Here is a 53,615-nt window from a genome sequence, read left to right as displayed (position 1 = left end):
GCGCGACCGGGGGCGCAGCCAAAGGTGGGAGCGTCCGCACCGCTCACTCGGTCGCCGTCTCGCACGCCGGCGTCGTCGTCAACGTCATCGAAACCGCCGCTCGCGCCACCCGCTGAGGAAGGTCATGGACTGGAAACTCGAAGTCGTCATCGTGCCGGTGTCCGATGTGGACCGCGCGAAGGCCTTCTATACCGAAACGCTCGGATTCCGGCTCGACGCGGACTTCGCCGTCCGCGACGGCTACCGCGTCATCCAGGTGACCCCGCCGGGCTCCGCCTGCTCGATCGTCTTCGGTGACGGGCTGACCCCGACGGCTCCGGGCACCTACCTGGGCCCGCATCTGATCGTCACCGACCTCGAAGCCGCCCTCAAGGACCTCGCCGCCCGTGGCGTGACGGTGAGCGGGCCGTTCCGCGACGAGTCGGGTGTCTTCCATCGCCCCAGCGACGCCGAACGGGTGCCCGGGTTCCATCCCGAGCGTGCCAGTTACGGCTCGTTCGCCTCCTTCCATGACCCCGACGGGAACCAGTGGTTCCTCCAGGAGGTCACCCAGCGCGCTCCCGGCCGCTGAACCACTGTCCCCCACGGGAGGGTGGAACCACCGCCCTCCCTGTCCACTTTTGGAGATCCTGTGCGCATTTTCGACGTCGTCGTCATCGGCGCCGGACCGGTCGGCGAGAACGTCGCCGACCGGACGGCCGCCGCCGGACTGGACACCGTCATCGTGGAATCCGAACTGGTCGGCGGAGAATGCTCCTACTGGGCGTGCGAACCCAGCAAAGCGCTGCTACGGCCGGTACTGCTGCACGCCGAGGCACGCGGCATGCCCGGCATCGACCCGGGCCCACTGGACGTCGAGGCCGTCCTGCGGCATCGCGACCGAATGTCCGGCGATTGGAACGACCAGTCCCAGGTGCAATGGCTGAAGCAGGCGGGCATCACCCTGATCCGCGGGCACGGACGCCTGTCCGGGCCACGGACCGTGGATGTGACCGGTGCCGACGGCGCCGTCCTGCGACTGTCGGCCCGGCACGCCGTGGCCGTCTGCACCGGAACCCGCGCCGCCCTCCCGCCGCTGCCGGACCTCGCCGCCCTGCGGCCCTGGACCAGCCGCGAAGCTACCAGCGCCACCCAGGTCCCGCCACGGCTGGCCATCGTCGGCGGGGGTGTCGTCGCCGTTGAGATGGCCACCGCCTGGCAAGCGCTCGGCTCGCAGGTCACCCTCGTCGTCCGGGAATCCGGGCTGCTTTCCCGGATGGAACGTTTCGCCGCCGACCTGGTCACCGACGCGCTCCGCGCCTCAGGCGTCGACCTGCGGTTCGATACGACCATTACCGCCGCGACCCGCGCCGCCGACGTCCGCCTCGTCCTGTCCGACGGAGAGGTGCTCCACGCCGATGAACTCCTGCTGGCGACCGGCCGCGCCCCTCGCACCGACGACCTCGGCCTGGAGACCGTCGGCCTGCACCCCGGTATATGGCTGCCGAGCGACGACACCTACACCGTGCCCGGCGTCACCGGCGATTGGCTGTATGCCGTCGGCGACGTCAACCAGCGCGCCCTCCTCACCCACCAGGGCAAGTACCAAGCGAGGATCGCCGGCACGGTCATCGCCGACCGCGCCCGCAACCATCCCCTTGACCGCAGCCCGTGGAGCCGCCACACCGGAACCGCCGACCACGCCGCCGTCCCCCAAGTCCTTTTCACCGACCCCGAGATCGCCTCCGTCGGCCTCACCACCGCCGACGCCGCGCGTCTGGGCAGGGACGTCGACATCGTCGACTACAACCTCGGCCTCGTCGCGGGCGCCCACCAGCACAGTCCTGGTTATCTCGGCCGCGCCCGAATTCTCCTCGACCCCGCCCGCGGCACCATCCTGGGCGCGACCTTCGCCGGCCGTGGCGTCGCCGAACTCCTCCAGTCCGCGACGTTCGCCATCACCGGCGAGATCCCGCTGGACCGCCTCTGGCACGCCGTCCCGGCCTTTCCCACGCTCAGCGAGGTCTGGCTCCGTCTCCTCGAAACCTACCGGGACACCGCCGCACCCCTGCGCAGTGGGCGCTGAGACCGCATCAGAGAAGAGAGCCCGAACATGGAGTGGTTCTTCCTGCCCTGGACCGTCACGGCCTATCTGACCGGAACCTTCGACCCGCCCGGCTGGCACGGGATCGAACGGAACCGGTACGAGCCTCCCGGAGCCGCGGAGAAATGGCTGATCGAGATCCTCTATGAGACGGTCGCCGCCGAAACCCGCTGCACGAGATGCGGCGCTCCCCTGGACCGCCCCCGTCTCCGAGCAGGCGCCTGGCCCGTCCGAGTCGCCACCCGCTGCCGCGGCAGTGCCCGCCACCGCCACCGCGCCGCCGTCTCCCGCACCCCGGACGGCCTCCGCACCGACCCTCTCATCCGCGCCTAGTTGGAGCCCTCATGAAAGTGATCTTCGACTCCGTCCATGCCCTGGCCAACGCGCTCCGCCGCGCCGCCGAAGCCCACGCTTCCGACTCCGGCCCAGACCTCGATCCCGACTGGCCCCATTGGTACGCCCACCACATGGCCGCCTCAAACGGCTTCGACCGCTTCACCCATCTCCCTGAGCCGGTCCGCCTGGAGGACACGATCGCCACCCACCCCGCGGCTCCTCCGCCCGACCCCAACGGCGACCGTGATCCCGATCACGAATTCGTCCTCCGCTACGCCTCTCCGGACTTCTGACTGGTGACGGGAGATTTCCATGGGCGTGCGTCACCCGTCAAGACGGTTATGTATGTGTCCCAGCCCACAGGAAGCGCCGTCATTTGACTGATGTCAGTCGCGGCACCGCAGCGCACAGTTGGTGTGCACGGAGGACAGACGCAACCCGAAGCAGCAGAGAGGTGCTCATGGCCAGGACCAACGTCACTTTCCTCAGCGGTGGCATCCGAATCGCCGCGCATCTGTACACCCCCGACGCCCCGGCAGCAGGCCCGTGGCCGGCGCTCGTCGTCGGCCACCCCGGCACCGGAGTGAAGGAACAGACTTCTGGCACCTACGCACAGCTGATGGCCGAACAGAGCTGGGTGTTCCAGGCCGAGAACCGGATCTGATCACACCGAGAGACCGACACACCCAACCGTTAGAAGGCACCTCATGAGCGACTTCCCCTCCCCGCCGCCCGTTTCCCAGGACCGCCGGTTCGTCCTCGGACAACATCTGAGTCTCTCCATCCTCGCGTCCGGGGAGGAGACCGGCGGGCGTCACGACATCTCGGACGTCACCCTGCCGCCCGGCTCGGGCACACCACTGCACCTGCACACCGGCTACGAGGAACGCATCTGGGTCGTCGAGGGCGCGCTGACCGTGTGGTCGGGAGCCGACGCCTACACCTTGCGCCCTGGCGACTTTTACCGCGTTCCGATGAATACTCCGCACACCATCAAGGCGGGTTCGGACGGAGCCCGCACCCTGACGATCACCTCTCCCGCCCGATTCGCCGAGCTCATCCGCCGCACCGGGACGCCCGCTCATCTGGCCACGGCCGAGACCGAGTGGGACCTCAAGCTGTTCCAGGCCGTGACCGAGGAGTTCGGGGATGTCATCCTCGGCCCGCCCGGTGCCACACCCGCGAGCCTGGGTGCGGACTCGCAGGTGAGTCCCGGATCTAGCGGTCCAGCAGATCGCCGTCCTGGTTCAGGGCAGCGGCGAGTTGGCGGCGGGAGGTGATGCCGAATTTTCCGAAAACGTTGCGCAGATGCCACTCGACGGTGCGAGCGCTGAGAAACAGCTGGCCGCCGATCTCCTGATTCGTGAGGCCGTCGGACGCGAGGCGGACGATCAACGTCTCCTGGGCAGTGAGGGTGCTCTCGCTCTCCACTGCGCTTTGCCGGACCCGTTCGCCGGTCGCCAGCAGTTCGCGGCGTGCGCGTTCGGCGAACGCCCTCATCCCCAGATCGGTGAACATCTCGTGAGCGATCTTCAACTGGTGGCGGGCGTCCACACGGCGGTTGTCTCGACGAAGCCACTCGCCGTAGAGCAGGTGCGCCCGGCCCAGTTCGGGTCGCAGCGGAGTTCGGCCGAGCCGGTCGATGGCCTCCAGATAGTACTGCTCTGCGACGTCTCCGCCGCTGAGCAGCGCGCGCGAGCGGGCCTCCAGGCCGAGCCCCACATCGGTGCCGCCAGCCGACGTCGACTCCGCCAGCCGTGCGAGGGCTGCCTCGGCGACCCCGACGTCCCCGGTACGGGTGGCGGCTTCGACCAGTTCGGGCAGCGACCACAGGGCGATGAACAGGTCGGAGGAGCTCTCGCTGGACGCGACGGCGGCGGCCAGTGCCTCGCCGTAGCGCCCGAGCCCGTTGTAGAGGACCGCTGCCACCCAGTTCGCGTACGTAACGCTCATGCCCTGGCCGGTCACCTCCGCCTCGGCGATCATCGACTGGATGAGCGGGACAGCCTTCTCCTCATCGCCGCGCAGACAGGCGAGCATCGTCGGGCCGAAGGCGGCTGCGGGTGCTCCGGTCACCTCGCAGACCGTCTCGGCCTCGGCGAACATGGCCGCGGACGCCGCGAATTCGCCCGACCAGGTGGTCACGGTTCCCAGCGTGGCCAGCACGATGGGCAGCAGGTCGAACGCGCCCACCGTCCTGAGCACCTTGAGCTCCCGTTCGAGGAGGAAGCGCCAGTTGGTGAAGTCCCAGCTGCCGACTGCGGCGGCGTGCGCGAACCAGCCCCACCGCAGTACCTCGTCCGGGGTTAGGGAGGCGTCGACGATCGCGCTGACCGCTCTCCGCAAGAGCGGTGCCGCGGCGGCCGGGCCCTCCACGATCACCTGCGCCAGCGCGTCGAGGACGAGTTCAGCCTCATCCGGGCGTGCCGACACCGGCAGCCCGCGGGCGGCTTGGGACACGTCCGCCAGGCTTCCGCCGATCGCGAGGTCACCCGCGAACATCGCGGCCATCCACGCGTGGAGGTAGGTCTCGCGAGCCAGGTCGAGATCGAGCGGTTCGAGTCGCTTGGCCGCCTTCAGCAGCAGCGGCGGACCATCGTTGCCCAGCCGGGAGGCGAAGGCGACATTCCCCCGCAGCAGGTCCGCGCGGGCGCTCTGCAGTTCTGTCAGCGGTTCCGCCCGCACGATCGCGAGCAGTTCGAGGACACGGTCGTAGGAGCCGGCCTGCAGGTTGGCGTGAGCAGCGGCCAGCATATGGTCGGCCCGGCGCGCCGGGTCGACGGTCAGGGCAGCGGCCTGCTCCAGGAACGCCGCCGCCGCGTTGGGTCCGCCGCGGGCTTGAGCCCTGCTCGCGGAGCGTTCGAGATCGGCCGCGGCGTCTTCATCCGGCCCGTCCGTCGACTGTGCTCGATGCCATGCCCGGCGATCCGGATCGGCGACCGGATCGGTCGACTTTGCCAGCGCGCGATGCACAGCGCGCCGCTGCTCGGCCGTCGCCGATCGGTAGGCGGCCCTTCGGAGCAGCGGATGCCGGAAGCTGATCCGATGCCCGAAATCGGCGAGTCCCGACTCCGTCGCGGGCCGGGCGGCCAAGTGCGAAATCCCCAGGAGGCCCGCGGCCCGCCAGATCAGCTTCGCGTCGCCCGAGGGCTCGGCCGAAGCCAGGCAGATCAGCAGCTTGGTGTCGCCGGGCAGCGCATCCAGCTGCCGGGCGAAACTCTCCTCGATCCGTCCCGTCAGCGGCGCCGTTCCCGGAAAACCGAACCCGCCGGCCAGTTCCTCCCGGGACATCGTCCGCGGCAGCTCCAACAGTGCCAGCGGATTGCCCCGCGTCTCGGCCACGATCTGGGCCCGTACTCGCGTGTCGAGCGGCCCTGTCAGCGCGGCGGCGAGCAGTTTGTGCGCGTGCTGATCGGCCAGCCCGTCGAGGCGCAGCTCACGAACGCCGGCCACCTCGTCGGTCGGAGTTCGCGTCCCGAACACGATGCCGATCGGGTCGGCCCCGAGCCTCCGTGCGACGAAGCCGAGTGCCTGCGCCGACGCCCGGTCCAGCCAATGCAGATCATCTGCCACGCAGAGCAGCGGCCGCTCCCTGGAGACCTCCGACAGGAGACTGAGGACGGCCATCCCCACCATGAACCGCGCCGGAGGTGGACCCTCCGCCAACCCGAACGCGGTCCGCAAGGCCAGCTGCTGTGGTTTGGGCAGCGCCTCCACCCGCTCCAGAAACGGGCTGCACAGCTGGTGCAGCCCGGCGAAGGCTAATTCCATCTCCGACTGCATGCCCGACACCCGCAGCACTCTGAATCCGCGCGCCTGGGCGGCCATATCGTTGAGCAGTGCCGTCTTGCCGAGCCCCGCGTCCCCGCTCAGGACGAGGGCCCGCCCCTCACCTGCGCGAACGGCCTTGAGAAACCCGGTGAGCGTCTCCCGTTCACTGACCCGGTTGACCAACTCGACGGGTGCGTCCTCCAGGCTCGGCATCACCACCACATCCTTTCACCAGCGCGGATAATGCCACGAGCGCAAAGGCCTCAGCAATTTCTCGCCGGTGGCCCAGAGCCAGGGAGGGAAGGTCCTCGCATGGTGAGACGGTTCGCGCTCCAGAAGCCTCGAGGTTTTGCACAGCATTCGCACCCTCCAAGCCGGTCGAGCACCAGATCGATCGTGACGGCGTCGGGGATCTGCGCCGACTGCTTGGCGGGAGACCGCGTCGGGTGGTGCGTGGCGGCCTGTTCTCCCAGGTGGCGTGACAGACAATCCACCGTTCGGTGCCCGGAACGTTGACCACAAGCGCGCCGGAGTCCAGGCGGCACAGATGGTCGGTGCGGACGGCGGCCACCTCGCCGTACTGGGGGGAATGTTCTTATTCGGCGCGCGCGGTATTCGGGCCTCGCCGGGGGCAGTACTGGTCGAGAGGACAGTCCCCTGCTCTTTACAGGGTGGTGCTCTGACGATCCCAGGTGACCCTCGATAATCCTCGGATGCCGCGATTACTCGTGACGCTCCTGACGGTGACTCTGCTCGTCAGCGGCGGCAACCTCCTCATCGGACAGCTCACCTTCGAAGACCACGCCGCCCGTGCCGTCTGGACCTGGCGGACCAGCGGCGCGGCGGAGATCTGGCGTAACGGCTTCGTCCCGACGGAGGGCCTGATCAAGATGTCTCAGGACGTGGAGGAGCGGATCTCCAGTGATGAGGAGTACGGCTTCGCCGTGGCCGGCCCGCTCCCCGCGACCCCAAAGGAGGCGCGGATCCGCTGGGACGACGGCTCCACCATGCAGGTCCCCGTGATCAGTGCGCGCCGGGCGCTGATCGCCCTGTCCCCCTACGAAGAAGAGGCGTCCGCCCAGGACGATCGGGCGTACAAGATGACCGCTGCTACTTTCACTACCATGCGTTTGCGGACCCTACGCGGCATGGCCACGGTCCCGGCGTGGCGGCTGTACTTCTCGAACCTGCCCGGCCCGGTCGACCACGCCGCGGTCGACCGGGCCGCGCTCGGCACCGTTGAGGACGCCATTGGCGACCACCTGCCGGCCGACATCAGCGGCTTCGAGATGCTCGACGAGCGCACGCTGCGGGTGACCTACGAGTACGGCGTCTGCAGCAGCCGGGCGAGGCCGTTCGTCCGCCTCCGGGCGGACGAGCAGTCTGGCGTCGTGGTCCTCGGAATCGAGGTCCAGGAGCACCTCGGCGGCCGCCTGTGCGCGGGCGTTGGCCGGCAGGGCGAGGGCGTCGTCCAGCTCGCGGAGCCGCTGATCGATCGGGTAGTGCTGGACGCGAAAAGCCGGCTCCCTGTCTGCCTCCATAGGTCAGCCCCCTGCCGCGCCCGGTGACCTACGGGCGCAACCTGGCCCTGACGGCCGCCATCAGGCACAACCGGGCAACCAGCCAGCCCGCTGCCCGACCAATCGTCGATGCGGCCCGTTGGGTCTCGCAGTCGCCGAAAAGATCGCTCAGATACTGATGCCGTCGCGTATCGATGTGTCGCGAGTTGGCACGCGTGAGCGATCCGAGTTGCTTGTTCAGGCGGTGAGGTCCACTCAGATCTGGGGATCCTGGTGCCGCGTTATCAGATGGCGAGGCGGTCCCAAGCCAGGCGCTGCCGGTCCGCCGGTACGCCCTGGTCCCTCAGGGCCCGATGCAACAGGTCAGGATCGCACCCGTGCGCGCTCATGTGGTCGAGCAGGGGTTCGTAACGGTCGGCCCGGTCCCGCAGGAGTTCCGTGGCCAGCCGTAGTTCCAGACGGACCGCGGGGACTTGGTGCGAGCCACACACGATCCATACGCAGTGCTCCCACGGGCCGCGCCCGACGCATTCCATCGCGTCTGAGTCGACCTGTCGCTCAACGGTGCTGATCTCCACCTTGACCCCGCGCACCTCGTACCTGGCGAAGTACTGCATGGAGTCCGGAAGCCACGAGGCGGCATGTGTAGGCAGGGGAACGAGGCGAGCGCGGCAGAGAACCGATCCACGTCCTCCCGTCGCGCCACCAGGAGATCGATGTCCCCGTCAGGAAGCCCGCCCTCTACCAGCGACGGTGGGGATCAGAAACGCCACTTAAAGGACCGAGGGCGGCGGATCTGGATGCCATGGGCTTGGAGCCGAGAAATAATCAGGTCTCGAAGCTCACGCCGTTGAGCGGCTGTGTCGTGATGCCCGATCCGGTCACCGGTTGCAGCCCAGCGATCGAGGACGTCAACTGTGAGAGGCCATTGGGCGATCGTGAGTTTGGGTTTCACGATCTCGTCCGGCGGCGGCCACGTGCCAGAGCCCGGAACGCCGGGTGTCCAGTGAGCGATCTGATCCCAACCAGCCCTTCGGATGCTGCGCGCCAGGTCGGCGCGCCGGGAAGCCGCGGGGGAGCGGTGGCAGGACTATGATCTCGTCTGGTGCCACCCTGGCGGACGGCCCATAGACGCTGGCCAGGACTGGGACAAATGGAAGGAACTGCTCCGCCTGGCCGAGGTGGACAAGGACGCCCGCGTCTACGACGCCCGGCACACCGCGGCGACGCTCCTCATCGAACAAGGCGTGGACATCAGCGTCGTGCAGGAAATTCTCGGCCACTCACAACTGACCACCACGAAGCGCTACACCCACATCACGGCGACACTCTCAACCGATGCAGCAGCTCGCATGGGCCGTGCCCTCTGGGGGTGACTGCAACTGAAAATGCAACCGGGCGGACCTTCTGATCATGAAGATCGGGAGTCCACCCAGATCATTGAGGTAGGGCGCCCGGGGCTCGAACCCGGAACCTACGGATAAAAAGTGGGTCTTGCCTTTGCTGGTGTGGTGGCCTTTGGGCTGCGGATCGTTGCGCTCCGGGTCGGATGGCCGCGAAACCATTCCGCGCATATTCCGGATCAAGTGAGAGGCCGAGGTCCTCGTGGGCACGGGGTGTGCACTGCCTGGCAGAATGGGCTGTGTCATGAGGAAGTGCGGGCCCGATCCAGTTGACCAGCGTTTCGGCCCTTACCGGGGCCGTGTCGCTCGACTTCTCCGCGAGGGTGAACTCGCTGGTTACGCCCACCTGGAGATGGAAGTCTGGTGGCAGGTGGAAGGGCCTTTCTGGCGGCCAAGATGGACGAACGGAAGAGAGCTGCCGCACTGGCATGTCGCCGTTCGTGACGAGGATGGCAAGTGGATCTACGGCGACGCTGTAGAGGACGACGTTGATGAGGCTCTTCACGAGCTCGCCGCTTCGCACTTCGATTGGTACACGGGAACGTACACGCTCGAATGGCTGGACGGCGTTGACGCCGAGAGCGTTGCCCGCGAGTACTTTGTCTGATAGAGCAGTTACGGCCCCAGCAGCCACCCGCTCGTCGCCCTCCATGAGATGCGTGGAGGAGACCGGCTGAGCACCAAAGGCAGGGCGTGGCCGAGAGGATTCGAACCCCTGACCTTCTGTTTACAAGGTCTCCAAACGATCTTCACTGGCGTTCGCAGGTGTCCGCCACCTCGTCTGGCTGCATCCTTGTTGTTCGTCTCCGTCCGCCGCAGTTCATGGACGTCCGCTCGGGTGGCTCCCGAAGTGGCTCCCAAAAAGCTCGGTGGATCACCTGCTTGCAAATCGCTCTGATCTTCGAGCACACAATGGCTCTGACATGCGTCGAGGATGGTTCGAGAGTGACCGTGATCAACCGCCGCTGACCCTCCGTAATGGCACGCTAGTGGCACGACGATCAGGGTCTTGAGCAATGGAAGCCATTGCCCCTTCCAAGTGATGCAGGCGCCCGCCAACCCTTGAACCGCTACCGTTTCCACGTGATCGTCGAGCAGCAGGTCTACTTCATGATCCAGTCCGATGAACTGGATCCCGGGCAGATCAGCCAATACGTGGGCGTCGAGCCGACTCGGTCTGAGGCGAAGGAGTCACGACGCGGCAGGAAGAGTGGGCGCCTGCTACCGCCACGACACGAATGGCTGCTCGACTCCCGCCTTGCGGAGACCACCTCACTCAATGAGCAGGTGGAAGCTGTGATGAATCAGTTGGCCGGCGCCTGGGATCGAATCGGAGAGTTGACCGCTGGCGGCGCAGCGGCCACGTTGGTCATGCTTCGGTCGTTCGAACCGGGAGAGCACTCCAGCCCGCGAGGACTCCTTCTTGACGAAGAAGCCATCAGTTTTCTTCACAGAGCTGGAGCCGATCTATGGATCGACGAGTACGACTTGTCGTAGGGCTGGCGATGGAGACGCTCGCACGGTACCGGGCGGGGCCTCAGGGTGCACGAACTGAGCGCTGAACTCATCGCCGTCCACCGTGTATACGGTGATCAGCCACGTGGCCCGGCTGTCCTACCGCCGCCCCGCCGAACTCTTCGAGGCCACCACCGCGAAGCTGGCCGATGAGCGCAACGCTGTCGAGAAGGCCCATCAGGACCCCGAAGTCGTCGAGCGCGCCGCACGCCGGGCGCGCAAGGCGCGGGAGATCCTGAATGCCCGCTGACGGCTACGTCGTCGACGCGCTGGCCGCGTTCGACGACACCACCGACCTGGCATGGCAGACCACGCTCGACGAGCTCGCCGGTCAACTCACGGTGGTCGAGGCTTCCAACTCGATGATCAGCTTGGAGGGGTCGCTCAAGGGTTTCTGCCGGGCGTGTCCCGGGGTTTGAGGCGGCGGAGGGTGTAGCCGTTGCCTGCCGGGTCCAGGTGCCTGGTGGCCTGTTTGAAGAGGTATTCGGCTCGTTCGTAGGACAGGCGGCGGCGGCCGGTGTGCGGGCACAGGTCGGCGGGTGCCGGGGTGCGGGCCGGTGCAGGCCGCCGGTCGGAGAGGAACAGCGGCCCGCTGGTCCGGCCGGCGATCAGGTCGGGCAGCAGCCGGGCGGTTCGCGAGCGCCAGGTGACCCACGTGCGGCCGGCGCGGGCACGGCGGTCGCCCAGGTCGAGGTCCTCGACGTTCAGCGACAGCACGGTCGACACCGGCGCCGCCGACTCGTGCAGCAGGCTCCAGAGGGTGCGTTCCCGCAGCGACAGGTCGGAAAGGCCCCAGAGGGGGTCCAGGGGCGCCGGGCCGTCCGGTTTTGTCGTGGCGCGGGGCTCGGGGCGACGCTGCAGGCCCGCGGCCAGGCCGTCCAGGCCCGCCCAGGTGGCGAACGAGCGGATGGTGGAAAGGTGCCGGTTCCACGTCTTGACCGCCGTACGGCCCCAAGCGGTGGTGGCCACGCGGGTCACCTGGTCGGCGGTCACGGAGGTGAGCGGGGTCTGCTCGCCCAGGCCCAGGCACAGGCGCCGCAGCGTCTGGGCGTACGAGCGCAGTGTCTGGGGATCGAGGTCGGGGCGGCTCAAGAAGTCGCGGACGGTCTGACCCAGGGTGGCGCCGGCGGGCTCGTCGGCGGTGATCAGTTCGGCGCGGCGCAGGAGGAAGGCCCGTTCGGCGGTGTTGCCGGTGAGGGACGCGGCGCGCTGGAACTCCAGCCGTGCCTCGTGGTGGCGTCCCAGCCGCAGCAGCAGGTCGCCGCGGACGCTGGGGAGCAGGTGGTAGTGCTGCAACGCCGGGTCGGTGGTCAGGGCGTCGACCAGGTCGAGCCCGGCCTGCGGCCCCTGTGCCATGCCGACGGCCACGGCTTGGTTGAGTCGCACGACCGGGGTGGGCGTCAGCCGTACGAGGGCCTGATAGAGGGAGGCGATGCGGGGCCAGTCGGTGTCGGCGGCGGTGCGGGCCTGGGCGTGGCAGACCGCGATCGCGGCCTGGAGGACGTACGGGCCGGGTGCGCCGCCGGCCTGGCGGGCGCGCAGCATCGCGGCGAATCCGCGGCGGATGCGCAGTTGGTCCCAGCGTCCCCGGTTCTGCTCGTGCAGCGGAACCGGCTCGCCCGACGGGCCGGTACGCGCGGCCGCGCGGGAGGTTTGGATCTCCATCAGCGCGACGAGGCCGTGCACCTCGGCCTGGTCGGGCGTCAGGTCGGCCAGCATGGTGCCCAGCCGCAGCGCCTCCAGGCACAGCCCGGGGCGCATCAGGTCGTCTCCGGAGGCTGCCGCGTACCCTTCGTTGAAGATCAAATAGATGACCTCCAGCACCGATGACAGGCGCTCGGCCATGTGCGTCTCGTCCGGGAGCTCGAATCGTACGTGATGCTCGGCCAGCGTCTGTTTGGCCTCGGCGATGCGCCGTACGATCGCAGGTTCGGCGACCAGGTACGCCCGGGCGATCTCCGCCGCGCTGAGCCCGCCCAGCAGCTTGAGCGTGAGCGCGGCTCGGGCCGGGGCCGGCAGCACCGGGTGGCAGGACAGGAACATCAGCCGCAGCGTGTCGTCGCGTTCGGTCTGGTGCTCGTCGGCGTCCTCGGGGAGCCGGCGCAGTTCATGGGCGAGGTGCTCGTTGGCGCGTTCTTGCCGCTGGGCGCGCCTGATGTGGTCGACGGCGCGGCGCTTGGCGATGGTCATCAACCAGGCGCCGGGGTTGTCGGGGACGCCTTGGGCGGGCCATTGTTCCATCGCGGCGACCAGGGCGTCCTGGGCCAGTTCCTCGGCCAGGCCGACGTCGCGCACCAGCCGGGTCAGCCCGGCGATGATCTTGGCGGACTCCAGTTTCCAGACCGCGTCGATCGTGCGATGGGTGTCGGTCACGGCAACGATGACAGCACCGCCCCGGCCCGCGCGGCAAGCCGGCGGGGGCCCGGGGCGGGGCGTCGGCAGGGTCAGGGACTCAGGGGCCGAACACCTGGCGGATCTCGCTCACCCCGTCGCCGACGATCTTCCGGAAGCGGCGGGCCAGCTCGATCATCTCTTCCTTGGAGCGCACCTCCACCAGCGCGAACCCGACGATGGCCTCCTTGGCCTCGGTGAACGGGCCGTCCGTCACGGTGATCTCGTCTCCGGAGGAGGTCATGCGGATGCCGCCCGGCTCCAGCCCGCCGGTGGCCAGCAGGATGCCCTTGGCGGTCATCTCCTCGATGAACGCGCCCATCTCCGCGTACAGCTTCTCGTCCGGGGCGGGGGCGGTGTCGGTGGCCCTGGTCGTCATCAGGTAGCGCATCAGGTGGTCTCCCTTGATCTCGCGGCTTACGTCCGCCTAGACGTCGATCGCCAGTATGTGACAGGGAATGCTGGCGTTCCCTGTCACATCGGCCGATCGACGTGTGGGCGACAAGCGAAGAGCGCAAGCCGAGAAAGGCAACTGACATGATCGCCATCCAGGCCCCCGCCACGGTCTCGCCCACCACCCGTACCCTGCTCACGTGTGCGGCCGTCGCCGGGCCTCTGTGGTCGGTGGTGTCCCTGACCCAGGCCGCCACCCGCGAGGGCTTCGACCTGACCCGCCACCCGCTGAGCCTGCTGAGCACCGGCTCACTGGGCTGGCTGCAGATCGCCAACTTCGTCCTGGCGGGAGCCCTGAGCATCGCCGGTGCGACCGGACTGCGCCGGGCCCTGCGCGGTGCCCCCGGCGGCACGTGGGCGCCCCTCCTGCTCCGCGTCACCGGCATCGGCATGATCGCCGCCGGCGTGTTCGTCATGGACCCGGGCGACGGCTTCCCCGCCGGCACCCCGGCCGGGTTCGGGACGCTCAGCTGGCACGGCCTCGGCCACATGGCCGCGGGCTCGATCACCTTCATCGCGCTGATCGCCGCCTGCCACGTGCTCGGCCACCACTTCCACCGTGCCGGGCACCCGGGCCACGCCCTCGCCTCCCACCTCGCCGGCTCGGCGCTCCTCCTTGGTAACGCCTGGGCGATGAGCGGCGGCACGGCCGGCTCCCTGACCCTGGCCGTCGGCGCCATCACCGCGATGATCTGGGTCTCGTGGGTCGCGGCCCGCTACCGCCGCCGCACCGTCTGAGCCCACACCGACCCGCCGACCTTGACGAACCCGACCCCGCCCCGAACCGAGCGCGAAGGATCCCGCAATGCCCATGTTCACCACCGTCGAGGACTACATCGCCTCCCTGCCCGAACCCCAGCGTCAGGTGACCGACCGGCTGCTGCCCTTGATCGAGCAGGTGCTGCCGGGCGCCGGCGCCCTCTGGCACGGCCACCCGGTGTGGAGCCTCGGCGACAAACCCGGCAAGTCCCCGGTCTGCTTCGTCAAGGCCTACCCCGCCCACCTGACCTTCGGATTCTGGCGCGGCAGGCAGATCACTGACCCCTCCGACCGCCTCCAGCCCGGCGCCCGGGACATGGCCTCGATCAAGCTGGGAACCTCCGACGACATCGACGCTGACGTGTTCACCGGGTGGCTGGTCCCTCGCGCAGCCCGAAGACGACGTCGAAGAGTGCGCGGCGGCCCTCGTCGAGCCCGGTCGCGTGCGGCAGCAGCGAGTACAGCAACTGGTGCAGCCCCGCGAAGGGCAGCTCCGCCTCGGCCTCGACTCCGGCGGCGCGGATCACCCGGTGCTCGCCCGCGAGGCCGGCTACGTGGTCGAGCAGGGCGCTCTTGCCGACTCCTGTCTCACCCCTGAGGATGAGCGCCTGCCCTCCGGCAGCCGCCATGAACGCGGACAGCTCCTCCTGGACGCCATCCCGGCCCACCATCGTTGAGACGAGCGACTCCACGCTTCCCTCACTTCATCGTAACTGCCTCGCCGACGTAGCGCTTAAAACGCTAACATTCTCATTTGCGAGTAAAGAAGGTTATTCAAGTGCTACGTGGCGAGTATCTTCAGGTAGGTGAGAGCAGACGCCACCCGCAACCTGGAACGGGTCCTGAGCACCGGCGCCCGCATGCTCGCCGACGACCCCGCGGCGACCATTGCCGCCATCGCGGCCGAGGCCGGAGTGGACCGCCGCACGGTCTACCGCCGCTTCTCCTCCCGCGAGGAGCTCATGGCCGCCGTCTACGGCGCCCGCTACGACGCGGTCGAGGAGGCCGTGAAGGCCGCCCGGCTGCGCGAGGCCCCAGTCGCCGTCGCGCTGCACCGCTACGTCGAGGGCATCGTCGCCGTCAACCGCAAGTGGCCCGTGGAGACGAGCCGCATGCTTCGCGAGGAGACGATCCGCGAGCGCCGCCGCGCCCTGATCGACGAGGTGGACGTCTTCCTGCGGCGCGCCACCGACGAGGGCCTGCTGCGCTCCGACCTGCCGCCCGGCTGGGTGGCCACGGTGCTGGCGCCGCTGATGGAACACGCCGCCGAGAACCTGACCGAGCTGAGCGCCGCGCAGGCCGCCGACGTCGTGGTCGACACGCTCCTGCGCGGCGTCGGCACCCCGCAGGCACGCTGACCCCGGGACAGGGGGTCGTGGCGGGAGAGGTCATTACGCGACCCTAAGCACCGCCTGCGGACGGCACGTATACATGCCATGGCAGGCCGGCTCGCGGCGTATATATGCCGTCAACGCCCCGCATGCAGGCGGCCCTTATGGTCGTACGCCATGTCGAGTCACCCCATGACCCTTGAACAACCGCAGAATCCACCGCAGGCATCGGCGCTTCCCGACGAACCCGCCCTCCCTGAACAGAGGGCGGGCAGCGGCGTCATGGAACTGCTGGAACGCATCGGATCCGTCGCCGTGCCGATCGCGGTGGCGCTCTACGCGGTCCTGTACATAGGCATCGAGCAGATGTACGCCGTCTTCGGCGTCAACCCGCAGCAGGTCGGCGTCGACCAGGCGGTCCTGCTCGGCCGCATGACCAGTACCGTGGTCCTGCTCCTGCTGGTCGCGATCCCGCTGATCGGCGTCCTCGTCGGCGCCGGCTGGCTGATCGACAAGCTCACCGCCGGGGCGGCGGGCAAGCTCCTGCGGGTGGCCAGGGAGCGGCCCTGGATCGCCGCGACGCTGGCGGCACTGTGGTGCGGGGCGACGTACTGGGGCGTATTCCTGCTCTTCGGGGACCTGGACCTGTTCGTCATGGTCGTCATCGCGGTCGGCCTCGGCGTGCTGGCCTTCCTGATCCCGTTCAGGATCCTGCGCCGCAAGCCCGTCGGGCGCGCGGGGAACGAAGGTGATCGTCGGCGGCCTGACCGGGGTCGGCCTGGGCTTCCTGCTCATCCTGGGGCTCGTCGAGGGCGCGCTCGACGTCCAGAGCAGTGGACAGGCACGAACTGCTGAACGCGGTCGGCTTCCAGGACCAGTGGGCGGTGATCAAGAACGCCGAGGACGACAAACCGCTCTACGACGGCCGCTGGATGATGCTGCTGGGGGAGAGCGACGGCACCTACGTCCTGTACGACTGCGACAAGCTGGAGACACTCCGCCGGCCGATGGAGACCACCAACCTCGGCACGATCGAGCTCGACCCGGAGCGCGAGAAGGGCTTCACCTGCGGAGGTCTCGTAGAGTAGGCGCATGCCGCTTTTCGGACGGGAAGCCGAGCTGAAGGCCCTGGCCGAGCTCATCGACGAGCAGGAGAGCCGCAGCGGCGCCCTCCTCCGGGGAGAGCCCGGCATCGGGAAGTCCGCACTGGTGGCGGAGGCCGTCTCCGCCGCTTCCGCCGCGGGCCTGCGCGTGCTGACGGTGACCAGCACCGAGTCCGAGCACAACCTCGCCTACGCGGGGCTGCACCAACTGCTGTACCCGGTCAGAGCGGGCATGGCCGCCCTCCCCGCCGCCCAGCGCGACGCCCTCAGCGGTGCGCTGGGCCTGGCTGACGCGGCGGCCGGACCCAGCGCCCACCTCGTCGGGCTGGCCACGCTGACGCTGCTGGCGGAGGAGTCCGTCCGGCGGTCGCTGCTGGTCGTCGCCGAGGACGCGCACTGGCTCGACCGAGCCAGCGCCGACGTCCTCGCCTTCGTGGCCCGCCGCATCGAGTCCGAGCCCATCGTCATGATCGCGACCCTCCGGGAGGGCGAGCGCTCGCCCTTGGAGGACGCCGGTCTGTCCCCGATGCCCCTCGACCGGCTCCCCGACCAGGTCGCCGCCGAACTGCTGGACACGGCCGCCCCCGGCCTCGCCCCGGAGGTCCGGGCATGGCTGCTGGCCCAGGCCGCCGGAAACCCCCTGGCCCTGACCGAGCTACCGGCCGCCCTGGGAGAGCACGCGAGGCCCGGCCGGGCGCAGCCGCTGAGCGAGCATCCCGGCGGCCTTACGCTGTCGCTCACTGAGCGGCTCGAGCGAGCGTTCACCGCGCGGGTCGCCCCGCTGCCCGCGTCGGCCCGTACCGCGCTGCTGGTCGCGGCGCTGGCCCAGGGCGATTCGGCCGCTGAGGCGCTTGCCGCCACCGGGCTCATTCTCGGGACGGCGGCTGAGCCGGAGATCCTCGCGCCGGCCGTCGAGGCCCGGCTGATCGAGCAGGAAGCCGGCAGCGTGCGGTTCCGGCATCCGCTGATGCGCGCGGCCATCCCGGTGGCCGCGACGCCCGCCGAACGCCGCCGGGCCCACCTGGCGCTCGCTGAGACGCTGCGCGACCGGCCGGACCGGCAGGTCTGGCACCGGGCCGCCGCGGCGCCGGGGCCGGACGAGGAAGTGGCGGCCGAGCTGGACCGCGCCGCCGGCCGGGCCGGGCACAGGGGCGGGGTCGCCGCCGCGATCGCGGCGCTGGACCAGGCGGCCCGGCTGAGCGAGGAGCCGGACCGCAAGGCACTCAGGCTGCTGAGAGCGGCCGAGCTGGCGGTCGAGTCAGGCCGCCGCGACACGGCGGAGCGCATGGTGGCCGACGCGCGGGCGCTCGACCTGTCGCCGCGCAGGCGCGCCACCGCCGCCTGGCTGCTCAGCGAGTTCGAGGACGGGGTGCGCGAGCACGTCTCCCGCGTGCCCGAGCTGACCGGGCTGGCCGCGTCGGTGGCCGCCGACGGGCACCCCGAGCCTGCCGCCCGCATCCTGTGGGGCGCGGCCATGCGCTGCTTCTGGTCCGAGCCCGGCCAGGACGCCCGCCGCGAGCTGATGGACGTGGCCGACCGGCTGCCCCTCCCCGCAGGGGATCCGCGCATGGTCGCGGTCGCCGCGTACGTCGCGCCGTTCGAGCGGGGCGCCACCGCGCTCGACCGGCTCCGCGAGCTGGCCGGCGTGGCAGGCGAGGAGCCGGAGACCTACCGCTACCTGGGCAGCGCGGCGCTGCAGGTCGGGGCGTTCGACCTGGCCGCCCGCTTCTCCGAGACCGCGGCGCCGGGCCTGCGCGCCCAGGGGCGGCTCGGGCTGCTGCCCCGGGCGCTGGCCGTGCAGGCGTGGAGCCTGACCAGGCTCGGCGACCTGGCCACCGCCCTGCCGGCCGCCGCCGAGGCCGCCAAGCTCGCCCGGGAGACCGGCCAGCCCTTCATGTACGGGCTCGCGATCGCCGTCCAGGCCGAGATCGCCGCGCTGAAAGGCGACCACGGCCGGGCGGGAACGCTCGCCGACGAGGCGGAACGGGCCGCGCTCCCCGCCGGCGCCCGGCCCGTCCTGGCCACCGTCCAGCTCGCGCGCGGCCTCGCCGCCCTGAGCGAGGGCCGCTTCGACGACGCGTTCGCCGCGCTGAGCCGCATCCTCGACCCCGCCGACCCCGCCTACCAGCTCGCCCTGCGCGCCTACTGCCTCGCGGAGCTGACCGAGGCCGCCGTCCGAGCCGGGCGGGCCGACACGATGCGGGACATCCTGTACGACCTGGAGCCCGAGGCCGCATCGACGCCTTCGCCCGCGCTGCACATCGGGCTGCGCTACGCGCGCGCCGTGCTCGCCCCGAACGCGCAGGCGGAGGAGCTGTTCACGACCGCGCTGCGGGCAGACCTGACCGGCTGGCCCGCCGAACGCGGACGCCTGCACCTGGCGTTCGGCGAATGGCTGCGGCGGCAGCGACGGGCCGTGGAATGCCGGGCGCACCTGCGCACGGCCAGGGAGAGTTTCGACGCGCTCGGCCTGACCGCGTGGGGCGAGCGCGCCCGCGCGGAGCTGCGCGGCGCGGGGGAGTCGAGCCCCAACCGGGACCCCGACGCGCGCGACCAGCTAACCCCGCACGAGCTGAACATCGCGCGGCTGGCCGCCGACGGGCTGACGAACCGGGAGATCGGGCAGCGGCTGTACCTGTCCCACCGCACCGTCGGCACCCATCTGCACCGGATCTTCCCCAAGCTGGGCGTCAGCTCCCGCTCCGATCTGGCGCGGGTGCTCAAGCCCGCACGGTGACCCAGTTCCGCACGGCGGGGCGTACCCGGTCGGCTTGTCCCCGACCTTGACGCCTGGGCTGACCAGCCAGCTCTGGTAGTCCGGCGTGAACATCCGGTAGACCGACTCCGGCGGCACGGAACTCGCCTCGTCCAGGTGCGCGCGCAGCTCGGCCGGCAGCTCGAAGTCGAGGGCCGCGAGGTTGGCGTCGAGCTGGTCCGCGCCGCTCGCCCCGACGATCGCCGAGGCGATCCCCGGCTGGGTGGCGACCCAGTTGAGCGCCACCTGGGCCATCGTCCTGCCGACCTTGCCCGCGACCTTTCGAGCGCCGCCAGCAACCCCCATTCCCGCTCCGTCCACGAGCCTCCGCTGAGCCGGCCCTCACCGGCCGGGCCGCGATCGGTGTCGCGGTACTTCCCGGTGAGGAAGCCGCTCCCAAGCGGACTCCACGCGGTGATCCCGAGCCCGAGAGCCTGCCCCATGGGGACGTGCTCGCGCTCGATCGTCCGGTCCACGAGGGAGTAGGGCAGTTGCAGGCTGACCATCGGGACGAGGGAGTTCGCCTCGGCCAGGGTCTAGGCCCGGGCCGCGTACAAGCTCGGCACGTCCGACAGGCCCGCGTATCGGATCTTGCCCGCGCTGGTGAGGTCGTCGAAGGTGCGCAGGACCTCCTCGACGGGGCTGATCCGGTCCCAGGTCTGCAGCAGGAACAGGTCGATATGGTCGCTGCGCAGGCGGCGCAGCGACGCCTCGACCGCCCTGATCATGTGCTTGCGTCCGTTGCCTCCCGTGTTCGGGCCCCCGGGATCGACGCTGTTGGTGAACTTGGTGGTGAGCACCATCTGTCGCGTACCTTGGCCTCCGCGATGAGGTTGCCCAGGATGGTCTCGCTGGCAGCGGCGGAAGATGGGGCGGGCGACCGATCAGACCAGTGAGGCCGCCGTCCTGATCCGGGCGTGCATCCTGCGCAGGCCGGGCCCCGGCTCCAGGCCCAGGTCGTCGTCCAGCAGCCGGGCGACCCGGCGGTAGGCCGACAGGGCCTCCCCGCGCCGGCCGTCCCGGTCGAGTGCCCACATCAGCAGCTCCCACAACCGCTCGCGATAGGGCTCGGCCGACGTCGCGCGCCTCAGCCCGGCGATCGCCTCGCCGCAGTCGCCCCGCTCGATGTCGATCGCCCAGCGCTCCTCCATGGCCGAGGCGCGAAGCTGTTGGAGCCAGGCGCGGCGGCCCTCGAAGAAGGCCCCGCCGAGACCGCTGAGCGCCGGCCCGCGCCACAGCGCAAGCGCGCCTCACAGCCCCACAATGCGCCCACGATCTCATCGAGCATGATCTGGCGTCCCTCGCTCAGGAGCAGCAGGGCCAGCAGCCTGCGCTGCTGCGGGGAGCCGACCTCCAGCTCTTCCCCGCCGCTCCAGACCTTGATCGGTCCCAGTAACCCGAAGCTCACCCCGGCCATCGAGGTTCCCCCACCTCTCGCGTAGCGCGAACCGTCGTTGACAGACCTTACTGACGCCACGTCGGGCTTCAGGACGTGTCGGGCGGATGACGTACACACATGCCGTCATGTGACGCTCGCGACGGCGATCCGGGCGCGCCTACCTTCGGGGACGTATAACCGCGAGCCCTGCGTGACGGGGTCTCGCGCAGCCACGCAACCCGATCGTGATTGGACGGCCGAACGTGCTCCCGGCTCCGCGCAGGTTCACCGTTCTCGGCCCGCCCGCCCTCTACCGCGGTGACGAGCGGCTGGATCTCGGCGCGCCGCAGCAGCAGGCCGTGCTGATGGTGCTGCTGGCCAACGGCGGCAGCTTCGTACGGATCAGCGAGCTGATCGACGGCCTGTGGGGCGAGCAGGCGCCGGCCTCCGGCGAGGCCGTCATCAGGACCTACATCTCCCGCATCCGGCGGCTGCTGTCCGAGGACGGGCCCGGCCAGGCGATCAGCTCCCAGTCCGGGGGCTACATGCTGGATCCGTCGCTGTCCGCGCTGGACGCCGCCGAGTTCGCCGAGCTGGTGGAGACCGCCAGGAGGGAACGCGCGAGCGGGCACCTCGAGGCGGCGGCCAAGTGCTTGGAGGAGGCGCTGGGCCTCTGGACGGGCACGGCGCTGGCCGGTGTCCCCGGCGAGGCCGCCGAGCGCGAACGGTTCCGGCTGGAACGGCTGCGGCTGACCGCCACCCAGGAGCTGCTGCGGCTGCGCCTGGAGCTGGGGGAGCACGCCGTGGTGGTGGCCGAGGTGCCGCTGCTCATCGAGCAGAACCGGCTGGAAGAGCCGCTGTACGAGATCTACCTGCTCGCCCTGTACCGCAGCGGCAGGCGGGCGGACGCCCTCGAGGTCTACCGGATGGTGTACGACCTGCTGGGCAAGGAGCTGGGCGTGAGCCCCGGGCCGCGGCTGCGGGAGATCCACGACCAGATCCTGCGGGCCGACGCGGGCCACGACGACGGGTACGCCCCCGCCCCGCGGGCCGAGCCGGCCGCCGTACAGCCGAAGCGGGGAGCGGACCGGTTCGCCGGGAGGGGCGCGGAGCGCGCCGCCTTCCGCGACCTGCTGGCGAAGGGGGAAGGCCCGGGCCTGCTGTTCCTCCGGGGGCCGGCCGGCATCGGCAAGTCGGCCCTGCTGCACAAGCTCGCCGAGGACGCCGCCGCCGCAGGACGTCGCGTGTGGCACCTGCGCGGCTCGGCGCCGGCGGCGCAAATCCGTGACCACCCGCACGGCCCGGCGACCGCGCAGGCGCGCGAGTTCGTGGCGGACCTCTCCGGTGCCGTGCTGCTCGTCGACTCCTTCGACGAGGCCGACGAGGCGTGGCTGCGCGAGCCCTTGCCCGGCGACCCGATCGTCGTGGTGGCGGGCCGCACTGGGCCCAGCGCCGCCTGGCTCACCGACCCGGCCTGGTCCGGCAGGATCATGGTCCGGCGCCTCGAAGCTCTCACCGCCACGGAGTCCGCCGAGCTGATGGCGGCCCGCGGCACGGACCCCGCCCTCCGCAGGTCCATCGCGGACTTCGCGGCCTGCCACCCCTTCGCCCTGTCGCTCGCCGCCGAGGTCGGCAGGAGCATGTCGGCCACCGGGGAGCCGCCGCGCCGCGTCGCCGTGCGGTACGTGGTGGACAACGTGCTCGCCCGCCTGGCCGGCGACGTGCCGGCGCACTGGTGGGCGCTGCACGTGTGCGCGCACGCCCGCCACACCACCGAGGACCTTCTCGGGGCGGTGCTGCCGGACGCGGGCCGGACGGCGGCCGAGCTGTTCGCCTGGCTGCGGGCGCACCCGTACGTCGAGACCGCCTCGCCCGGACTGGAGATCAACGGCGTGCTGCGGGAGGCGCTCGACGACGACCCGCGGTGGCGCGATCCCGCCGGCTACGAGCGCATGCACCGGCGGATCCGCCACCACGTCATGGGCCGGCTGCTGTGCGAGGCTCGCGACCCCCACGCGCAGGTGGTCGTCATGCGGACGATCAGCCATCTGCGCCGGGGTGGCGGGGTCGTGCACCGGTACGTCTCGCGGGCCGGCGAGGAGGACATGCGCTGGTCCGGGACCTCCCACACCGACCACGACGAGCTGGTCACCATGGCGCGCGACACCCACGGCGAGCTGACGGCCGCGTCCGTCCGGTACTGGCTGGGCCGCCGCCCCGAAGCCTTCTCCCTGCTCCGGTGCCGGGGGAGCAACCGGCTGCGCGCGTACCTGAGCTGGCTGGTCCTGCGGGCGCCGGAGCGGGAGGACCTGGCGGCCGATCCCGTCGTGGCGGAGATCTGGCACGACATGAGCAAGCGTACGGCGATGCCGCCGGGGACGCGTATCGCGATCGCGCGGCACCTGGTCTGCCCGGCCTTCGAGGCCAAGCCGTCACCCGTCACGGACGTGTTCCAGGCGCGCATGATGCGCGCGTGGCTGCACGAGCCGGGGCTGGCGGCTTCGTACCTGGTCGTCACGAACGGGCAGGTGTGGCGGCCGTTGATGAGGTATCTCGGCCAGGACGAGCTGGAGAGCGTGCGCGCGGACCACCCGTTCGTGATCTTCGGCCACGACTGGCTGGCCGACCCGCCGGGGACCTGGCGGGACCACCACCTGGACGAGGAGCTGTGGGCGGAACGGCACCTGAGCCTGTTCCGCCGCCAGGACGCGTCCGAGGTGGACGACTGAGGGGGAATCTTGAGCAAGAACCGCAATCCTGGAACTCCGGCGGAGAGCGGCGCGCCCATCGCGCGCCGCACGATGTTCTCGATGCTGGGCGTGGGCGCCGCCGCCCTCGCCGCCGCGCCGCTCGTGCAGGGCGGCTGGGAGCGCTTCCTCAACGTCGCCTCCCAGAACGACCCCACGGGGCTCACTGGGCTGCTGCCCAACCCGGGCGGGTTCCGCTACTTCAGCGTGGCGGGCTCGGTGCCGGAGAAGACCGCGGCCGACTACCGGCTGGAGATCGGCGGGCTGGTCGAGCGGCCGGTGACGTACACGCTGGACGAGCTGCGCGCGCTGCCGCAGACGCGGGTCGTCGGCGAGGCGCGCTGCACCGACGGCTGGCGGGTGGAGAACGTGCCGTGGAAGGGGGTGCTGCTCTCCCACCTGCTCGACCTGGCGGGGGTACGCCCTGAGGGCAAGGCCATCCGCTTCACCTGCTTCGACGGCGTTTACACCGAGAGCCTCACCCTCGATCAGGCCCGCCGCGCCGACGTGCTGGTGGCGCTGGACATGCTGGACGCGCCGGTCACCCACGAGCGCGGCGGCCCCGTACGGCTCTACGTCGCGCCGATGTACTTCTACAAGTCCGCCAAGTGGCTGTCCGGCATCTCCGTCACCGACAAGGTCATTCCCGGGTACTGGGAGGAGTACGGCTATGACATCGACGGCTGGCTCGACAAGGAGGCCTGAGCGCACGCTGGCGCGCTTCGCCGTGGCCGAGCGCTGGGTCCACCGCGTCACCGCCGTGCTCATGCTGCTGTGCGTGGGGACGGCGGCCTGCCTGTACTTCGGGCCGCTGGCCCAGCTCGTCGGCCGCCGCCATCTGCTGGCCGTCGTGCACCAGTGGTCGGGGCTGCTGCTGCCCGTGCCCGTCCTGATCGGGCTCGCTTCGCGGGCCTTCCGCGCGGATCTGCGCAGGCTCAACCGGCTGGCGCCGTACGACAGGGAGTGGTTGCGCGCGGTACGCAAGGGGCTGCCGGGGCCGCGCCCGGCGGGGAAGTTCAACGCCGGGCAGAAGGTCTACGCCGGGTGGATCGCCGGGGCCGTGCCGGTGATGCTGTTCACCGGGTTGCTGATGTGGTTCGCGGGGTTCCTGCCGGGGATCTCCAGGACGAGCGCGATCTTCGTGCACGACGTGACGGCCCTGGCCGTCGCGGTCGTGGTGATCGGGCACGTGCGGCTGGCGTACCGGGATCCTGAGGCGCGGCGCGGGATGCGCACGGGCTCGGTGACGCGCGCCTGGGCCAGGAAGAACCATCCCCGGTGGGAGGAGGAGAGCGCCGATTTGTAGTCACCTGTCGGACTGGTGATGTGAAGCATGTCTTCTGTGCGGCAACCCCGCCCTCGACCTCGCCTGCACGCTCCGCGCGCGGCGTACCGACCGGTATGCCGTCGAGCTGCTCAGCGGGCCCGACGTGCCGCTGATGAAGGAGTGCGCCAACCCCGAGTGCACGAAGATCTTCATCGACCGGTCGCGGGGCGGGCGCAGGGAGTGGTGCGGCATGGAGTCGTGCGGCAACAAGATCAAGGCTGCTACCTACCGGGCACGCAAGAAGGAAGCGGCCCGCGCGAGCTGACCCCGGCGGCCGGTACGGTGATAGGTGCTCGTTTTCGGTAGGCAGGAGAATCCAGTGGCAGGTGACGACGACATCTCCCGGTGATACCGGAGGTGGATAGGCCCCGGCAGGCGTGTGTGACCGCCGCCGATGTGGCCTGGTTCGTCGTCCCCCTATCCCTTTTCGGGCGGCTTCGGCGCGCCCGCGTTCTCCTTTCGAGGTTTCCACTCGCATGTCCGATTCGTGCATCGTCTGTTCCCGTCTGTCCTTCTCCTGGCCCGACGACACCCCGGTCTTCGACGACCTGTCCTTCAGCGTGGGGAGCGGCCGTACCGGGCTCGTCGCCCCCAACGGAGCCGGCAAGAGCACGCTGCTCAAGCTCATCGCCGGCGAATACCGCCCGCGGAGCGGCAGCGTCACGGTCGAGGGCGTGCTCGGCTACCTGCCGCAGAGCCTGCCCCTGGCCGGCGACCTGACCGTGGCCGAGGTGCTCGGCATCGCCCCGGTGATCGCCGCGCTGGACGCCATCGAGTCCGGCGACGCCGGTGAGGAGCACTTCACCACCATCGGCAACGACTGGGACATCGAGGAGCGCACCCGTGCCCAGCTCGACCGGCTCGGGCTCGGCGGGCTCGCCTTCGACCGCGGGCTCGGCACGCTCAGCGGCGGCCAGGCCGTCTCGCTCGGCCTGGCCGCGCAGCTCCTCAAGCGGCCCGACGTGCTGCTGCTCGACGAGCCGACCAACAATCTCGACCTCGGCGCCCGCCGCAGGCTCTGTGAGGTGCTCGGCGACTGGAACGGCTGCCTGCTCGTGGTCAGCCACGACCGGGCCCTGCTCGACCGGCTCGGCCTCGGCGGTGTGCCCGACTCTCGCACCCTCGCGTCGCTGTCGGGAGGGCAGCGCGGGCGACTGGCCCTGGCGCTGCTCATCAGGCGGCCCGCGGCGCTGCTGCTCGACGAGCCCACCAACCACCTGGACGACGAGGCCGCGGTGTTCGTGGAGGAGCAGTCGCGCGGCATGACCGGCGTCGTGGTCGTGGCCAGCCACGACCGGGCGTTCCTCGACGAGGTCTGCACCGGCCTGATTGATCTCGACCCGGCGGTGGACGGGGCCCGTCCGGTATGGGGGCGGCTCTACCGCCTACCTGGCCGAGAAACGCGCGAAGCGCGAGCGCTGAGAGCGGCGGCACGTGGAGGAGCAGGAGGAACTGGGCGAGCTGCGCGCGACCGTGGCGGTGACGGTGCGGCGGGCCCGCTTCGGGCGGCCGCCTGAGCGGTTCAGGCTCGAAGAGACGGTCGAGAAGCGCGAAGCTGTCGCGCCGGACCCTGCGCAGCGGGCCTTCAACTCGGACGAATGGCTCGTACGGTACTGATGGTGACGCCCGGCGGCCTGCGCGAGGTGACGGGACGCTCAGCACCGCATTCGGCGCAATTGCTGCTGTGGAGTCGGATTGCTCGGACCCTTCGAGGTCCGGAACGGCGACGGGCCGGACGCCCGCTTGGTCGCCCCGCCGTGGCTGACCGTCATATGACGGATGTGGCTGCGGTCCCTCCCGGACGACAGTGATGGCACCAGATCACTCTCAAAAGAACTTGTCGTGGTCAGCATCGAGGGTGTGCGTAGTCGGCGGCTCACGTTGGGCGTCCTGTCGGCGGTCGCGATCGGTCTGCTCGCCACCGCCTCCGCCCCTCACGCCCGCCAAGCTGGCCAGCCGGCGATCGTGCTGGAGCACGGCACGCCGTACCGAAACCGGAGATTAATGTCACTTGTTCGAGCGTATCAACTCTATAAGTGCTACGTTAATGAGACAGTTAAGAGATGAGAAGGGACAAACTCCATGGCTAAGACCTGGCTCATCACCGGAGCGTCGCGCGGTTTCGGACGCAACCTCACCGAAGCCGTCCTTGAAGCGGGTGACCAGGCCGTCGCCACTGCCCGCAGCCCCAAGCAGCTCGACGACCTGGTGGCGCGCTACGGCTACCGGATCCGGGCGGTCGCGCTCGACGTCACCGACGCCGCCGCGGCCGTCCGGGCGGTCAAGGAGGCCACGGACGCCTTCGGCCGTCTTGACGTGGTCGTCAACAACGCCGGATACGGCAACAGCGCGCCGATCGAGGAGATGGCCGAAGACGACTTCCGCGCCCAGATCGAGACCAACCTCTTCGGCGTCGTGAACGTCACCCGGGCCGCCCTGCCCGTGCTGCGGGCCCAGCGGTCAGGGACCTTCGTGCAGTTCTCCTCCATCGGGGGGCGCGTCGGCGGCACGCCGGGGATGGGCGCCTACCAGACCGCGAAGTTCGCCGTGGAAGGCTTCTCCGAGGTGCTCGCCAATGAGACCGCGCCCTTCGGGGTCAAGGTGATCATCGTGGAGCCGGGCGCGTTCCGTACGGACTGGCAGGGCTCCTCCATGGAGATGCACGCCGTCGGCCCGGACTACGAGGAGACGGTCGGCGCCCTCCACCGCTACCGCCGCGACACCAACGGCACCCAGTCCGGCGACCCCGCCCGCGCCGTCAGGATCATCATCAACGTCGTTGGCGACGACAACCCGCCCCGACGACTCCTCCTCGGCAGCGACGCCGTCGCCGCCGCGCAGAAGGCCGCCGAGATCCGCGCCGCCGAGACCGAGAAGTGGGCCGACGTCAGCCGCTCGGCCGACTTCCCCGCTGACGAACACTGACTACCAGAAGGAGTTCCCGATGAGAACCTGGCTCATCACCGGCGCGTCAAGCGGCCTCGGACGCGCCCTGGCCGAATACGCCCTCGCCCAAGGCGATCGGGCCGTCGTCACCGCCTCCAGCACCAAGGCCACCACCGAACTGGCCTCTCGCCATCCCCGCACCGCCCTGGCCCTGCCCCTCGACGTGACCGACCCGCAGCATCGCGAGAACGGCGTCAAGCAGGCCGAGGAATACCTCGGCGGCATCGACATCCTGGTCAACAATGCCGGCGTCGACTTCATCGGCGCGCTGGAAGAGCAGGACGAGAACGACTACCGCAGGCTGTTCGAGGTCAACTTCTTCGGCGCCGTCGCCCTCACCCGGCTCGTCCTGCCCGGTATGCGCGCCCGGGGACACGGCACCATCGTTAACGTCTCCTCGATGGACGGCCTGGCCAGCCTTCCCGCCAACGGCTATTACTCGGCCAGCAAATTCGCGCTCGAAGGCTTCACCGAAGCTCTCTGGCAGGAAATCGAACCCCTCGGCCTGAACGCGATGATCGTCCAGCCCGGCTCCTTCCGTACCGGCATCGAACATCGCACCAAAGCTTCCGGCACCCCCATCGACGACTACCACGCGACAGCTGGAGCATTCCGTAACATGATGGGCACCCTCACGCCCGAGATGTTCCCCGGCGACCCCGCCCGAGCGGCGAAGGTGATGTACGAGGCGGCCACCTCTGAGCGACCTCGCCACTGGATCGTGCTCGGCAGCGACGCCCACCGCAGGATCGACGCCAAACTCGGCCAACTCCGGGCGGAATTCGACGCGGGCAAGCAGGTCGCATTTAGCACAGACTTCCCCGGGAGCGCCGGGAATGCGGTCCTGTGACCGCGGGCACGCGGGCAGCATGATCGGCACGCGATTGCCGCGGCACGGCGTCCGAAGCGCGGCTGCCCGCGCACCGGGTGGCCCGCGCGGGTATCGCCAGGACGTTCCAGAATTTGCAGGTCTTCGGCTCGCTCAGCGTGCTGGACACGTGGTCGTGCCGCTCCTGGCCGGACGGCGGTCGTCGTGGCTTGGCCTGCCCGCCGTACTGCGGGACAGGGCGCTGGGCCTGCTGGCCGAGGTGGGGCTGGCCGGCAGGGAGAACCAGCCGGCGGGGGAACTGCCGTATGGGCTGCAGCGCCGCTTGGAGATCGCTCGTGCGCTGGCGGTCGAGCCCAGTGTGCTGCTGCTGGACGAGCCGCTGGCCGGGCTGGCCCGGCCGCCGATCCGGCGGCCCGCGCCGCTTACCTGGGGGAGCCCGCCGATGCCGACGACTAGCCTGCTTGGGACCGAGGGCGCGGCCCCTGACCTGCTGGAGATCGAGGACGTGGCCGCCGGGTACGGCCGGATCGAGGTCCTGCACGGGGTATTCGCGCCCTGGTGCTGCGTTGGATGACCCTGATCTACCAGCGGGCCGACTGTACGATCTCGTCGATGAGAGTGGCCAGCCGTCGTGGCTGGGACAGGAACGGCGAATGCCCGCCAGGGAGCCGGCGGGTTTCGGTCGCTTGGGCTGCTATCTGCTCCTGCAGTGCGAGTGGGATGGCCTGGTCCTGCTCCGTGATGATGTAAGTGGACGGGATGCTGCGCCAGGCGGCTACGTCGACCTTCTCCGCGAATGATCGGATGGTCTGGTTGACCAGCTTGCTCACCGCCTGTTCAGCCTCTTCGTCGGGCAGATCGCCGTAGAGGGAGACACGTGGTTCGTTGCTGAGCGGGAACAGGCCGCTTGTGTCTTCGGGATCGGGGAGGCTGTGGATGGCGTACATCGACTGTCCTTTGTCCGGCATGTAGGCGGCGAGGTAGATCAGCCGATCAACATTGCTCGCTTCGGCGGCGGCCTCGGTGATCGGGATGCCTCCGTAGGAGTGCCCGAGGAGCACGACCGGTCCTGCGATCGACGCCAGTTCCGCAGCCAGTACGGCGGCATCGTCATGCATGCCTGCGGTGGGATGTTCGCCGGCGCTTGGGAGCGCCGGCGTGCGCGTGGCATAGCCGAGAGCGTGCAACTCGTCCTCAAGCCGGGCCCAGCTGCTTGGCTGGTGCCAGGCGCCGTGCACAAGCATCACAGTAGTCATGAATGGTGCTCCAAGATTCTCGTACGACATGTTGGGACATGGTGACGCTCCTGTGCATGTCGGCCTGTCGCCGGGGCGCCCGACGGCCGTCGGCGAACTCGTGATCGGTGCGGCGTCGGACTCGGCCTTAGGGGTTTCTCTCGGCAGCGGCCCGGCCATGCTGATGACGGCCGTCTTGGGGGGTGCGTGCCGAGGTGGAGGCGATCGGCGAGCGCGGCTGGGACGTGCCGGTGACGACGCCTCGGTTTAGTGGTCCGTTGTCGCTGTGAGCGCGTAGGCCCAGAGACGGTCCGCGGCGGCCGGGTCCACCGACCAGGCGGCGACGCCTGCGGTCGCGTCCGGACCGCCCCGCACCACCTCGGCCTCCTGGTTCTCGGAGGAGAAGAACCGGCCCGTCACACCGTCCAGCAGCGGCGACCCGGCGAGCAGCACCGAGGTGGCAGCGCCCTGCTCCGGGGTCTTGTAATAGTCGGGGGTCACCAGGTTCCCCTCGTCGTCCATCGCGCCCGCTGCTCGCATGGTGTCCTCGTCGAGGTGCCGCTGCAGGTTGGTGTGGATGTATCCGGGCTCGAGCGCGTTCGCGGTGATTCCGTCGGCGGCCCAACGCCGGGCGGCGCCGACCGCGAGCAGCACGTCGGCTGTCTTCGACTGCGCGTACGCGACCCACGGGTCGTACGGGCGGCGCTCGAAATGCGGATCGTCGAAGTCGAACGGGGCCAGTCGCTGAGCGCCCGAACTCACCATGACAACCCGCGCGTCGCCTGCCTGCCGCAGGTTCTCCCGCAGGCCGGTGATCAGTGCGAAGTGCCCGAGAAAGTTCGTCGCCAGCTGCAGCTCCCAGCCGTTGGCGGCGACCTGGCGGGCAGGCAGAGCCATGATCCCGGCGTTCGCCACGATCACGTGCACCGGCCCGCTCCAATCGTCCACGAACGCGCGCACCGAGCCGAGATCGCTCAGGTCCAAGGCTCGCTGGCCGCCGGTGGGGTTGCGGGTCGCGACGGTGACCTCGGCCCCCGCACCCTGCAGCGCCCGTACGGTCTCCAGGCCGATCCCGGAGGCTCCGCCGGTGACGATGATCCGCCGCCCGCTGAGGTCGACACCGGTGAGGATCTCGTAGGCGGTGGTCTTGGCGTTGAACGGGGTGGACTTACGTGTCATGACAGTAACGGTAAGGAGCGGCGTTTGGACTTGGAATGGTTCAGGATCCAACATAGTTGAGTGAGCGTCCAAGCAACTGATCCCCTCGAAGACGTCCTCGCCCTCGTCGGCACGACCAGCCGCCTGTCCGTCAGGCTGGTGGCCGGCGGTGAGTGGGCGCTGTCGTACGAGCCGCCGTCGGCGGTCAAGTTCGTCGCGGTGCGCCGCGGCGGCTGCCTGCTCAGCGTCGACGGCGTACTGGAGCCGATCGAGCTGGCCGAGGGCGACTGCTTCCTGCTCACCCGGCCACGCGCCTTCACCATGGCCAGCGGTTCAGGGCTGCGGCCGGTCCCGGCCGGCCCGGTTTTCGCGTCGGCCACCGACGGCGTTGCCCGGGTGGGGACCGGAGAGGATGCGGTCTTCATCGGCGGCCGGTTCGACTTCGGCGAGCGGGCGCGCGAACTGCTGCTCGACGTGCTGCCGCCAGTGATCCATGTGCCCGGCCGCACCACCGAGGCCGCGACCGTACGCTGGGCGCTTGAGCAGATCGACGCAGAGCTGCGCGACCAGTCGCTGGCCTCGACACTGGTCACTGAGCACCTCGCCCTGGTCATGCTGATTCACCTGCTGCGCCTGCACCTGGCCGTCGCCGGGGCAAGTGCGGTGTCCGGCTGGATGGCCGGGCTCACCGACCCGATCGTGGCCCCGGCGCTCCAGGCCATGCACGCCCGTCCGGCCCACACCTGGACGGTGGCGGAACTGGCCGAGACCGCGGCGGTGTCCAGGTCGACACTCGCGGCCCGCTTCAAGCAGACCGTCGGGCAGAGCCCGCTGGACTACCTGACCGGCTGGCGGATCGAACTGGCCACCGACCGCCTGCGCCGCGGCGACGACACGGTGGCGACGATCGCCCGCAAGGTCGGCTACAGCTCGGAGAGCGCACTGAGCAACGCGTTCAAGCGGGTCACCGGCGCGTCCCCGCGCGAGTACCGCCGCCGGATCAGAACGCCGCGTGGTGGTCAGAGCGTGCACAGAGCTGGTCCGGCCTTGGCGCGCAAGGGTCCCATCGCGGAGTCTTGACTCGGAGGCGGAGCGACCCCTCCCGCACCTCCAACATTCGGATCTCCGCATCGGGGCCGACGAGTCGCTTCGCGACGTCTGTGACGCTGAGGAGTTCGGCGAGGGACTGGATGGCGTTCCCCGACGAACCAGGAGACTCCCGGAAGTTGTGAAGACGTACGCGCCTCTGCTTTTCAGGACTGCGGCCGATTGCAGTACGGCGAATCGGTCACGGACCCGGTCCACAACCTTTGCCGGATTTGACTGGTCACCAGGTAAGCCAAGGCCAGGGAACTGCTCAACAACCCCAGGCCGTCCACCTCGCCGAGGGGCGGCAACCACGCGGGAGTTGCATACAAGTTGATGTCGCAGCGAGATCCTCATATACGGGCCAGAGCCGCGATCTCCGTACGACCGGTGGCGCTGCCCGTCCGGCCGTCACCGGCGTTGGCCAGGGCATCGCCAACGGACCCGGCGCGGCGGCCGCGACCGTGGACGTCATATGACGGCCGCGGCCGCCCGCCTGCAGACTCACCGTTCTCGGCCCGCTCGGCCCCGATTGCGCCGGCGCGCGGATGGATCTCGGTACGCCGCAACAGCAGGCCGTCCTGATGATGTTCTCGCCAGTAGCAGCAGCTTCGTGCGGATCAGTGAGCCGGTCGACGGTCTCTGGACGGGTACGGCGCTGGCGGGGCCCCGGGCGAGGCTGCCGAACGCGAGCGGTTCCGGCTGGAACGGCTGAAGCTGATCGCCAACGCCTGGATCTCCTCTTCATCCGTGGATCCGCAGGTGTCGGCAAGTCGACGCTGTCACACAAGCTCACGGGAGACGCCTCTGCCGCGCAACGGCGGGTATGGCACCTCCACGGGCCGGCTGGCCGAACCGCGCTGTTACGGCGGTCCGAACATGCGTGCGGCGACCGCGTTCGAGGGAGGCGTTGCGGGCCGTGCCGGTGCCGCACCACGATGAGGCCCGGCAACCATACGCTCGCTGGGGCGGCTACGGCTCCAAGACGGTTACCAGGCTGATGTCAGCGACCGCGGCAGCCGCTTCTCGGCCGGTGAACAGCAGTTGATCGCCCTGGCTCGCGTGCTTCTCGTGAACCCGCCCGTCATCGTGCCGGACGAGGCCACCTCTGGTCCTGGATGACGGCCGCGTCATTGAGGACTGCACCCCCGCCGAACTCATCAGCGGCCCGGGGCCGGTGCGTCATCGCGCTGACATCGCGTCAATGCCGTATAGGCGGCGCGTATTCGCGGCCCTGCCATCCTGGCCGGGTGTCATGCGAAAACGGGGGGAGAACGTGGTGAACAAGGAGACGCTGGTGCTCGTGCACGGCGCCTGGCACGGACCGTCGTGCTGGGATCGGCTGGTACCCGAGCTGGAAGAACGCGGCTGGCGCACGTCCACGGTGGACCTGCCGAGCACGTCGGGGGATCCACACGCGGGGATGTACGACGACGCGCGGGCCGTACGGGAACATCTGCGCGCCATCGAGGGACCGGTCACCGTGCTCGCGCACTCCTACGGCGGCGTCCCCGTCACCGAGGTGGCCGAGACCGTGTCGAACGTGCGGCGGCTCGTCTACCTCGCGGCCCACATGCTGGAGGCGGGGGAGGCGGTGGTCACGCCGCTCGGCGGGCCGTGGTTCCCCCACGACGCCGAGCTGCTGCCGGCTCCTGAGCCGCCGGTCGAGGCGCTCTACCACGACGTACCCGCGCAGTGGGCGGAGGCGGCTGTCGCCCGGCTCAGGCCACAGAGCGCGCGTGCCTTCACCGAGCGGCAGACGCGGGCCTCGTGGCGAGCGGTGCCTTCCGCGCTCATCGTCTGCGACGATGACCGGAGCATGCCCGAGCTGTTCATCAAGCGGCAGCTCACGATGGCCGGGGTGGTCAGGCACCTGCCGGGGAGCCATTCTCCGTTCCTGTCGCGGCCGGGCGAGCTGGCCGGCCTCATCGACGAGGTGACAGACGCCCTGCCCGCCCGAGGCTAGCGGAGATCGTACGGCGGTCTCGGCGGGCGCCCGCCGAGCTGGAGAGAGGCGAACGTTGCGGTACAGCGAATCGGTCACGGACCCGGCACTCAACCTCGACCGGGCCTTCTTCCAGGATCCGCATCCGGTCTACCGGCGCGCCCGCGAGGCGGGGCCGGTACGGCCCGCGACCGCGCACCGGCGGCTCAGGGTCTGGCTGGTCACCAGGTACGCCGAAGCCAGGGAGCTGCTCAACGACCCCAGGCTGGCCAAGGACAGCGCCAGGGCGGTGAAGCTGTTCCCACCGGGGACGGCGGGGCCGTACGCCTCGTCGTTGTCGGCCCACATGCTCAACTCCGACCCGCCCGACCACACGCGCCTGCGCAAACTGGTGAACAAGGCGTTCACCGCCAGGACGGTGTCGCGGCTGCGCCCGCGCATCGAGCAGATCACCGACGGTCTGCTCGACGGCATGGCGGAGGCGGGCGAGTTCGACCTCATGGAGTCGTTCGCCTTCCCCCTGCCGATCGCCGTCATCTGCGAGCTGCTCGGCATCCCGGCCGCGGACCACGACGAGTTCAGGACCTGGACCGCCCCCTTCGTGGCGGCCTCGTCGGGCGAGGAGATGCGCGCGGCCCACGCGTGGATGCTGGCCTACCTGACGGGCCTCGTCGCCGCCAAGCGGGCCGCGCCCGGCGAGGACCTGCTGTCGGAGCTCGTGCACATCTCCGACGAAGGCGACCGGCTGACCGCGGACGAAGTGGTGTCCATGGCGTTCCTGCTGCTCGTGGCGGGCCACGAGACCACGGTCAACCTGATCGCCAACAGCGTGCTCGCCCTGATCGGCACCCCGGACCAGCTGGCCGCGCTGCGGGCCGACCCCTCACTGCTGCCGGGCGCGGTGGAGGAGTTCCTGCGCTTCGACGGCCCGATCAACATCGCGACCCTGCGCTTCACCACCGAGCCGATCCGCGTCGGCGACGTCTTAATCCCCGAGGGCGAGTTCGTCTTCATCTCCCTGCTGGCCGCCAACCGCGACCCGGACCGCTACCCTGATCCTGACCGGCTCGACCTCACCAGGCCAGGCGGCGGCCATCTGGCCTTTGGTCATGGCATCCACTACTGCGTGGGCGCGCCGCTGGCCCGGCTGGAGGCGCAGATCGCCATCGGAAGGCTGCTCGGCCGCTTCTCCAGCATCGAACTGGGCTCGCCCGTCCTGCAATGGCGCGCCAGCACCCTCATCCGTGGGCTGCACACCCTGCCCGTCCGGGTCCGCTGACGCGCCGTAGCGTCCTGCTTCGGCCGGACAGGACGTCCATGACCAGGTAGAAATCGCAGTGTGTCCCAAGCTGCGGCGGGCGGACGGCTCCTGGACCCCCAACCATGGCACGCGGCACGGAAAGGAAGAACTGCCCAAGGAGCCTGATGGAAAGCGCGTCTATCTGCGCCTGGGCGGGTTCAGGACCGAGAAGGACCTGATCGCGTTCTACGAGAAGGTTCTCCGGCTGCTCGACATCCCCGAGGCCGGCCCGGAGGGACACGAGGCGCGGATGGAGATCCGCGAGATGATCAAGGCAGCCAACAAGAAGCAGGCGCCGCTACCCGACTTCGATGAGCTGCGCCGCAAGTACACGAGCGGCCAGCAGCTCGGCTCCATGCTGTTCGGCGACTTCTTCGAGCAGTGCATGGAGACCCATGAGCGCACGGGCGATATCCACAAGACGACCCTGCGCGGCTACCGCAGCCACTACAAGCACCACCTGAAGGATGTGCTCGCCCACATCCGGATGGATCGGCTGTGGGTTTCGGTCCTGCAGCGCGTGTTCACGGTCATCGACGAGAAGAACGAGGCCATTCTGAAGGCGCGCAACTCGGAGGATCCCGAGGTGCGCGCCTCGGTGCGCGGCCAGCGCATCACCGGCCCGGCGACCAAGCAGCGTATCCGCGCCACCCTGTCCACCGTGCTGAGCGACGCCGTGCGTCAGCAGATCATCAGCACGAACAATGCCGCCGCGATCAAGCTGGACGCGGTGAAGCGGCCCAAGGCCCTCGTGTGGACGAAGCAGCGGGTGGAGGCGTTCAACGCCGAGTTCGCCGCCCGCCTGGAGACCGTGCGCGCGGAGGTCGGCGGGAAGAAAGTAAGCGCCGTTCGGGTGTGGGAGTCCGCCGAGTTGCGGCCGTCGCCAGTGATGGTGTGGACGCCGGTCCAACTGGCCGCGTTTCTCGACGCCGCTGCCGAGCACCGGCTGTATGCCTTGTTCCACGTCATAGCGTTCCGAGGGCTGCGCCGCGGAGAAGGGTGCGGTGTTCGCTGGGAGGACCTCAACACCGAGGAGCGGACCTTGGCCGTGGCCAAGCAGCTCGTTCAGATCGGCTGGGTCTTCGAGGAGGGCGATCCCAAGACCGAGGCCAGCGATGGCGTCGTGGCCCTGGACACCGGCACGGTGGCCGTACTGCAGGAACACCGGGTGCGGCAGAACGCCGAGCGCCTGCAGTGGGGTGAGGCGTGGACGGACACCAGCCGCATCTTCACCCATGAGGACGGTACGGAGCTGCACCCGGCGTGGGTCAGCGGTTGTTCTCCCAACTCGCCTACAAGGCGGGCCTACCGCCGATCCGGCTCCACGACCTCCGCCACTGTGCGGCCACGCTCGCCTACGCCGCCGGCGCGGACACGAAGATGGTGTCCACGATGCTGCGTCACAGTTCGACCAATTTGACCGAGAACACGTACACGACGGTCCTGCCGGAGCTAGCGCACGCCGCTGCCGACGCGAGTGTCGCGATCGTCCCGAGGGCGGTCTCTCAAACTGGCGGTCTCCCCTCGGTCTCCCAAGAGGTGTCCGGCGACCCTGCGGATTCCCAGAGCGAAGTGAAGTCCCTGGTCAAGAGGGTGAGAAGTGGTAGGGCGCCCGGGGCTCGAACCCGGAACCTACGGATTAAAAGTCCGCAGCTCTGCCAATTGAGCTAACGCCCCCACGTACAGCAAGGGTACAGAGATTACCGCCCAGTACGCGACGCGGTTCCCCGCCCCTCACAGTAACGGATCGACGCAGCCATCAGTTTCCTGATCGAACCAGAACCCGACGTTCAGGTCCAGGTCCAGGTCTGCCCGATACGCGGGCCCGAGCCGAACGAGACGCCCCGGGCGCACACACGTGGTGAAGATCCGGGATCGAAGAACACCGGCTCAACGGTACGCGGCGATCCCGGTGAGCGCCTCCCCGAGCACCAGCGTGTGAATTTCCTGGGTCCCTTCGTACGTCAGGACACTCTCGAGGTTGTTCATGTGCCTGATCACCGGATACTCCAGCGTGATCCCGTTCCCTCCCAAGATGGAGCGCGCCTGCCGGGCGATGTCCAGCGCCGCCCGTACGTTGGCCAGCTTGCCGAAGCTGATCTGCCGCGGCTCCAGCCGCCCCGCGTCCTTCAGCTCCCCGAGATGCAGCGCGGTAAGACCGGCCTGGGCCAGCCCCACGTACATCCAGGCCAGTTTCTCCTGCGTCAGCTGGAACGCCCCGATCGGCTTGTCGAACTGGACGCGGGTCTTCGCGTACTCGACGGCCGACTCCAGGCACGCGCGCGCGGCACCCACCACGCCCCAGACGATGCCGAAGCGGGCCTCCGACAGGCACGACAGCGGGCCCTTCAAGCCGACGACCCCCGGAAGCACAGCGGACTCGGGCAGACGCACATCGTCGAAGTAGAGGGATGAGGTGATGGAGGCGCGAAGGGACAACTTCTTGTGGATCTCGGGGGCGGAGAAGCCAGGGGTGGAGGTCGGCACGACGAAGCCGCGGATGCCCTCGTCGGTCTGCGCCCAGACCACGGCCACGTCGGCGATCGAGCCGTTGGTGATCCACATCTTGCTGCCGTTCAGGATCCAGTCGGATCCGTCCTTCTTGGCGTACGTCCGCATGCCGGCTGGATCGGACCCATGGTCCGGCTCCGTCAGGCCGAAGCAGCCGATCGCCTCGCCGGCGGACATCCGGGGCAGCCACTCATCCTTCTGCTCATCCGAGCCGTACCGCCAGATGGGGAACATGGCCAGCGATCCCTGGACGGACACGAACGAACGCAGCCCGGAATCGCCTGCCTCCAGTTCCCGGCAGGCCACGCCGTACGACACCGCGTCCGTCCCGGCGCAGCCGTACCCCTGGAGGTGCATGCCGAGCAGGCCTAGGGAGCCGAGCTCTGGCGCGAGCTCGCGCGCGGGGAAGGTGGCCTCCTCGAACCAGTCCCCGACGTGCGGGAGGATGCGGTCGGAGACGAAGGATCTGACCGTGTCGCGGATCAGCCGCTGGTCGGCGTTGAGCCGCTCGTCGAGGCGAAGCAGGTCGTCCATCGTGAATCCTCTCCTTACACGTAAGGGGTTACCAGGGTTCTACCAGGGGGAATCCCGATGTGCTAACACCGGGTACGCGGGCAGTCTTGAGACATGAGCGAATACCACGAGCACAACGTCAAGAAGCTCCGCCGCACCCACAAGGGCAGGATCGTCGCCGGCGTCTGCTCCGGCATCGGCGAGTACGTCGGAATCGACGCGAACATGATCCGCATCGCGCTGGCGATCGCGACGTTGTTCGGCGGCCTGGGCGTCGGCGTGTACGCGATCGGCTGGCTCCTCATGCCGGACGAGGACAGCGACACCTCCATCGTGCAGGACCTGGTCAGCAAGTCGCAGAACCGCGGCACGGGCACCGACTGGAGCGGCGAGCACAAGCCCCAGCCGTGATCACGCCGCGGCCCGGACACGCACCCGGGCGGCCTTGTCACCCCGAGACTCGGTCCAGACCATGGCGAGCGCGGCCGCGCAGGTGACCCCGGTGATCCCGGCCAGCGCGACCACCGGCTCAGGACCGAGTCTCTCCGCCGCGAACCCACCCACCAAGATCCCGATCCCCTGTACGGCCATCAGCCCCGACTGCACGATCCCGAACGCCTGGGCGCGACGTTCGGGCGGAACGGACTGGACGAAGGCGGCATTGGCCGCGAGCTGGTACGCCCCGCCGATCCCCGACAGAACCCACGCCGCCAGCACCACGGCCAGAGGCGGCCGCATCGCGGTCACGATCAGGGGCGCGCAGCTCAGCATGGCCATCCAGCCCATGAGCCGCAGCCGCCCCGGCGGTGACACGAACCTGCTGAAAAGGAACGCCCCCACCACCGTCCCGGTCGGCATCGCCGCCATGAGCAGCCCGGTGATCACCGGGACCGGCAACGTGCCCGTGTAGAGCTTGGCCGCGTACGGCACCGCGATGCCTTCGGGGAGCACGTAGAAGCCGCACAACCAGGCGAACAGGACAAGTGTCCGTAGCTTCTTCGACCCGAAGACGAGCCTGGCCCCCGCCCTGGTCATGGTCCACATGGACGGCTTCGAGGCGTCGTCGTTGGCGGCGCGCCGGCGGCGGACGCCGGAGATCAGGATCAACGCGGAGCCGAGGAACGTCGCCGCGTCGAGGGCGAGCGCCCGGTACGGGCCCATCGTGGCGATCAGCGCTCCGCCCGCCGCGAAACCGAGCATCTGAACGGCCTGGTTCGTCATGTTCTGGATGGCCGAGCCGATGACGTACCTGTCGCCTGCCAGGATTTCGGGCAGCAGTGCCGCCCGCGCGGCCGAGAACGGCGCGCTGAGCAGCACCACGAGGAACACCAGCGAGCACAACGCCCAGAACGGCATCCCGGGCACCGCCATCGCGGCCACCAGCCCCGCTCGGATCAGATCGCAGCTCAGCATGACGGCCCGGCGGGCGAACCGGTCCGCAAGCCCCGCCAGCAGCGGGCCGCCGACGATCGAGGGAAGGTACGTCAGCGCGTACACACCGGCCGTGGCGAGGGCCGAGTGCGTGCGGTTGTAGACCAGCACGGCGAGTGCGACCTGCGCGAGCTGGTCGCCGAGGAGCGACAGGCCCTGGCCGTACCAGAGTGCCCGAAACTCCCTAATGGCGATGACTTCCCGATACGTGGCTTGGTGTATGTCCGCACGTCGATGCCGTCCCGGCGCCCGTCGCGCCCGCATGGCCCCCATTGGACTCCGATGTGCCTGACTCAGGGTGTTCGCTATGTCACCTAAGGTGCCCGATCACTTGGTCAGCCGCAACCCAAAGAAGCCAACCAAAGGCAAAGGGTTACCACCCGAGCTCGTGGAGCCTTGCGTCGTCGATGCCGAAGTGGTGGGCGACCTCGTGGACGACCGTGATGCGTACCTCGTCGATCACGTCGTCCTCGGAATCGCAAATTTGGCATATGGGATTGCGGTAGATCTCGATGCGGTCGGGCAGGACTCCTGAGTACCAGTCGCCGCGTTCGGTGAGGGGGACACCGGTGTACAGGCCGAGCAGATGGGGCTCTGGCGGATCATCGACCACGACGACGACGACATTGCTCATGGCTGCCGTGAGGTCGGCGGGAATCGTGTCCAATGCCTCAGCCACGAGTTCCTCGAACTTGTCCCGCGATACCTCGATCACACTTGCCATTCTGCCCCGACGGTCAGGTAAGCAAGAAACCGTATGAAGTTCGTCCATAGATCCAAGGCAATCCTCCGATCGAGGCCGTCGAGAGTGGCGGCCGTACTGCTCGTCGCCGCTGTGGGCGCGTGGCTGGGGATCTTCTTCAGCGGCACCGTGCGTGCTCAGGTGGGTCCCGTCGAGACCGGCATGTCCCTCCGGCCAGCCTGGAACGGCGAGACGGTCGTGGACGCCAGCCCGCTCGGCACGCTCACGTTCCGCACCCACGACGCGCCGCTCCGGCTGCGCATCACGCTCGAGAACATCGACCAGGATCGCGCGAGGGCCTTCCTCGAGGATCCGCGCCTGGCGGACCGGCTGCCCCAGCTCATCGAGAGCGATCTGTTGGACGGTGCGCGGGCCCTCGTCATCCGCTCGCTCCTGTGCGCCGGCGCCGGGGCGCTGATCGCAGTCCTGATGGTCTTCAGACGCCCGCGCGTGGCCCTGCTGGGCCTCCTGGCGGCCTCCGTGGCGCTCGCCGGCACCGGCGCGCTCGCCGCGCTCACCTTCCGCCCGAACTCCCTCATGGAGCCTCGCTACTCGGGCCTGGTCGCCGCCGCGCCGTCTCTGGTGGGCAGCGCGGAGTCGATTGTGACGCGTTTCGAGTCGTACCGCTCCCAGCTCACCAAACTGGTTACGAACGTCTCGAAGCTGTACGACACTGTCTCAACCCTCCCCCTGTACGACGCCGACCCCAGATCCATTCGGGTCCTCCATGTCTCCGATATCCACATCAACCCGATCGCCTGGAACGTCATCCGCTCGCTCAAGGATCAGTTCGCTGTGGACCTGGTCATCGACTCGGGCGATATTTCCGACCATGGCACCAAGGCCGAGAACAAGTTCGTCGACGAGATCGGCCGCCTCGGAGTCCCGTACGTGTACGTACGCGGCAACCATGACTCCATGTCCACCCAGAGAGCAGTCGAGAGGCAGAAGAACGCCGTCGTCCTGGACAACAAGACCCAAACGGTGGCCGGACTGACCATCTACGGCCTGGGCGATCCCCGCTTCACCCCGGACCTGTCGGTGCCCGTCGACTCGAACCCGGCGACTCTGGCGCAATTCGCCCGTGCTCACCTCGGCAAGGTCGGCAAGGCCGACGTGGTGGCCGTACACGACCCGGACGTCGGCAAGGGTTTCACCGGCGCCGCTCCCATGATCCTGGCCGGCCACACCCATGAGCGCAAAACGACCATGTTCCCGTCCGGCACCCGCATGCTCATCCAAGGCTCCACCGGGGGCGCCGGCCTGCGCGCGCTCGAGCACGCCCAGCCCACCCCGGTCCAGGCCTCGGTTCTGTACTTCGACAAGGAGACCAAGCGCCTGCAGGCGTGGGACGACATCACGCTGGGCGGGTTGGGGGAGCAGTCGGTGTACATCCAGCGTCACGTGGAGCCCAACCCACAACGTATGATTTCTCCAGCGCCAACGAACGCCCCGTCGCCAACGGGATCGGTCACTGGCACTCCGTCGCCGCACGCCGGTCCGCCACTTTGGCATCAGGGGCAATCGTCCCCTATGCTTCAGAGGTCTCCGACGGAAGGCGACAGGGAATCCTGAGCCCCCATCGTCTAGCGGCCTAGGACACCGCCCTTTCAAGGCGGCGGCACGGGTTCGAATCCCGTTGGGGGCACCGCGAGCGTTTGGCGCACCGCAAAAACGGCTGGTCGAAGACCACCGCAGAGCTGGTAAGCTAAGCGAGCGCAAACAGCAAGAAACGCAAGGTCCTGTAGAGCAGTTTGGAGTGCTCGCCACCCTGTCAAGGTGGAGGTCGCGGGTTCAAGTCCCGTCAGGACCGCTCTAGGTCAGGTAGCTCAGTTGGTACGAGCGTCCGCCTGAAAAGCGGAAGGTCGGCAGTTCGACCCTGCCCCTGACCACCACACTTCACCAGCAAAGATGCCCCGGACGGATCACCGTTCGGGGCTTTTTGATCTCCGCTGACAGCAACAGTGACAGCAACGTCCTCGACTGTCTTCGCATCTTTTGGGGCCGGGACCACTAAGCGGTAGTCAGTGGGGCCGGGACCACTAAGTGGTCGTCTCCGTAAATCTCTCGGGGGTTACGCGGCTGGGGCGAGTACGGCAGGCTGATGCTCGCAGTCGATGGGCTGCTGGGAGTCGCGCTCTTTCTGTTCGTGTCGCTCGATCCGGGCCAGTAGGTCCTCGAGGTCGGCCGGGGTGAACTTCCATCGGAAGGGCCGGGCGGTCTCGTTGTAACGACGCTCGAAGGCGATTAGCCGGTCTTCGACCTGGTCAAGACTGGTGAAGTCGTTGGGTGAGACGACCTTGCGCTGCACGATGGAGAAGTAAATCTCCACCTGGTTCACCCAGGAGGCATGCACGGGCGTGTGCACCAGGACCGCGTTGGGGAAGCGGGCGGTGAGCCGGTCGGCGGCGGCCTCGCCGCGGTGGCTGGAGCCGTTGTCGACGATCCAGAACACCCGCCTGGCCGAGGCGTAGGCTTCTTGGGTCATGACCTGTTCGACCAGGTCCATGAACGGCACGATGCCGGTCTTGGGCGAGCAGCGGCCGAAAACGCGGGCGTGGTGGACATCGTAGGCGGCCAGGTAGGCCAGCGCGCCGCCGCGGTCGTAGTCGTGGTTGACGCGCATATCCGCGACCGTCCCGGCGGTAGGGTGGGGTGGCAGCGGCAGCGGGCCTGGGTAGAGGTCTTCTCATCGGCGCTGATCACGTACTCGTCGTCGCCGAGCGCGGCCCCGTCCCAGTGGCGGGCGTACAACTCCAGCACGCGGGCGGCCTTGACGCTGAAGGCCGGGTCACGGATGAAGATCCATGACTGGTGCTGCCAGGGCTTGAGGGTGTCCTCGGCCAGGATGCGGCGGACACTGGAGGCCGAGATCGCTGGGGCCAGGCCCCGGGTGACCACCTCGCGGGCCAGTTCGCTACTGCTCCAGCGTGACAGCGGTGCGCCGGACTCGGCGGGCAGTTGGCAGGCCAGCGCCTTGACCTCGGCGATCTGGATGGGCGTGAACTGCCGGGGCCGGCCCGGTCGGCGCCGGTCGCCAAGGCTGGCCGGGCCTTTGCGGCTGTCGTAGCGGCCCCGCCATAAGCGGACGGTGTCCACGCTCACCTGGTGCCGCCGGGCGATCGCGTTGTTGGAGTAGCCGTGTGCGGCGTCCAGCACGATCCGGGCACGGATCACCAGTTGGTGGGCAGCGGTGTGGGAGTGGGCGATCTGCTTGAGCCGTCGCCGTTCGGCGGCGGTCATGGTGATCTGGCGAGCGGAGGGAGCGGGCACCGGGGTCTTTCGGGATCGGGCGGGCAGACCTCGTCGAGGTTGCCCGATCATGGTCGGGATGTGCCGGTGCGACACGCCGGTAGGGCACGATGGTCGGTATGCCCGCGATCCCCGCGTCCACCAAGATCTCCCTGCAGCAGCGGCTGTGGGAGCGTGCCGAGCAGAACTGGCCGCAACTGATCGGGGTGAATGTCCGTTTCTGCGCCCAGTTCGCCTATGTCGACGGCGAGCTGCGCGACGGTGAGCGGCTGCCCTTGCTCCGCCTGCGCTACGGCGGATCGGCTCACCGGTGGGGCTCGGCGATCTACGTGGCCGGCAACGGGAAGTATGAGGACCAGATCTGGTTCACCGGCGAGGTCGAGGATGTTTTCGACCTCGCCGGTGACTTGCACATCGCCAACGCTGACCTCTGATCACGCAACCGCATCCCCACCAGTCAGAAGTCAACCCCGAGAGACTTCCAGGCGAGACCACTAAGCGGTAGTCAGTGGGATCGGGACCACTAAGCGGTAGTCAGTGGGATCGGGACCACTAAGCGGTAGTCAGTGGGATCGGGACCACTAAGCGGTAGTCAGTGGGATCGGGACCACTAAGCGGGGTCACCATCGGAAAGCTTTGTAGTCGTGCTTACATCTGGGCTACGCTAAGTACCTGTACAGAAGTCGTGTACACGCGCTTTGGCCGGCTCAGCTGGATGCCGAACCGGCCAGTCGTGGGTGCCTGTCTTTAGCGCTCCTGTAGGAGTCGCATTATGGTCGCCACCAAGCTTCCGAGGGCTGCGGCAACCTTGAGGGCGGGCACCACCCACGCACGTTCACTTGCAGGCTGCTTCCGACGTCGCTTCGGCACTGAACTTCACCTCCTCACCGCGGCTGAAGTGCCGCTGCAGCAGGCACCCAAGTGACGCTGTGAGGAGCGAGGCGAGTGGTGTTGCGAGCCAAGCTGTTGCGAACGTATGGACAATCATAGGGATGTTTGCGGTACTCCCGCCGCAATGAACGGCACTTTTCCAGCGATCTGAGTCAGCCGTCCTTTGTCTTGAATCCCGTTCTTGGCACAGAAAAAAAGACATATCGCCCTTGCGGTGCATTACGGGCGATATGTCTTTGGCTTATGAGAGCGCAGTGCTGAGCTTCCCCAGGGCAAGGCGTTTATCGTCGAGGGAGGCGTGGGCGTAGATCGTCATGGTGACTTCGATGTCGCTGTGGCCGACAATGTCGCGGACAACCTGGGGTGGCGTGCCGAGGTTGAGCAAGAGCGTCACACAGGTGTGGCGGAGGTCGTGGAACCGCATCTCGCCGAGGCCAGCGGCCTTGCGGATCGCTCCCCAACTTCGCCGTAGGTTGTCCGGCTCCATCGGGGTGCCGCACCGCGAGGGGAACACCAGGCCGTGTTCCGTCCACTCCTCCCAGCGGTCCGAGCGTTCGGCGAACAGCTTCTTACGGTGTTCCCGCAGGGCCTCCACACAGATGGGCGGCAGCGGGACGGTCCGTTCCGAGTCGGAGGTCTTGGGACGGACGAACTGGAGGCGACCCGCGACCCGCTGGAGGCTTTGGACCACTTCCAACTTGCCAGTCTCAAGGTCGACGTCCGTCCAGCGGAGCCCGAGGAGTTCCCCACGACGCAGGCCGAGGCAGAGCGCCAGGACGTACAGCGCGTAGAGGCGGTGGTCCCGAGCGACCTTGAGGACGGCGCGGGCCTGCGGGACGGTAAGGCCGCGATTGACCTTGTACTTGGGCACCGGGACCTTGACGAGCTTGGCGACGTTGCGCGCGATGATCTCCTCGCGTACGGCGCACTCCAAAGCGTTCCGCAGGACCGCATGTATGGACTGGACCATGCGGGTGGACAGGCGGGACTCGCAGCACTGCCCGCTCTTCAGGGCGCAGCACACTGGCTTCTCGCGGGAAGCATCCCAACCGTTTCGGCAGCACTGGCATTCGGAGCGGACGCGGTTGATGAAGAGGCGGACGTCCTGGGCGGTGAGCTTGCCGAGGCGCTTCTTGCCCAGACCAGGGATGAGGTGAAGCCGGACGACGCCCTCGTACCCCTGGTAGGTCTTGGGGCGCCGCTCCTGGCTGACGATGTGCTTGAGCCAGTACGTCAGGAAGTCGGCCAGCGTCCAATTCTCGGACGAGACGGGTATGCCCTCGTCGGCCTGGCGGAGAAGCTCGGTCAGTTTCTTCCTCGCGTCATCCTGGGTACGGGCGGAGCCCTGGACACGCTTGACGGTGCCCGCTGTGGTCTGAACGAAGGCGGCGTAGCCGTAGCGGCCGTCCTTGCGCGGCCAGATGCTTCCCTCGCCGTTTGAGCGCTTACGGATGCGGCGGCCGGTGCGGCGCTTGGGCTCTTCCTCTGGCGTGCCGAGTGTCGTCTTCGTCATCAGGCCACCTCTGCCAGGGTCTTGATGCACTCGTTCAGCGCCTCGACCTCGATGAGGCGACGGCGGCCGATCTTGAAGCTTCGGAGTTGGTTTGAGCGGATCAGGGTGTAGAGGGTCCACCGGCTGACGCGGAGCCGCGCAGCGGCCTCGTCAACGGTGAGCACGAGGTCATTCATGGGTGGCCTCCGATCGAGCTGGACCTGAGAGCGGTGTACCGGTGATGGCGGCGGCGAGGAGCTGGTCGCCAGCGGAGAGCCCTTGTCCGACGTAGGCCCAGTGGGCGATCACGAGGACGGTGTCCTCGTCGAACAAAGGCAGACGGCCCGTGGTGATCTCCTGGTTGCGCATGTGCTGCTCGCGCGCGGCGCGGAGTTCGCCAAGGGTGGTGGAGTAGTGGCGGCTCTTGGTGGAGAAGTGGCCGCGGAAGCCGAGCATGTGAGCCCAGTGGGTGAGCCGTAGGTCGGCAAGGCCGGGATGGCTGCCCAGGCGCATGCAGGCGGCGATGAGACGGCGGGCGTGCTCGCGCACCGGGAGTGCGGCCAGGTTGTCCAGGGGCTGAATGCGGCGGTCCAGGGTGCCGACGCATTCGGCGGCCTTGGTCGCGTACTTGGCGATGTAGGCGGCGACGGCTTGTTCGGTGAGGTCGCCGTCCAGGGTGATGTGGCGGACGTCGAGTTGTGCGCCCCAGCGGAAGGTTCGGCTGAGCGGTTTGAGCTCCGCAGTTACGGCCGTGGCAGCGTGGCGGACGGCTTGGGTCAGGGCGTCGGTGGTTGCCCAGGTTGGTGGTGGCGAGTTGGGGCCGTCGGGTCCGTCGAGGCGGATGACGGCGTGGAAGTGGACGACGCCGCGACGCTGGTACTCGGCGACCTTGGCGAAGGCGATGCTGACGTGTTCACGCAGGGCTTTGACGGTCAGGCCGTTGAGCTTGGCGAAGCGGCGGCGTAGGGCGAGGGTGAAGCGGCGCCATAGCTCAGGGCTGAGGGCGTTGAACAGGACTGAGCCGTCGTAGTCGTAACAGTCGGGGCACAGCGGCTCGCCGAGGCGTAGGTCGTCGGTGCTGTGCCGGTCGGTGCAGGACATGGCCCGTCCGTGTGGGCAGGTCGGGGCGTCGCGACGAGCGTGGCAGGGCAGGGCCTTGCCGTTCTTTTCCCGCCGCGCGTGGACGGCTCCGAAGGACGGCGCGGTGAGGGTGACGAACAGGCACGGATGCGAGCTGACCGTCTCGGGGACGCCCTTGCCGCCGACGAGGCCAGCGCGGACGAGTTGGTACGTGTCGGCGCGGTAGACCTCGGCGCAGGCCGGGCAGCGCGAGGCACGGCGCGTCTTGCACGGCACGCGGAGCACGCCGCCTGGTTCGGTGGTGGTGGAGTAGCGGTGCAGGAGGTGGCCGGTGACCTGGTCGTAGTGCTCGACCTTGCCGCGCAGGTGAATGGGCTGGCGGCAGCCGCCGGTGCGTTTGATCTGGTTGGCCCAACGGTCGTAGTCGGGTTGGTTGAGTCGGTGGATCATTCCAGCCACGGCGTGGCTGTGGGCAAGGTGGGGCAAGATGAGTCCTGTCCTATCCAGTTGCTGGTGTGGATGGCCCCCGGCCTGGCGCGGATCTTGGCGGATGTGTGGCCAGGCGGGGGGCGCTACAGCGGCTATGCGCCGCGGTTGTCGATGCCGGTGCCGTCGCAGTCGGCGCAGGTCTGGTCGTCGGTGATTCCGGTGCCGTTGCAGGTGCAGCAGCGGTAGTGGATGACGGCTGCGGTGTCTGGGTTCATTGGTCTTCGCCTGGGCTGTAGGGCGTGACGCAGTCTCGGTAGCTGTCGTGGGCGTCGTACCGGGCGCGGGACTCGGCGAGGATCGCCACGGCGCGGTACTCGATCGGGCCGAGGTACAGCGAGGTCGTGTAGTGGCCGGCCTTTCCATCGACGTGGCTGCCGAGCAGTGCGGCCATGCGGTGGATCTCGGCGCGCATCTCGGCGTCCTGGGCGTCGCGTACGAAGTGATGAACGACGGTGCTTCGTGGGATCGGGATATCCGGGCGGGCTTCCAGCAGTTCGGCCAGGGCGCGCAGCCCGGCGATGAACGCTGGCCGTGAGTGCATGGTGGACATCGATGGCGTTCCTCTCAGTGGGCTTGGGCGGGTTGCAGGACGTGGAGTAGGTCGGTGGCGAGTTGCTCGGAGACACCCAGGCGGGCACGGATGAGGTCTGCGGAGATCGGTTCGCCGTGCTTGGCGTGGTGCTCGTCGGCGACGCGGCGGGCGTAGTCAACGAGGGCCGGGTCTGGTGTCGGGCTGTCGTGCCGGGCCAGGACGTTCCGGGACTCTGCGGAGACGGCTGGGGACGTCTGCGCGGAGGGTGAGGACGTCTGCGGGACGTCTTGCGGTGTGTCGGTGCTGGTGGTCGTGGCGCGGCGTTCGAGCATCGACACCGCGACGAGGAAGGCTCCGGCCGGGGTGGCGGCGGTGATCCAGCCCCAGACGGTTGGTGTGGCTTGGGCGAGGTTGGCGGCCAGGGACAGGACGATTCCTCCGGTCAGAACGAGGACGGGCCAGGAGATCGGGCCGCGCCGGGTTCGTCCGGTCTTTCTGTCGCGTTGGCGTTCGCGGGCGGCCATGACGCAGGTCAGGTCGATGCAGATGGCGATGGCCCAGGACATCCAGCCCGTCTGTCCGTGTTCGCTGGCGGTGTCGCGGATGTGGGTGAACGAGCCTGCGCCCGCGATGAGTGCCAGGACGAGGACAGGGCCGGTGTCGAGGAGCCGTGCGGCGATGCGGTGCATCTCAACTCCTCCTCGCAGCGACCGGTTCAGGCGGTCTGCTGGTCGGGCGTTTCTACGGGTTGAGCGGTCATTACCTCGGACCAGGGCGGTGCCAGGTGTGCGTAGGCGGTGGCGGCCTGTTCGGCGGTCTGCTCGCTGACGTAGAAGGAGCGAGCGCGGTACCACTGGCCGTCCTGGCTGGCGACGATGGCGACGCCGGGTGTCTCGGCGGCGATGGCGCGGGCCGAGTCGAGCGCGGCCGAGTCGAGGTCGCCGAGGGTCATGGTGGCGGTTTCGGGATCGTTGACGCGGTGGCAGATGCGGCCCGAGCACTGGGCTCGCAGTGCGGTGACGCCGGGGCCGAGGTCGGAGCCGATCCGCTGGCCGCAGCAGAACAGGTAGATGCCGAAGGCCCGGCCGAGTTGGGCCACCCGTAGGAGCGCGGTGGAGGTCTTGGCGATCTCGTCCCTCTCTGACTTGTCGGCCATCAGGTACAGCTCGGCCAGCTCGTCCACCAGGACCACGATCGGTACCGGGCGCATGGTGGGCGGGAGTTGCCAGATGTTGCGGGCCGAGGCCATCCGGCACACGCCCATCCGGTCGGTCATGAGCGCCACCAGGTCATCCAGCAGCCCGCCGCACTCGGCCCGCGTAGTGGCCAGCGCGGACAGCCGTGGCGCGTACGGGGTGAACTCGACGCCGCCCTTGAGGTCGAAGCCGACCAGGGCGACCGGTTGCGGCGCAAGGCCGACGATGAGGGCGTTGGCGAGGTTGGACTTGCCGGACTGGGTGGCTCCCGCGTTGATCCAGTGCGGCACGGTACGAAAGTCGATGCCCCACGGCGTGCCGGTCTCCAGCCGTCCCACGGTGACCTTGAGCAGTTCTGTCGAGGGCGGCAGCTCATCCACCCTGATGAGTGGATCACGGACGGTGGCGGCCAGCCGTACCCGGCCAGGCTTGTCGGAGGAGACGCGCACGGCGTGCACGCCCCAGGAGTGCGCGAGGCGTTCGGCGGCCTCGGCGTAGTCGGCCGGGATCTGCCCTTCCAGGGTGCGCAGGGTGACGCGCCACCCGTGCCGGGTGGGCATGGGCAGCCACATGAACGGTTTGGTGTCCACGGCGATGCGCTGCCACTTGCGCCGGACGCGGACGACGCCGGTCGAGGCGACCAGGCCGGGGACGGTGGTGAACCAGAAGCGCTGGCGCTTCTTGGTCAGGTTGCAGCCGAGGCGACCTTGCGCCAGGACGCCCGGATGCGGATGGCCGTGATCGGGAAGCCGATGAGGAGCCAGAAGGAGCGGTAGTGGAAGCGGCGCCAGGCCCAGAGCCCGGCCGCGAGAGCGGCCAGGACTCCGAGCACCGCGTAGATCTGGTCAGACACTGGCGGCCTCCTGCAGCGGGAGCAGGGCGGTCGCGCGGTAGGAGATGCCCCACCGTCCGGCGATCTCCCAGACGTAGCCGAGCAGTCCGACCGCGTTGACCGCGTCGCCGGCCTTGATGGGCGGCTCCCCGGTGATACCGATCTTGACGAGTTCGATCCGGCCGAACTCGTCCTCCACCGAGACGGTGACCTCGTAGACGGTGTTGCCGTTCTTGTCGGTCTTGATCTCGCCGGTGTCCTTGTTGAGCACGCGAGGGCGCGGGGCCTTCACGCAGGTGATGCTGAGCTTGCTGACGTCCACAGGGATGGGGACGGTACGCATGGCGAATACACCTCTCGTCGGCCTGTTGATCAGGCGTTTCGGGACGAGGGAGGCCGTGCCGTCAGCTCGGAGGCGATAGCATCGAAGCGCCAACTAGGGTGCTAACGCATCCGGCCTGGGCGGGTCTCCCGCTCAGGCCACTTTCATGTGTGGCCTTCTTCTCCGCCTTCCGTGAGCGGACCTCCTTGATCCACCCCTGAAACGCGAAGAGCGTTCGTGCTGGGCTGCCACCCTCCGACTACGGAGAGTTCCAGCTACAACACGAACGCTACCTGATACTGAGAGTAATCGCTAGTACTTTGAGTACGTGTACCCGTACTTTTTCTACGCGCCTACTCGCTCGGCCAATTCCCGCAGCTCAGACGACGCCGGATCCTGCATGGACAGCAGGTCCGAGACCAGCTGACGCACCACCCGGTGGTTACGGATCTGCTCCGGTGTGATCGTCTCCGCTTCCAGGAGCTGTGCCACCGCCTCGTCCACTTGGCGGCGCTGGGCGTGCGCCCGTGCCAGATCCACCGCCAGCCGCGCCCGCCGCTCCGTCGACAGGGTCGAGGTGTCCACCGCGGCCCCGACTCGCAGCGCATGCCCGGCGTCGCCCAACTCCACCGCCACGGCCACCTCATGCAGCGCCACGTTGGCCGGCCCGAACTCGGTGTTGTAGTCGTTGCGCCCCTCGCCAACCCGCGACGCCATCTCACGGGCTCGCGACAGGTGCTCGTACGCCACATCGGCCTGATTGAGTCGCGAGGCGGCCACCGCCCGCTGCAAGGTCAGCCCGCCCCATAGGGACATCGCTTCCACGTTGCCCTGGTCGGTCAGGAACCACAGCGCCTCAGCCGTCGTGCGCGCCGTCTCCTCCGCCTGGTCGAAGTAACGTGCGCCCAGGAAGACGAAGCCCAGCCGGAACGCCCCGGCCGCCATCAGCAACGGATTGCCCGCCCGCTCGGCCGCACCGATCGCCCGATCCGCCGCGATCCACGCCGCCTCCGGCTCACCCAGCTTGGCCAGCGACGCCGAGCATGCCTGATACGTCACCGCCAGCAGCTCGTACAACTGCGTCTGTTGCTCAGCGGGCGCGGACCGGACGCCGTTCTCCAACGTGGGCACCAGCCCGCCCAGCAGCTCCGTCAACTCGACGTAGCGGCTTTGATGGGTGAGCTCCCAGGCGTGATCAACCCGCGGCTTGAGCTGGTCGGTCGGCGGCACCGGCGTGGCGTGCAACATGGCCCGCAGCGAGTGAGCACCCGACAGCACCAGACGGAGCCCGGCCGTACCGGGCGCCTCTTCGTTGGTGGCGGCGACCACGGGGGCCTCGGCGGCCAGCTCCGACAACGGCACATCCAGCGTGTCGGCGACCTTCTCCAGCACCGACATCCGGTCGATCTTGCGGACGCCACGCTCTACCTGGGAGATCCAAGCCACCGACCGATCCACCAGCCGGGCCAGCTCCGCCTGGGACAGGCCGCGCCGTTTGCGTTCCTGGGCGATGCGCCGTCCGAGCGCCCGCTGATACTCCATGGTCACGACGTCGTGCCCTTCCCGCTCTGCAGCTCCAACCAGTCGACCTCCACCGAGGCCAACAGCTCCTCGCGAGCGGCCAGGAAGCGCCTGGTGTGCTCGGTCTGCTCGTGGGCGTCGAAGGCGTTGCGGTCCCGGTACAGCTCGTAGAAGATCCGCTGGAGCGGCTGGCCGTCCACCCGGTGCGAGGCGTACACGATCGTTCCCGGCTCGTGCTGGCGGATCGCCTCGATTGTCTCACCGACGAGGGTGTCGAACGCCGCCGCGCTCTCCTCGTCCTTGCAGGTGAATCGCACCATTAGTCCGAACATGTACGCCCTCCTGGCTCGCCGTCACGATCTCGGATCCCGATGTCTTTACTCGACCAGTACTTATTGTGCGGCGCAAGTACATCAAGTCGCTTGTACTTGAAGTATAGCACTAGTACTTTAAGTGCAGATAGCGGATGGCAGTGCTTTGACCTGCATGAACGCAAGGAAACGGCGATGTCCCCAGCGCTGAACAGCCCCAAAGAGATCCACCGGTGGTGTCGCAATTTCCCCGGCACCAAGGCCCAGATCAGCGAAGCGCGCCGGTTCGTCAACAGCTATCTGGGCAACCGCCCCGAGACCTACACCGCCGAACTCGTCATGTCTGAACTCGCCACCAACGCCATCCGCCACACCCGCAGCGGCCAGGCCGGCGGCCGATTCGGCGTCACTCTCCACGCGGGCACCACGCTGCTGATCGTCGCCGTCCACGACGAAGGCGGCCCCTCCACCCCGTACCTATGCCAGGCCGAGGACACGGATCAGAGCGGCCGAGGGCTGCACCTGGTGGAGAACTTGACAATGCGTTGGGGGGTCCACGGCGACGAAGGGAGCAATGATCGAAACCTGTGGATCTGCCGGGAAGGGGTGTACCTTCCCGGATCATCCGATGTGGTTTCGAGATAAGGCCGACGCGCCAACGTCGGTCGGGAAGGCACACCCGTGCCGCTTACCGTAGTGCCCGAGCCGCCCGCTGACGACAGCAACCCCGCATCCGCCGGCTCTTCGTCGCTGATCGATCAGATCGTCCGCGACGGCGCCCGCAAGATGCTCGCCGCCGCACTCCAAGCCGAGGTCGACGCCTACATCGCCGCCTTCGCCGACGAACGCGATGACAACGGCCGCCGCCTGGTCGTGCGCAACGGCTACCACGCCCCGCGCGAGATCCTCACCGCGGCCGGTGCGATCGAGGTGAAGGCCCCGCGTGTCAACGACAAGCGCATCGACGAGGCCAGCGGCGAGCGCAAGCGGTTCTCCTCGGCGATCCTGCCCGCCTGGGCGCGCAAGAGCCCGTCGATCGGCGAGGTGCTGCCGCTGTTGTACCTGCATGGCCTGTCCAGCGGGGACTTCGTGCCGGCGCTGGGTCAGTTCCTCGGCTCGAGTTCGGGCC

57 protein-coding genes, 4 tRNA genes and 5 pseudogenes are annotated in these 53,615 nt (G+C 68.9%); 39 read left to right on the top strand and 27 right to left on the bottom strand.

Features of this window, described 5'->3' with window-relative positions; all coding sequences use genetic code 11:
- Window positions 1-124 precede the first annotated feature (124 nt).
- From ACTWPT_RS38810 to ACTWPT_RS38785, 6 genes are all read left to right on the top strand, one after another.
- Complete coding sequence (locus tag ACTWPT_RS38810; protein ID WP_443182494.1) at window positions 125-571, top strand: VOC family protein; 447 nt, start codon at window positions 125-127, stop codon at window positions 569-571.
- Window positions 572-631: 60 nt separating this feature from the next.
- Window positions 632-2,065 carry a dihydrolipoyl dehydrogenase family protein gene (locus ACTWPT_RS38805; RefSeq protein WP_443182493.1) on the top strand — a complete coding sequence of 478 codons (1,434 nt, stop codon included), beginning with the start codon at window positions 632-634 and terminating at the stop codon, window positions 2,063-2,065.
- Between the two features lie 27 nt (window positions 2,066-2,092).
- The gene (locus ACTWPT_RS38800; RefSeq protein WP_443182492.1) at window positions 2,093-2,416 is read left to right on the top strand and encodes a hypothetical protein; all 324 of its coding nucleotides are present in this window, start codon (window positions 2,093-2,095) and stop codon (window positions 2,414-2,416) included.
- An 11-nt stretch (window positions 2,417-2,427) separates the two neighbouring features.
- Window positions 2,428-2,712: a hypothetical protein gene (locus ACTWPT_RS38795; RefSeq protein WP_443182491.1), complete on the top strand. Its 285-nt coding sequence runs from the start codon at window positions 2,428-2,430 to the stop codon at window positions 2,710-2,712.
- Between the two features lie 167 nt (window positions 2,713-2,879).
- A complete protein-coding gene (locus ACTWPT_RS38790; protein ID WP_443182490.1) occupies window positions 2,880-3,083 on the top strand; it encodes a hypothetical protein in 204 nt (67 codons plus the stop codon).
- 43 nt (window positions 3,084-3,126) lie between these two features.
- Window positions 3,127-3,699, top strand: coding sequence for a cupin domain-containing protein (locus ACTWPT_RS38785; RefSeq protein WP_443182489.1), 573 nt, complete (start codon window positions 3,127-3,129; stop codon window positions 3,697-3,699).
- Here the strand turns inward: ACTWPT_RS38785 and ACTWPT_RS38780 are convergent.
- Window positions 3,638-6,403, bottom strand: coding sequence for an ATP-binding protein (locus ACTWPT_RS38780; RefSeq protein ID WP_443182488.1), 2,766 nt, complete (start codon window positions 6,401-6,403; stop codon window positions 3,638-3,640). The genes ACTWPT_RS38785 and ACTWPT_RS38780 overlap by 62 nt on opposite strands.
- Before the next feature lie 500 nt (window positions 6,404-6,903).
- On the opposite strand from ACTWPT_RS38780, the gene ACTWPT_RS38775 reads away from it, so the two are divergent.
- Window positions 6,904-7,758: a hypothetical protein gene (locus tag ACTWPT_RS38775; RefSeq protein ID WP_443182487.1), complete on the top strand. Its 855-nt coding sequence runs from the start codon at window positions 6,904-6,906 to the stop codon at window positions 7,756-7,758.
- 236 nt (window positions 7,759-7,994) lie between these two features.
- Here the strand turns inward: ACTWPT_RS38775 and ACTWPT_RS38770 are convergent, their stop codons facing one another.
- Window positions 7,995-8,327 carry a hypothetical protein gene (locus tag ACTWPT_RS38770; RefSeq protein ID WP_443182486.1) on the bottom strand — a complete coding sequence of 111 codons (333 nt, stop codon included), beginning with the start codon at window positions 8,325-8,327 and terminating at the stop codon, window positions 7,995-7,997.
- A gap of 420 nt (window positions 8,328-8,747) precedes the next feature.
- On the opposite strand from ACTWPT_RS38770, the gene ACTWPT_RS38765 reads away from it, so the two are divergent.
- From ACTWPT_RS38765 to ACTWPT_RS38745, 5 genes are all read left to right on the top strand, one after another.
- Window positions 8,748-9,086, top strand: a complete 339-nt coding sequence (locus tag ACTWPT_RS38765; protein ID WP_443182485.1) for a tyrosine-type recombinase/integrase — start codon at window positions 8,748-8,750, stop codon at window positions 9,084-9,086.
- Between the two features lie 271 nt (window positions 9,087-9,357).
- Window positions 9,358-9,720 (top strand): hypothetical protein, encoded by a 363-nt coding sequence (locus tag ACTWPT_RS38760; RefSeq protein WP_443182484.1) that lies wholly within the window; start codon window positions 9,358-9,360, stop codon window positions 9,718-9,720.
- A gap of 476 nt (window positions 9,721-10,196) precedes the next feature.
- Complete coding sequence (locus ACTWPT_RS38755; protein ID WP_443182483.1) at window positions 10,197-10,610, top strand: DUF4279 domain-containing protein; 414 nt, start codon at window positions 10,197-10,199, stop codon at window positions 10,608-10,610.
- Window positions 10,611-10,701: 91 nt separating this feature from the next.
- Window positions 10,702-10,878: a hypothetical protein gene (locus ACTWPT_RS38750; protein ID WP_443182482.1), complete on the top strand. Its 177-nt coding sequence runs from the start codon at window positions 10,702-10,704 to the stop codon at window positions 10,876-10,878.
- Entirely contained in the window at window positions 10,868-11,047 is a 180-nt protein-coding gene (locus ACTWPT_RS38745) for a hypothetical protein (RefSeq protein ID WP_443182481.1), read from the top strand. The genes ACTWPT_RS38750 and ACTWPT_RS38745 overlap by 11 nt, the downstream gene beginning before the upstream one ends.
- Here ACTWPT_RS38745 and ACTWPT_RS38740 read toward each other — a convergent pair.
- On the bottom strand, window positions 11,013-13,001 hold the full coding sequence (locus tag ACTWPT_RS38740) for a sigma-70 family RNA polymerase sigma factor (protein WP_443182480.1): 1,989 nt from the start codon (window positions 12,999-13,001) through the stop codon (window positions 11,013-11,015). The two genes, ACTWPT_RS38745 and ACTWPT_RS38740, sit on opposite strands and share 35 nt — an antisense overlap.
- Before the next feature lie 79 nt (window positions 13,002-13,080).
- Window positions 13,081-13,410 (bottom strand): YciI family protein, encoded by a 330-nt coding sequence (locus ACTWPT_RS38735; protein WP_443182479.1) that lies wholly within the window; start codon window positions 13,408-13,410, stop codon window positions 13,081-13,083.
- 146 nt (window positions 13,411-13,556) lie between these two features.
- Between ACTWPT_RS38735 and ACTWPT_RS38730 the strand changes: the two genes are divergently transcribed.
- Together ACTWPT_RS38730 and ACTWPT_RS38725 are read left to right on the top strand one after the other, a co-directional pair.
- Window positions 13,557-14,210, top strand: a complete 654-nt coding sequence (locus ACTWPT_RS38730) for a DUF998 domain-containing protein (RefSeq protein ID WP_443182478.1) — start codon at window positions 13,557-13,559, stop codon at window positions 14,208-14,210.
- 67 nt (window positions 14,211-14,277) lie between these two features.
- Window positions 14,278-14,550, top strand: a pseudogene (locus ACTWPT_RS38725) (DUF1801 domain-containing protein); the annotation flags it as partial.
- Between the two features lie 46 nt (window positions 14,551-14,596).
- Here the strand turns inward: ACTWPT_RS38725 and ACTWPT_RS38720 are convergent.
- Window positions 14,597-14,923 (bottom strand): hypothetical protein, encoded by a 327-nt coding sequence (locus ACTWPT_RS38720; RefSeq protein ID WP_443182606.1) that lies wholly within the window; start codon window positions 14,921-14,923, stop codon window positions 14,597-14,599.
- Window positions 14,924-15,037: 114 nt separating this feature from the next.
- On the opposite strand from ACTWPT_RS38720, the gene ACTWPT_RS38715 reads away from it, so the two are divergent.
- The 4 genes from ACTWPT_RS38715 (at window position 15,038) to ACTWPT_RS38700 (ending at window position 19,402) form a co-directional block, all read left to right on the top strand.
- Window positions 15,038-15,589, top strand: coding sequence for a TetR/AcrR family transcriptional regulator (locus tag ACTWPT_RS38715; RefSeq protein ID WP_443182477.1), 552 nt, complete (start codon window positions 15,038-15,040; stop codon window positions 15,587-15,589).
- A 165-nt stretch (window positions 15,590-15,754) separates the two neighbouring features.
- Window positions 15,755-16,417: a hypothetical protein gene (locus ACTWPT_RS38710; RefSeq protein ID WP_443182476.1), complete on the top strand. Its 663-nt coding sequence runs from the start codon at window positions 15,755-15,757 to the stop codon at window positions 16,415-16,417.
- Window positions 16,396-16,650: a hypothetical protein gene (locus ACTWPT_RS38705; protein WP_443182475.1), complete on the top strand. Its 255-nt coding sequence runs from the start codon at window positions 16,396-16,398 to the stop codon at window positions 16,648-16,650. Before ACTWPT_RS38710 ends, ACTWPT_RS38705 begins: the two co-directional genes overlap by 22 nt.
- Before the next feature lie 4 nt (window positions 16,651-16,654).
- The gene (locus ACTWPT_RS38700; protein ID WP_443182474.1) at window positions 16,655-19,402 is read left to right on the top strand and encodes an AAA family ATPase; all 2,748 of its coding nucleotides are present in this window, start codon (window positions 16,655-16,657) and stop codon (window positions 19,400-19,402) included.
- Window positions 19,403-19,537: 135 nt separating this feature from the next.
- On the opposite strand, the pseudogene ACTWPT_RS38695 reads toward ACTWPT_RS38700, so the two are convergent.
- From ACTWPT_RS38695 to ACTWPT_RS38685, 3 genes and pseudogenes are all read right to left on the bottom strand, one after another.
- Window positions 19,538-19,726, bottom strand: a pseudogene (locus tag ACTWPT_RS38695) (aldo/keto reductase); the annotation flags it as partial.
- A 59-nt stretch (window positions 19,727-19,785) separates the two neighbouring features.
- Window positions 19,786-20,223, bottom strand: a pseudogene (locus ACTWPT_RS38690) (aldo/keto reductase); the annotation flags it as partial.
- 81 nt (window positions 20,224-20,304) lie between these two features.
- The gene (locus ACTWPT_RS38685; RefSeq protein ID WP_443182605.1) at window positions 20,305-20,658 is read right to left on the bottom strand and encodes an AfsR/SARP family transcriptional regulator; all 354 of its coding nucleotides are present in this window, start codon (window positions 20,656-20,658) and stop codon (window positions 20,305-20,307) included.
- A gap of 403 nt (window positions 20,659-21,061) precedes the next feature.
- Here ACTWPT_RS38685 and ACTWPT_RS38680 point away from each other — a divergent pair, with 403 nt between their 5' ends.
- The 8 genes and pseudogenes from ACTWPT_RS38680 to ACTWPT_RS38645 all read left to right on the top strand — a co-directional run bounded on the left by ACTWPT_RS38680 (window position 21,062) and on the right by ACTWPT_RS38645 (window position 29,221).
- Window positions 21,062-23,527, top strand: a complete 2,466-nt coding sequence (locus tag ACTWPT_RS38680; protein ID WP_443182473.1) for a BTAD domain-containing putative transcriptional regulator — start codon at window positions 21,062-21,064, stop codon at window positions 23,525-23,527.
- 9 nt (window positions 23,528-23,536) lie between these two features.
- Window positions 23,537-24,250, top strand: coding sequence for a molybdopterin-dependent oxidoreductase (locus ACTWPT_RS38675; RefSeq protein WP_443182472.1), 714 nt, complete (start codon window positions 23,537-23,539; stop codon window positions 24,248-24,250).
- Window positions 24,216-24,851 carry a cytochrome b/b6 domain-containing protein gene (locus tag ACTWPT_RS38670; RefSeq protein ID WP_443182471.1) on the top strand — a complete coding sequence of 212 codons (636 nt, stop codon included), beginning with the start codon at window positions 24,216-24,218 and terminating at the stop codon, window positions 24,849-24,851. Before ACTWPT_RS38675 ends, ACTWPT_RS38670 begins: the two co-directional genes overlap by 35 nt.
- A 133-nt stretch (window positions 24,852-24,984) precedes the next feature.
- Window positions 24,985-25,137 carry a CGNR zinc finger domain-containing protein gene (locus tag ACTWPT_RS38665; RefSeq protein ID WP_443182604.1) on the top strand — a complete coding sequence of 51 codons (153 nt, stop codon included), beginning with the start codon at window positions 24,985-24,987 and terminating at the stop codon, window positions 25,135-25,137.
- A gap of 211 nt (window positions 25,138-25,348) precedes the next feature.
- A pseudogene (locus ACTWPT_RS38660) lies at window positions 25,349-26,387 on the top strand (ATP-binding cassette domain-containing protein); the annotation flags it as partial.
- 567 nt (window positions 26,388-26,954) lie between these two features.
- Entirely contained in the window at window positions 26,955-27,797 is an 843-nt protein-coding gene (locus tag ACTWPT_RS38655; RefSeq protein WP_443182470.1) for an oxidoreductase, read from the top strand.
- Window positions 27,798-27,816: 19 nt separating this feature from the next.
- A complete protein-coding gene (locus tag ACTWPT_RS38650; protein WP_443182469.1) occupies window positions 27,817-28,668 on the top strand; it encodes an SDR family NAD(P)-dependent oxidoreductase in 852 nt (283 codons plus the stop codon).
- A 148-nt stretch (window positions 28,669-28,816) separates the two neighbouring features.
- A complete protein-coding gene (locus ACTWPT_RS38645) occupies window positions 28,817-29,221 on the top strand; it encodes an ATP-binding cassette domain-containing protein (protein WP_443182468.1) in 405 nt (134 codons plus the stop codon).
- A gap of 7 nt (window positions 29,222-29,228) precedes the next feature.
- Here ACTWPT_RS38645 and ACTWPT_RS38640 read toward each other — a convergent pair whose 3' ends face one another.
- Both ACTWPT_RS38640 and ACTWPT_RS38635 read right to left on the bottom strand, forming a co-directional pair.
- Complete coding sequence (locus ACTWPT_RS38640; protein ID WP_443182467.1) at window positions 29,229-29,933, bottom strand: alpha/beta hydrolase; 705 nt, start codon at window positions 29,931-29,933, stop codon at window positions 29,229-29,231.
- 216 nt (window positions 29,934-30,149) lie between these two features.
- The gene (locus ACTWPT_RS38635) at window positions 30,150-31,061 is read right to left on the bottom strand and encodes an SDR family NAD(P)-dependent oxidoreductase (RefSeq protein WP_443182466.1); all 912 of its coding nucleotides are present in this window, start codon (window positions 31,059-31,061) and stop codon (window positions 30,150-30,152) included.
- Between the two features lie 60 nt (window positions 31,062-31,121).
- Between ACTWPT_RS38635 and ACTWPT_RS38630 the strand changes: the two genes are divergently transcribed.
- The 5 genes and pseudogenes from ACTWPT_RS38630 to ACTWPT_RS38610 all read left to right on the top strand — a co-directional run.
- Window positions 31,122-32,120 (top strand): cupin domain-containing protein, encoded by a 999-nt coding sequence (locus ACTWPT_RS38630; protein ID WP_443182465.1) that lies wholly within the window; start codon window positions 31,122-31,124, stop codon window positions 32,118-32,120.
- A gap of 960 nt (window positions 32,121-33,080) precedes the next feature.
- A complete protein-coding gene (locus ACTWPT_RS38625) occupies window positions 33,081-33,248 on the top strand; it encodes an ATP-binding cassette domain-containing protein (RefSeq protein ID WP_443182603.1) in 168 nt (55 codons plus the stop codon).
- A 133-nt stretch (window positions 33,249-33,381) separates the two neighbouring features.
- Complete coding sequence (locus tag ACTWPT_RS38620) at window positions 33,382-34,092, top strand: alpha/beta hydrolase (protein ID WP_443182464.1); 711 nt, start codon at window positions 33,382-33,384, stop codon at window positions 34,090-34,092.
- A gap of 55 nt (window positions 34,093-34,147) precedes the next feature.
- Window positions 34,148-35,350: a cytochrome P450 family protein gene (locus tag ACTWPT_RS38615; protein WP_443182463.1), complete on the top strand. Its 1,203-nt coding sequence runs from the start codon at window positions 34,148-34,150 to the stop codon at window positions 35,348-35,350.
- A gap of 1,284 nt (window positions 35,351-36,634) precedes the next feature.
- A pseudogene (locus ACTWPT_RS38610) lies at window positions 36,635-36,757 on the top strand (site-specific integrase); the annotation flags it as partial.
- Between the two features lie 215 nt (window positions 36,758-36,972).
- On the opposite strand, the gene ACTWPT_RS38605 reads toward ACTWPT_RS38610, so the two are convergent.
- Together ACTWPT_RS38605 and ACTWPT_RS38600 are read right to left on the bottom strand one after the other, a co-directional pair.
- Window positions 36,973-37,048 (bottom strand) — tRNA-Lys (locus tag ACTWPT_RS38605).
- Window positions 37,049-37,261: 213 nt separating this feature from the next.
- Window positions 37,262-38,416, bottom strand: coding sequence for an acyl-CoA dehydrogenase family protein (locus ACTWPT_RS38600; RefSeq protein ID WP_443182462.1), 1,155 nt, complete (start codon window positions 38,414-38,416; stop codon window positions 37,262-37,264).
- Between the two features lie 93 nt (window positions 38,417-38,509).
- On the opposite strand from ACTWPT_RS38600, the gene ACTWPT_RS38595 reads away from it, so the two are divergent.
- Window positions 38,510-38,806: a PspC domain-containing protein gene (locus ACTWPT_RS38595; protein ID WP_443182461.1), complete on the top strand. Its 297-nt coding sequence runs from the start codon at window positions 38,510-38,512 to the stop codon at window positions 38,804-38,806.
- On the opposite strand, the gene ACTWPT_RS38590 is transcribed toward ACTWPT_RS38595, so the two are convergent.
- Together ACTWPT_RS38590 and ACTWPT_RS38585 are read right to left on the bottom strand one after the other, a co-directional pair.
- Window positions 38,807-40,090: an MFS transporter gene (locus ACTWPT_RS38590; RefSeq protein ID WP_443182460.1), complete on the bottom strand. Its 1,284-nt coding sequence runs from the start codon at window positions 40,088-40,090 to the stop codon at window positions 38,807-38,809.
- 109 nt (window positions 40,091-40,199) lie between these two features.
- Window positions 40,200-40,550: a metallopeptidase family protein gene (locus ACTWPT_RS38585; RefSeq protein ID WP_443182459.1), complete on the bottom strand. Its 351-nt coding sequence runs from the start codon at window positions 40,548-40,550 to the stop codon at window positions 40,200-40,202.
- Between the two features lie 84 nt (window positions 40,551-40,634).
- Here ACTWPT_RS38585 and ACTWPT_RS38580 point away from each other — a divergent pair, with 84 nt between their 5' ends.
- The 4 genes from ACTWPT_RS38580 (at window position 40,635) to ACTWPT_RS38565 (ending at window position 42,463) form a co-directional block, all read left to right on the top strand.
- The gene (locus tag ACTWPT_RS38580) at window positions 40,635-42,143 is read left to right on the top strand and encodes a metallophosphoesterase family protein (protein ID WP_443182458.1); all 1,509 of its coding nucleotides are present in this window, start codon (window positions 40,635-40,637) and stop codon (window positions 42,141-42,143) included.
- A tRNA-Glu gene (locus ACTWPT_RS38575) sits at window positions 42,144-42,216 on the top strand.
- A gap of 90 nt (window positions 42,217-42,306) precedes the next feature.
- Window positions 42,307-42,381, top strand: a tRNA-Asp gene (locus tag ACTWPT_RS38570).
- Between the two features lie 5 nt (window positions 42,382-42,386).
- A tRNA-Phe gene (locus ACTWPT_RS38565) sits at window positions 42,387-42,463 on the top strand.
- A gap of 179 nt (window positions 42,464-42,642) precedes the next feature.
- On the opposite strand, the gene ACTWPT_RS38560 is transcribed toward ACTWPT_RS38565, so the two are convergent.
- Both ACTWPT_RS38560 and ACTWPT_RS38555 read right to left on the bottom strand, forming a co-directional pair.
- Window positions 42,643-43,149 carry a transposase gene (locus ACTWPT_RS38560; protein ID WP_443182602.1) on the bottom strand — a complete coding sequence of 169 codons (507 nt, stop codon included), beginning with the start codon at window positions 43,147-43,149 and terminating at the stop codon, window positions 42,643-42,645.
- Window positions 43,053-43,841: a helix-turn-helix domain-containing protein gene (locus ACTWPT_RS38555; RefSeq protein ID WP_443182457.1), complete on the bottom strand. Its 789-nt coding sequence runs from the start codon at window positions 43,839-43,841 to the stop codon at window positions 43,053-43,055. Before ACTWPT_RS38555 ends, ACTWPT_RS38560 begins: the two co-directional genes overlap by 97 nt.
- A gap of 98 nt (window positions 43,842-43,939) precedes the next feature.
- Here ACTWPT_RS38555 and ACTWPT_RS38550 point away from each other — a divergent pair, with 98 nt between their 5' ends.
- Window positions 43,940-44,254, top strand: a complete 315-nt coding sequence (locus ACTWPT_RS38550) for a hypothetical protein (protein WP_443182456.1) — start codon at window positions 43,940-43,942, stop codon at window positions 44,252-44,254.
- Window positions 44,255-44,952: 698 nt separating this feature from the next.
- Here the strand turns inward: ACTWPT_RS38550 and ACTWPT_RS38545 are convergent.
- From ACTWPT_RS38545 to ACTWPT_RS38495, 11 genes are all read right to left on the bottom strand, one after another.
- Window positions 44,953-46,224 carry a tyrosine-type recombinase/integrase gene (locus tag ACTWPT_RS38545; protein WP_443182455.1) on the bottom strand — a complete coding sequence of 424 codons (1,272 nt, stop codon included), beginning with the start codon at window positions 46,222-46,224 and terminating at the stop codon, window positions 44,953-44,955.
- A complete protein-coding gene (locus ACTWPT_RS38540) occupies window positions 46,224-46,400 on the bottom strand; it encodes a helix-turn-helix domain-containing protein (RefSeq protein ID WP_443182454.1) in 177 nt (58 codons plus the stop codon). Before ACTWPT_RS38540 ends, ACTWPT_RS38545 begins: the two co-directional genes overlap by 1 nt.
- Window positions 46,393-47,733, bottom strand: coding sequence for a replication initiator (locus ACTWPT_RS38535; protein WP_443182453.1), 1,341 nt, complete (start codon window positions 47,731-47,733; stop codon window positions 46,393-46,395). The genes ACTWPT_RS38540 and ACTWPT_RS38535 overlap by 8 nt, the downstream gene beginning before the upstream one ends.
- Before the next feature lie 131 nt (window positions 47,734-47,864).
- The gene (locus ACTWPT_RS38530; RefSeq protein ID WP_443182452.1) at window positions 47,865-47,987 is read right to left on the bottom strand and encodes a hypothetical protein; all 123 of its coding nucleotides are present in this window, start codon (window positions 47,985-47,987) and stop codon (window positions 47,865-47,867) included.
- Complete coding sequence (locus ACTWPT_RS38525) at window positions 47,984-48,322, bottom strand: hypothetical protein (RefSeq protein ID WP_443182451.1); 339 nt, start codon at window positions 48,320-48,322, stop codon at window positions 47,984-47,986. The genes ACTWPT_RS38530 and ACTWPT_RS38525 overlap by 4 nt, the downstream gene beginning before the upstream one ends.
- A 14-nt stretch (window positions 48,323-48,336) precedes the next feature.
- The gene (locus tag ACTWPT_RS38520) at window positions 48,337-48,993 is read right to left on the bottom strand and encodes a DUF2637 domain-containing protein (protein WP_443182450.1); all 657 of its coding nucleotides are present in this window, start codon (window positions 48,991-48,993) and stop codon (window positions 48,337-48,339) included.
- 26 nt (window positions 48,994-49,019) lie between these two features.
- On the bottom strand, window positions 49,020-50,090 hold the full coding sequence (locus ACTWPT_RS38515) for an FtsK/SpoIIIE domain-containing protein (RefSeq protein WP_443182449.1): 1,071 nt from the start codon (window positions 50,088-50,090) through the stop codon (window positions 49,020-49,022).
- Window positions 50,091-50,185: 95 nt separating this feature from the next.
- Window positions 50,186-50,353 carry a hypothetical protein gene (locus tag ACTWPT_RS38510; RefSeq protein WP_443182448.1) on the bottom strand — a complete coding sequence of 56 codons (168 nt, stop codon included), beginning with the start codon at window positions 50,351-50,353 and terminating at the stop codon, window positions 50,186-50,188.
- Complete coding sequence (locus tag ACTWPT_RS38505) at window positions 50,346-50,675, bottom strand: SCO3933 family regulatory protein (protein ID WP_443182447.1); 330 nt, start codon at window positions 50,673-50,675, stop codon at window positions 50,346-50,348. Before ACTWPT_RS38505 ends, ACTWPT_RS38510 begins: the two co-directional genes overlap by 8 nt.
- A gap of 324 nt (window positions 50,676-50,999) precedes the next feature.
- Window positions 51,000-52,196, bottom strand: coding sequence for a helix-turn-helix domain-containing protein (locus tag ACTWPT_RS38500; protein ID WP_443182601.1), 1,197 nt, complete (start codon window positions 52,194-52,196; stop codon window positions 51,000-51,002).
- 2 nt (window positions 52,197-52,198) lie between these two features.
- Window positions 52,199-52,507, bottom strand: coding sequence for a putative quinol monooxygenase (locus ACTWPT_RS38495; RefSeq protein ID WP_443182446.1), 309 nt, complete (start codon window positions 52,505-52,507; stop codon window positions 52,199-52,201).
- 174 nt (window positions 52,508-52,681) lie between these two features.
- Here ACTWPT_RS38495 and ACTWPT_RS38490 point away from each other — a divergent pair, with 174 nt between their 5' ends.
- Both ACTWPT_RS38490 and ACTWPT_RS38485 read left to right on the top strand, forming a co-directional pair.
- Window positions 52,682-53,131, top strand: coding sequence for an ATP-binding protein (locus ACTWPT_RS38490; RefSeq protein ID WP_443182445.1), 450 nt, complete (start codon window positions 52,682-52,684; stop codon window positions 53,129-53,131).
- Window positions 53,132-53,182: 51 nt separating this feature from the next.
- A partial coding sequence (locus ACTWPT_RS38485) for a transposase (protein WP_443182600.1) occupies window positions 53,183-53,615 on the top strand: 433 nt, incomplete at its 3' end.

The organism is Nonomuraea sp. 3N208, assembly GCF_052245935.1.
Classification (GTDB): domain Bacteria; phylum Actinomycetota; class Actinomycetes; order Streptosporangiales; family Streptosporangiaceae; genus Nonomuraea.
This window is presented reverse-complemented; position numbering and strand designations above follow the sequence as displayed.

What these genes read in the sequence shown, in the direction of transcription:
- ACTWPT_RS38810 (WP_443182494.1), top strand. Translation starts at nt 125, where the DNA reads ATGGACTGGAAACTCGAAGTCGTCATCGTGCCGGTGTCCGATGTGGAC.
- ACTWPT_RS38800 (WP_443182492.1), top strand. Translation starts at nt 2,093, where the DNA reads ATGGAGTGGTTCTTCCTGCCCTGGACCGTCACGGCCTATCTGACCGGA.
- ACTWPT_RS38795 (WP_443182491.1), top strand. Translation starts at nt 2,428, where the DNA reads ATGAAAGTGATCTTCGACTCCGTCCATGCCCTGGCCAACGCGCTCCGC.
- ACTWPT_RS38790 (WP_443182490.1), top strand. Translation starts at nt 2,880, where the DNA reads ATGGCCAGGACCAACGTCACTTTCCTCAGCGGTGGCATCCGAATCGCC.
- ACTWPT_RS38785 (WP_443182489.1), top strand. Translation starts at nt 3,127, where the DNA reads ATGAGCGACTTCCCCTCCCCGCCGCCCGTTTCCCAGGACCGCCGGTTC.
- ACTWPT_RS38780 (WP_443182488.1), bottom strand. Translation starts at nt 6,403, where the DNA reads ATGCCGAGCCTGGAGGACGCACCCGTCGAGTTGGTCAACCGGGTCAGT.
- ACTWPT_RS38775 (WP_443182487.1), top strand. Translation starts at nt 6,904, where the DNA reads ATGCCGCGATTACTCGTGACGCTCCTGACGGTGACTCTGCTCGTCAGC.
- ACTWPT_RS38770 (WP_443182486.1), bottom strand. Translation starts at nt 8,327, where the DNA reads ATGCAGTACTTCGCCAGGTACGAGGTGCGCGGGGTCAAGGTGGAGATC.
- ACTWPT_RS38765 (WP_443182485.1), top strand. Translation starts at nt 8,748, where the DNA reads ATGCTGCGCGCCAGGTCGGCGCGCCGGGAAGCCGCGGGGGAGCGGTGG.
- ACTWPT_RS38760 (WP_443182484.1), top strand. Translation starts at nt 9,358, where the DNA reads ATGAGGAAGTGCGGGCCCGATCCAGTTGACCAGCGTTTCGGCCCTTAC.
- ACTWPT_RS38745 (WP_443182481.1), top strand. Translation starts at nt 10,868, where the DNA reads ATGCCCGCTGACGGCTACGTCGTCGACGCGCTGGCCGCGTTCGACGAC.
- ACTWPT_RS38735 (WP_443182479.1), bottom strand. Translation starts at nt 13,410, where the DNA reads ATGCGCTACCTGATGACGACCAGGGCCACCGACACCGCCCCCGCCCCG.
- ACTWPT_RS38730 (WP_443182478.1), top strand. Translation starts at nt 13,557, where the DNA reads ATGATCGCCATCCAGGCCCCCGCCACGGTCTCGCCCACCACCCGTACC.
- ACTWPT_RS38710 (WP_443182476.1), top strand. Translation starts at nt 15,755, where the DNA reads ATGACCCTTGAACAACCGCAGAATCCACCGCAGGCATCGGCGCTTCCC.
- ACTWPT_RS38700 (WP_443182474.1), top strand. Translation starts at nt 16,655, where the DNA reads ATGCCGCTTTTCGGACGGGAAGCCGAGCTGAAGGCCCTGGCCGAGCTC.
- ACTWPT_RS38670 (WP_443182471.1), top strand. Translation starts at nt 24,216, where the DNA reads ATGACATCGACGGCTGGCTCGACAAGGAGGCCTGAGCGCACGCTGGCG.
- ACTWPT_RS38665 (WP_443182604.1), top strand. Translation starts at nt 24,985, where the DNA reads ATGAAGGAGTGCGCCAACCCCGAGTGCACGAAGATCTTCATCGACCGG.
- ACTWPT_RS38655 (WP_443182470.1), top strand. Translation starts at nt 26,955, where the DNA reads ATGGCTAAGACCTGGCTCATCACCGGAGCGTCGCGCGGTTTCGGACGC.
- ACTWPT_RS38650 (WP_443182469.1), top strand. Translation starts at nt 27,817, where the DNA reads ATGAGAACCTGGCTCATCACCGGCGCGTCAAGCGGCCTCGGACGCGCC.
- ACTWPT_RS38640 (WP_443182467.1), bottom strand. Translation starts at nt 29,933, where the DNA reads ATGTCGTACGAGAATCTTGGAGCACCATTCATGACTACTGTGATGCTT.
- ACTWPT_RS38635 (WP_443182466.1), bottom strand. Translation starts at nt 31,061, where the DNA reads ATGACACGTAAGTCCACCCCGTTCAACGCCAAGACCACCGCCTACGAG.
- ACTWPT_RS38620 (WP_443182464.1), top strand. Translation starts at nt 33,382, where the DNA reads ATGCGAAAACGGGGGGAGAACGTGGTGAACAAGGAGACGCTGGTGCTC.
- ACTWPT_RS38600 (WP_443182462.1), bottom strand. Translation starts at nt 38,416, where the DNA reads ATGGACGACCTGCTTCGCCTCGACGAGCGGCTCAACGCCGACCAGCGG.
- ACTWPT_RS38595 (WP_443182461.1), top strand. Translation starts at nt 38,510, where the DNA reads ATGAGCGAATACCACGAGCACAACGTCAAGAAGCTCCGCCGCACCCAC.
- ACTWPT_RS38590 (WP_443182460.1), bottom strand. Translation starts at nt 40,090, where the DNA reads ATGCGGGCGCGACGGGCGCCGGGACGGCATCGACGTGCGGACATACAC.
- ACTWPT_RS38585 (WP_443182459.1), bottom strand. Translation starts at nt 40,550, where the DNA reads ATGGCAAGTGTGATCGAGGTATCGCGGGACAAGTTCGAGGAACTCGTG.
- ACTWPT_RS38550 (WP_443182456.1), top strand. Translation starts at nt 43,940, where the DNA reads ATGCCCGCGATCCCCGCGTCCACCAAGATCTCCCTGCAGCAGCGGCTG.
- ACTWPT_RS38545 (WP_443182455.1), bottom strand. Translation starts at nt 46,224, where the DNA reads ATGACGAAGACGACACTCGGCACGCCAGAGGAAGAGCCCAAGCGCCGC.
- ACTWPT_RS38540 (WP_443182454.1), bottom strand. Translation starts at nt 46,400, where the DNA reads ATGAATGACCTCGTGCTCACCGTTGACGAGGCCGCTGCGCGGCTCCGC.
- ACTWPT_RS38535 (WP_443182453.1), bottom strand. Translation starts at nt 47,733, where the DNA reads ATGATCCACCGACTCAACCAACCCGACTACGACCGTTGGGCCAACCAG.
- ACTWPT_RS38530 (WP_443182452.1), bottom strand. Translation starts at nt 47,987, where the DNA reads ATGAACCCAGACACCGCAGCCGTCATCCACTACCGCTGCTGCACCTGC.
- ACTWPT_RS38525 (WP_443182451.1), bottom strand. Translation starts at nt 48,322, where the DNA reads ATGTCCACCATGCACTCACGGCCAGCGTTCATCGCCGGGCTGCGCGCC.
- ACTWPT_RS38520 (WP_443182450.1), bottom strand. Translation starts at nt 48,993, where the DNA reads ATGCACCGCATCGCCGCACGGCTCCTCGACACCGGCCCTGTCCTCGTC.
- ACTWPT_RS38505 (WP_443182447.1), bottom strand. Translation starts at nt 50,675, where the DNA reads ATGCGTACCGTCCCCATCCCTGTGGACGTCAGCAAGCTCAGCATCACC.
- ACTWPT_RS38500 (WP_443182601.1), bottom strand. Translation starts at nt 52,196, where the DNA reads ATGGAGTATCAGCGGGCGCTCGGACGGCGCATCGCCCAGGAACGCAAA.
- ACTWPT_RS38495 (WP_443182446.1), bottom strand. Translation starts at nt 52,507, where the DNA reads ATGTTCGGACTAATGGTGCGATTCACCTGCAAGGACGAGGAGAGCGCG.
- ACTWPT_RS38490 (WP_443182445.1), top strand. Translation starts at nt 52,682, where the DNA reads ATGTCCCCAGCGCTGAACAGCCCCAAAGAGATCCACCGGTGGTGTCGC.